The following is a 57671-nucleotide window of genomic DNA, read 5'->3' as shown; positions in this document are numbered from 1 at the left end:
TTCAGATTAAATATTATGATATTTTTCAAGCCAATTATACGGAAGATAAAAATAAATTCTGTCAGAAAATTATAGAGGAAGATTTATTCTATCCAGTAGTAGTAATTGAGGGAGAGATTGTAGGCGAAGGTAATCCGAAGTTGAAGAAAATTTATGCAGAATTTGAGAAATACGGATATACTAGTGCTTAATGGTTAAAATTGTATCCGTTTTTTCAGAAATAATGGAGTAGACTGAATACACATGGCTATCGATACAATAGGAAGTATATTCAGTCTAGAAGGATAACTATAACTCTTATTATCGATTAAAATCGATAGGGAATATTATTGGTATTTTCTTGTTCCAGCGTTATCTTAAGCTGGAATAAGTGTGACACACTCCCATTCTTTTACTAGTCGTTAATTTTATTTTTATTATTTTTATCTTTCCATAGCACTCCATGTTTAATTAAGCGTGGAATTCTTCCTGTTAAAGCGGTTTTGGCAATAAGTCCGAAACCGGCTTTTTTTCCTAATGACCCAAGGACCCCTTTTAGCTTGATTGGCGGCATATAATCAGGTAGTACTTTCCCTTGCCAACGAGAAATTAAAACAAAAGCAATTTGTTCTGCCTGTCCTTCTGCAAGCTGTGCACTGGGAGGATGAGGAAGGCTTGCGCAATCACCAACTACGAAAACATGCTCATTATTAGGAAGGTGGTGATGCTTGGATAAGAGAATGCGTCCTTTCTTATCTTTTTCCACGTCAAGTTCCCGTACAACTTTATTTGGTTGAATCCCAGCTGTCCAAACAATACAGTCATAATGCTGTGGGATTCCATGATTATAAACTGTATTTTTTTTTATACAAGTAATATTGCTATTTTTGATAAGATTAACCTTTCTATCTGTAAACCATCGTTCTACATAGTTTCTTACTTTTTTAGGATAAGAAGATAATATGGTATTTCCACGATCCAAAAGTGTGATTTGCAGGCTGCTACTTTCAGCTAATTCAGCTGCTAACTCAACGCCGCTTAAGCCGCCGCCGATAATTGCAACCTTTGCCCCCTGAGACAAGCTATGGAGCTGCTTATGTGTTCGTTTGGATTTATTGATGGATTGAATACTATGAGTGTTGTCTTTAGCGCCCTCGACTTGGTGATAATTATCCTCACAGCCAAGTCCAATAATCAAATCATCATAATCGATCGGATTTCTTCCCGCTAACCAAACTTTATTGTTTTCCAAATCAATTTTTTCCACTTCTGCTTGTATAATGCTTACTTGAGGGTGTTTAGGAAAAGGAATTTGTAGGGTTTTATCCAGTACAGTACCAGCTGCAAGAGCATAATATTCTGTCTTTAGAAAATGAAATGGGACTTTATCTATTAATATGACCATAAAATTATATGGTAAATGAGGTATGATAGAGGATAAAACACGCATACCACCATAACCGCCGCCTAATATTATTAATTTTTTCATTTTTTCCCCCTTATTGTGCTCATGAGAAAATCTATTCTTTAAAAATTAGTTCGTAATTTTAGATCTGCTCCTTTTAGAGTATATTAAAAGGTTAGGACTGTTTATTCTTCATTATAGAAGGAAAATGACTTTTCCCCTTACAGATTAAGAAAGGAAGTATGAAATCAGACAATTTTTGCGTTCAACACTAAGAAAAACCTGTATAATTCAGAGGGAGGTGAGATGTTTGTTTAAACCGCTAATTGAATTTTGTGCGAGTAACCTAGCATCAGGCGCATATGAAGCGAAAGAATGTCTTGAACAGGATGATTCTTTAGATGTGATTGACTATGGGTGTTTAAGTTATTGTGGGCAATGTGGCGATTCGTTATTTGCGTTAGTAGATGGTGAAGTAGTCAAAGGGAAAGATGTAAACGAGCTTGTTGAGAATATCTATCAATATTTGAAGGCAAATCCAACATAAAACCGCTTATATCAGTGTGTTTAAAATTAATTCACTGATATAAGCGGTTTTTAGATGAAGGTTTTTTGCCTGTCTCTTATTTCCTGCCAGCTTTCTTTTGCCAGCTTGACAATTTGTGTTTCCACTGTCCTACTCTGCTGCTCAATTACTTTCGAATAATATTTTGTAGCTTTTTCTAGATTATCTGTCCGCTTGGAAAGTTCTGCTATTAAATAAATGGTTCTTAATTCTGAAACAGGAGTTCCCTGATAGTCACCAACAGAATAGGAAGTTTCATATTCTGATAATGCAAGGGATATAAAACGCCTCTCTTGTTTATGATTATTTAACATACGATAATGCCATGCAATCCGCAGGTGCAGTCCTGCAAGGGTAATATGCTTATCCTTCCGTAAAGAAGCACAATAAGCAGCTAATTTATATGTTTTAATACTATCCTCTATGTTACGTTCTTTTCCAAAGGAATGTGGAATCCATTGGGAACATACTTTTTCGATTAGTATCCTTTTACTTTCTGGAGAAAAATAAGAAACTGTATCATCACTAAAAGAAAACCCGCAAGCAGGACAGACATTTATGTAATAAAGGAGTGGATTATGCTCAGCATAGACAGGAAAGAAATCTGTATCTAAATTTTTCAATTTGACAAATCTTGAACGTAATTTTTTTGTTGTAAATTTAGTTTGACAAAGCAAACAGGTACATTGCTTATCAAATAACGGTTCGATTTTGTTCACATTTCTCACTCCCTTTGTTGTTAGGTAAAAAGGCTAGATATTTATATATTTTATTATACCTTATCGTGAGTAATATTCCCTATAAAAATTTTACAGATAGGTGAAAAGTCTATATTATATTAAGGGATTTCTTCAAAGTGGGAACAGTAAACGATAATAATGTTTTAATCGAAAATACTTGAAAAATGTTCGTGCAGATTATCACATAGACCTGTTTTGTTACCATGTTTTACACAGGTCCCTTCAGTTGAGTAGTTTTGATTAGCGGTATATAATATAATAAGAAGTAATAACAGGACGAAAGGAGAATGAACAGTGACAGAAGAAATTGTACACATAACAGAAGCCGCTGCTCTTCAAATAAAAGAAATGATGAAGGCGAACGATGAAGAAGGTTCCTACTTAAGAGTAGCAGTAAAAGGTGGAGGCTGCAGTGGTTTATCTTATGGAATGGGTTTCTCACCGGATAAAGAAGAAAATGACCAACTTTTTGAGCAATATGGCATTCGTGTGTTAGTTGATCAAAACGATGGCCCTATTTTAAAAGGAACAAAAATTGATTACAAGCAATCCCTAATGGGCGGCGGATTCACCATCGACAATCCTAATGCGATTGCATCTTGTGGCTGCGGGTCTTCTTTCCGTACAGCGAAAGTGGCTGGAACACCAGAAGAGTGTTAAGAACAAAGCTTTAAAAGTTGAACACCGCTGTGTCATGAACACCTTTTGGTCTTCATGACACAGCGGTTTTTTTATTTAATAAAAAAGACTGAATGTAATCAGTTGTTTTCCAAACCATTGAGAGAAAACAACTGATTATCATTAGTCTTTAGAAAAGGTTATTTAAACAAAGAAGTACTGTGAAGAGGCTGTACTCGAGCTTTTGGATCCATATATGTTTTAGCATTATTGACTGCTGTAGGGGCTTCGCCAAAACCTGTAGCTATTAATTTCACTTTTCCATCATATGTGCATATGTCTCCAGCTGCATAGATACCTGGAATATTTGTCTCCATTTTGCTGTTAACAACAATAGAGTTCTTTTGAATCTCAAAGCCCCATTCTTTAATTGGGCCTAAAGAAGAAACAAATCCATAGTTTACAATAACTGCATCTACATCAATAATTTCTTTTTCTTGTGTTGTTACATTTTCAAGAATCACTTGTTTGATTTCCTCATCTCCTACTAACTCTGAAGGAATATAAGGAGTTTTGATGTTTACTTTTGAAATTTTAAGGTTTTCTACACTATGCTCATGTGCACGGAATTTATCACGTCTATGTGCTAAATAAACAGTATCCGCAATAGGCTCTAGCATTAATGCCCAGTCAACAGCAGAATCTCCACCACCAAACACCATTACCTTTTTCCCTGCAAACTGATTTAAGTCATTGATAAAGTAATGAAGATTTTTTCCTTCATATTCTTTCGCTTGTTCCAACTCTAATTTACGAGGTTGGAAAGCTCCGTTTCCAGCTGTAATAATAATAGTTTTGGAGTAATGGACTTCTTTATCGGTAGTAATTTTAAATATACCGTCACCTTGTTTCTCCACTGTTTGAACAGCTTGTTCTAGTACGATAGACTGTTCAAATTTTTTCATTTGCTCTTCTAAATTATCGACTAACTCTTGAGCACGAATTTTTGGAAATCCAGCAATGTCATATATATATTTTTCGGGATAAAGTGCTGTAAGCTGACCGCCAAGGGTAGGGAGACTCTCGATGATTTTAACGGTTGCTTGTCTCATCCCTCCATAAAAAGCAGTGAACATGCCTACAGGTCCACCACCGATAACAGTAATATCATAAATGGTTTGATTTTCTTCCAATTTTCCTAAACCCTCCTAATAAAGATCAGTTCTACAAGCTATCATATCATAATGATTATGATTTCTCACTTTTTTAATCTTCCAATTTTGAAAGCTATCTAGGACCACCATCCTACTCATAAATTTTATAAAATAAAGAATTTCCAACTTTTAACTTTTATTGGTAATAGTATAATTCGGAAAATAATGTAGAAATTATCGATTAGAACCTTCTAATCGATGTTTTTTTGTATTTTTTTGGTATTTTACTAGGGGGAAAGTTCTGCTTTTAACCTTTTTATGAATAAATTCTTTGAATATGGGAAATGAATAGTTTTGAGAGGAGTGAAAAATATGAATTATTATAAAAAGTTTTTTAGAAGAGTAGGAATGGTTCTACTTTTAATGGCAGCACTACTAACCACGTTCCAATCGATTTCAGGTGTTAAGGCGAGTTCGATAAATATTAGTACTAACGAACAATCTCAGGTAAGTAAAGATACCGGTCATATTGATCATACAATAAAACAAATGAGTGTAGCATTAAAAAGCTTTAAAAAAGCATTGGCGGAAAAAACACAAATTTCATCCAGTAAAGAGGTTGCAGGTAAACCCCCTTTGCTAGAAAATATGAAGGATTGGTCACAATATCCGACAAAACGGGTGATAGCAACAGGCTATACCGCTGGATATGAGTCAACTGGCAAGAACCCAGGGCATCCACAATTCGGTATTACCTATTCAGGCGTAAAAGTAAAAAGAGATTTATATAGTACCATAGCTGCTGATACTAGTGTATTTCCAATTGGAACTATTCTTTTTATCCCTGATTATGGATTTGGGGTTGTGGCAGATACTGGTTCAGCAATTAATGGCAATAGATTAGATTTATACTATGAAACCGTACAAGATGTATATAGTCAATGGGGCAAGAAAACAATAGATGTATACATAGTGGAAATGGGTAAAGGCAAACTAACAGAAGAAACGTTAAGTGCGTTAAATGAAGAAGAATCTATGCAAGTATTCCGTCAACAGTATACAAAAGCAGAAAATAAATAATTACATACTAATTATCAAGTAAAAAGGATATTCTAAAATCAAGGTCCTAACAAAAAATGTTAGTTGATTTTTAGGATATCCTTCTTTTTTAGAATAAATAAAACTGCTTTAGAATAGCTTAAGCAGTTTTATGTTGTCGACAGTCTGAAAACTGCTTTAGAATATAATATCTTAAGCAGTATTTATTTGTATTTATAAAGTCAAGGTTAATAAATTAGCATATGTAAAACAAGCGTCAATACAATTCCGGTTAGTCCACCAAAAAATACTTCTATCGGTTTATGTCCTAACAATTCTTTTAATTCTTTTCTTTTTTCCTGCTCCGGTTTGTTTTGCCATCCTTTTGCTTCATTTAAGAACTTATTAAAATCGTTTACTAAGCGATTTAAAACAATTGCTTGTTCTCCTGCCTGTCTTCTAACGCCTGTAGCATCAAACATAGTGATTATCGCAAAAATAGCAGCAACTGCAAAGATCGGTGAATCAAAGCCAGTTTGCAGAGCCACACCAGTAGAAAGAGCAGTTACAGCTGCTGAGTGAGAACTTGGCATTCCTCCTGTACTAGTTAACAAAGACCAGTCAATTTTTTTCGTAACAAAAAAAGTGATTGGCACTTTGACAAATTGCGCAAAAAAGATTGCAGCCAAACTCGCAAGTAAAGGAAAGTTAGCTAGTAGTTCCATAAAAACACCTCATCATTCTGTGAAAAATATGTACTTTTAGTATGTATACCTTATTTAACTCATTATTAATCTTTCATATAAGGAGAATTAATGGAAATAAGGAGGTAGACAGTGGAGCTAGATATAGGGTTAAAATGAATTTCATTCTGTATTATTTGCTTTCAAAGCCATGGAAAAACAAAAATGCGATTCATTTTTAAATGATTGAGAGCAATTTTCAATGCTCTTTTTGCTTTTCCACTTATCTTATTATAACATAACCAAATATTGTGCTTTCTACTTAAATTCGAAAAATCTTTTTACATTTTGGTACCTTTTATAAGAAAGTTGTTTTTCAAAATAAATCATTCAGCTGCAGCTAATCTTTAGGAATGCAGCATTATCATTTAGAAATGGATGAGGTAAATTTAATTAGATATACGAAATGATAAATAAATTCGTTATAATAGAAGAAGAAATAGAATGGAGGAATTGATTATGTTTTCATATCAGAAAGAATGGGATTTTCAAAATAATCATGAAAATATTATTATTGGATTATTTGATAAGTCTATTAAATTAGAAGGTAAGCTGCAATTACTAGACGAACAGTTTGAAGGAGAATTAACTAGTTTAGTAAAAGATGGGGATATTTCAGCAAAGAAAAAGGCCATTACGGTTATACATACTTTTGGAAAAATTGGAGCAAAACGAATTATTTTTGTTGGATTAGGAAAAGAGAAAGAACTGACCTTTGATGAGCTAAAAGCAATCTTTGGAGCAACCTTTAAACGCATTACTAGTGAAAAATGGGTGGAAACAGCTATATACTTGGATTCCTTTGTATCAGAGGAAAATGATGCACAAGATGTTGCTCATGCAAGCAGTGAAGCGTTTGGTCTTGCTACCTATGAGTTTTCAGGTTATAAACAAAAATCAAATGAACCAGAAAAAAAGATTACAGAAATTACTGTTTATAGTCATGTAGAGGAAGAGGAAGTTATGTCAGCGCTAAAAGTAGGGTATGTATATGGTCAGGCAACAAACTCTGCGCGTACGCTAGTTAACCTGCCAGGGAATATGCTAAAAGCAGCAGATTTAGCTAATTATGCACTAGAATTAGCGGGAAAATATGGCTTTGAGGCAGAAATATTAGAGAGAGAAGATATGCTAAAGCTTGGTATGGGTGCATTGCTTGCTGTGAACCAAGGTTCGACAGAGCCTCCTAAAATGATTGTGCTGAAATACCAGGGAAAAGATAACTGGGAAGATGTCATCGGCTTAGTAGGAAAAGGGATTACCTTTGATACAGGTGGTTATTCTATTAAGACAAAAACTGGTATTGTCGGTATGAAAACGGATATGGGCGGTGCAGCAGCAGTTCTTGGAGCAATGGAGATTATTGGAGAATTGAGACCAGAACAAAATGTCGTTGCAGTTATTCCATCTACTGATAATATGATAAGTGGTAATGCGTTTAAACCAGATGATGTTATCACATCGATGAGTGGAAAAACAATTGAGGTATTAAATACAGATGCAGAAGGTCGCTTAGTTTTAGCAGATGCAGTAACTTACGCAAAACATCATGGCGCTGATTACCTTGTAGATGTCGCAACCCTTACAGGTGGAGTAATTACCGCTTTAGGAATGGAAACGACAGGTGCAATGACGAATAATGAATCTTTATTTGAACAGGTGTTAGAAGCTTCCTATGAAGCAGGGGAACAAATGTGGAGACTGCCTATTTTTGAGAGTCATAAGAAATTAGTGCGCAATAGTCCGATTGCAGATTTAAATAATTCACCAGGTGCCGCTGGTCATGCAATCATGGGTGGTGCCTTTATTGGCGAATTTGCAGAGGAAACACTATGGGTTCATTTAGATATTGCTGGAACATCTACACAAAGTAAGGCTACTGATTTAGGTCAGCCAGGTGGAACAGGCGCTATGACTAGAACATTAGCATTGTTTGTAGAAAGATTTGAAAGTATAAAATAGAAAATACGTAGATCTATAGAAGAAATCACCAGACCCCATTTTATCGATTGATGGGGTCTGGTTTTTTATAGGGGGGTACTATGTGCTTGCAGCCACTTTTCCATTGGTTCTGGCATATGAGTACTCGCAACGAGACCAGCATGCCCGCCATCAAATAAAACAAAGGATTTATCTTGACTTGAAACAAGATCCATAATTGGTTCGCAGAGAGAACTTGGAACAAGAGGATCATTCTTGGTGGAAAATACAAGTAAATTAGAGTGAATGTTAGACAAATCAACCTCTTCTCCATTGATTGTTAAACCACCCTCAATCATCTTATTGTCCCTGACAAAGTCATTCATAAGTTGTTTAAACGTTGCCCCAGCTACAGGGATATGATCGAGTGTCCATTTGTTCATTCGTGCCCATTTTTCCGAGTATGTTTCTTCGCCAGAACGATTTAAAAGTGCTAAATAATGGCTGAAGGAAAGAGGAGCAACAAGTAACCTAGTTCCATATTTAACCGATTCAGGAGGTACAATGCCCATTTTATCGATTAATTCCTCAAGGTGCAGTTCATTTTCGCGAAGAGCATTCAGCCACTTATCATAGTCCGGAAAATCGGAAAAGTTAATTGGAGACACCGCAAGAATTAAATTTTTAATATAACGATTATCTAATGCTGCAAATATGCTGGCAAGTGTTCCTCCTAAACAAAAACCAATGACAGTAAAGGAATCGGAGTTAGCATGTCGCATCGCTCGTTTAAAACCTGGTTGAATATACTTTGCTATATAATCATCAATGGTTAAATGACGATCCTCGTATGCAGGAATCCCAAAATCAATTAAATACGTATCATACCCTGCGTTATTAAATGCCTCAATTAAACTCATGGAGGGACCTAAGTCAAGAATATATGGTTTATTCACGATTGAATAAACAAGAAAAATCGATTCTTTATATTTTCTTTCTTTAGAAGGGTAATACCATAAAGTTGCTTTGTTTTTTTTCCAAATGGCATATTTTTCTGATTGTCCAACGGCAGGATCGTACGATAAGGTATGAATAAATTTAGCTAGACTTTTTTTTGCCATATTATATCGCCTGATTGGAAATAGTAGAAAAGCTGAGTTCGTCTTTTTGTGAATCCAATTGTTGTTTTGCTTGCACTAATTCATTTTGAAGTGTGGAAATACGCTGTTCTTGCTCAGTAATGATATTTGTCAATTGATTGGAGTAATCATCAGAAGGATTCATGCTTAATTGTTCAATTAGTTGTTTGACTTCTTTCATCATTGTCGTTAATTCAAATAACTGATCATCAAGATTATCGATTTTTTCTTCTGATTGAAGAATTAACTGGGTTGCGTTTGCAAGGTCTGTTTTAGTAGGTAGATTCATATAATTACTTAATTGCTCTGTATAAGTTTGAATTTGATCTAATTTGTTTGTTAATGGATTCATTTTTGAAGTTGTGAAATCAATAATGGACATTTGATTTAAACTGTTCTTAATACGGTTATTTAACCGATATTGTAATAAAGTGCCGCCTTTCTTTAATAACTCATAAAAATCGATTGTAACGTGTGCCATTTTCCTATCCCTCTTTCTTTTCTTTTTTAGTGAACATCCTAAAGCTTATTTCTAGACTCCCTTTTTTATAAACTAGAGGAAAGTCCACCATCAATGGCAATTGTTTGTCCTGTGATATAATTGGAAGATTCTCCAGCTAAGAGCAGAATAATTCCATCTAAATCACTTAATTCCCCTAAGCGCCTTGCTGGAATTCCAGCAGTAATTAGGTTTTTACTATCTTCTAATTTAGTCGTAATACTTGTCGGGAAAAAACCTGGCGCAATCGCATTTACTTGGATATTATAACGGGCTAACTTAATAGCTAATTCTTTGGTTAATGTAATGAGTGCGCCTTTACTCGTGTTATAAGCAATTGCATCTAATAAGTGCGGCGGAGTTCCGTTAAATGCGGTAACAGAAGAAACATTAATTATTTTGCCCTTTTTTTGTTCTGCCATTTTTTTAGCAGCTGCCTGTGAAAATAAAAAAGATCCTTTGAGATTAACATCAAGTACTTTATCCCATTTCTCTTCGGGATAATCAAGAAAAGGTGCCATCCAGGAAGTACCGCTGTTATTAATTAAGATATCTATAGTTTGGAATTTGGCGATTGTTTGGCTAATAACATGGTCTATATCCTCTTTTTTGGATACATCGCATGGAAGGGCTAATACCTTTATTCCTTTATCTTGTAATTTAGCAGCAGTTTTTGTACACTGTTCTAAGTTTCTGGAACAAATGACAATGTTAGCCCCAGCTTCACCTAGCGTTTTGGCCATTTGTTCTCCTAACCCTCGACTTCCCCCTGAGATAATTGCCGTCTTATTCGTGAAATCAAAAAGTGAATTCATTTTCTTTACCATTCCTCCTGCGACATCTATTCCATATAGTATAGACAAGCAATGACCTAAGCGTGAATAAATTAATGGAATTACCTATGCCTATCCTGCACTTTTTTTATTAACAAAAAAAGCATTTATTTCTAGAAATTTAGCGATATAAGGCGATAGCCCAGTCCAAAAGGGGGACATTCGCATAGAAAATAGAGAAGAGAAATAAGTCTAAAATGAGAGTGGAGGTAATGTTGAAGAATGTATGGATACCCTTATCAGTATCAGTATCAGTATCAATATCCACAGCAAGATTCAAGAGCCTGGTTTGCAGCACCCTTTGTGGGTGGTTTATTAGGAGGAGTAATAGGCGGGGCTTTAGTGAGACCAAGACCGTTTTTTGGTCCTGTCCCATATGGCCCTGTTCCGTTTGGTCCAGCTCCGTTTGCTCCTGGACCATATGGACCGTATCCTTATTACTAAAAAATCCATCAATTGGATAGAAGAATAGCTGTTTTGGTAAAAGGTACAATTAATTATATAGCAATGATTGAACAGGTATAATCAATCATAACAAAAAGCGTTTTAGAAAAATAAAGTTCACTTATTCTTTATCGGATTATTTCAGGCAGTACGTTATACAGCCTGAAATAATCTATTATGAACAACTAAAAAATGCTAACGCCATCTCAATTGAACAGATAAGAAGCAGCAATAGGGTGGCTTATTTTTATGGTCGAAATTTAATGTGATCCCATCAGGATTATAAGCTATTGTAGGGGATTCTTTTACGCCAATTGATTTTATTAATTGCTCCACTGTTTCCGTTTTAGATAATTGAGCGGCATTCATGAGATTCTTGGAAAAGTCAGGAGAGTTAGCAAATTTTTTTAAACAGGTCTCCACATCAGGCAATAAAGATAGGGTATCCTTAGCAGAATTGATGAGTTTAGAAGGATTCGCTTCTGGGAGTTCTCGAAAATAGAGAGGGTAATGAAGATATGGGTGGAATGCTGCTAAAGTAGGGATTTTACGATGATAATATCGAGCGTGGTACATAGTAGCCATTCCTTTCATGCATAATTTTGCTTCTTTTATTCTATTCCTTATAAAGGGAATTTATGAATAAGAAAAGACTTGAAATCACATCAGGAAAAAATAGCCTGCTTCGATTTCAAGTCTTTAAAATATGCATAACTTTAAGATGTTTTATTTGTTTCTTAAAACTTACTACGGTGTTCGATTAGATCAATTGTTCCTAAGACCACATGTGCTAGTCCAAATCCAAAGACTGTATTGGAAATCATGGAATCGATTTTACGATTTTTTTTCATGGCAATGCCAGCAGTTGTAACGGCTGTTCCAAGAACAGTAGGGATTAATCCTTCACGTATATTTTTCATATTATTGTACTCCTGTTCTGTATTAGTCCAATGACAGGACAGGAATATTATTTGCTTATGATCGATAGCTTATCCTGCTAAAAACATTGGTTCCGCAGGCAAATGATGGGCTTATTTGCTTTTCGCAGCAGCGTTTCTCGCTTCTTTTAAATCATCTCTTATCGCTTCATCTGCCATTGGTATTTTTCTGTTATAAGCAGAGCGAATAATAAGTTGTCCCGCAACTGGAGATGTTAAGAAAATAAAGGCGATGGCAAGAATTAAACGGGAATTGAAAATTCGTTCCGACTGGAAAAAGTAGAGACAAGCACCAAGAAGGATAAACATGACCCCTAGTGTCGCAGATTTAGATGCTGCGTGACTTCTTGTGTACACATCAGGTAATCGTAATACGCCAATGCTTGCAACCAGACTTAATAAGGCTCCTAAGAGAATAAGAATAGCTATGATAATGCTAATGATTGTCGCGGTCATTTTCGATTATTACTCCTTTCTCCAGATACTTCGAGAAAGCTACCGTACCAATAAAGGCTAAAATACCAATGAGAAGAATAACTTCCAAAAAGGCTGATGTTTTTAACACCACTGATAAAATAGCAGTAATCGCAACAAGGTTGATTCCGATGGCATCTAAAGCGACTACTCTATCGGGAGTAGAAGGTCCCTTTACAACTCGATAAATAAATAAAATCGTCGAGGTAGAAACAATAAATAAAGATATATGCATAATCGTCTGGAACATCAAATACTCACCTCTTGTATGGCTTTTTCAAAGCTATTTTTGATACTGCTGATAGCGGCCTCTTTATCGCTAATATCGATTGCATGAATATATAGGATTTTATTATCTTCTGAAATATCTACAACAAGGGTTCCAGGTGTCAGGGTGATAAGGTTACAAAGTAGCGTTATTTCCCAGTCTTTCCTTAAATCCGTTTCGAGGGCAAAAATACCCGGCGTTACTTTTAACCTTGGTTGAAGAATAATTTTTAACACGGCAATATTAGAAAGTACTAATTCTCTTAGAAAAATACCTAAAAGCTTTAATATAGAAACAACTCGATATAAATAAAACTTATCGGAGAAAAATCTTCTTGTAATAAAAATGAGAATCAATCCGATAATAAAGCCGATTAGAAACGTATCTGGAGCGAAGGAGCCTTTCAGAAACATCCAAATAAAACTGATTACAAAATTTAATAATAATTGAAATGCCATTGTCATCACTCCTTTAATACGGCATTTATATAGTTTTCCGGCTGCAATAAACTTTCAACAGCGAGAGAAATATATGGTGAAATCACCTCTGCACCAATTCCGATTAGACAAGAAAGAAGGACTAGTAAACATCCGGGCAGTAAAAGTGTTTTTATAGGCTTTCTAGTAATATTATCTGATTCTTCTCCCCAAAAAGCTTTAACAAATATCTTGATAACAGATAGTAGAACGAGGAGACTCGATAGCACAACAATAAAACTTCCAATATAATTACTTTCTTCAAACGCTCCCTGGATAATTAGTAATTTACCAATAAAGCCACTTAATGGCGGAATACCTGCAAGTCCAAGTGCTGCAAGAAAGAAAGTCCAAGTAAGTAGAGGATATTTTTTCATTAAGCCACTCATATATTTTAAATTACTAGTTCCAGTAATATAAATCATGATTCCGATTAATAGAAACAGTGCTCCTTTAATAACCATGTCATGTAAAAGGTAGAAAATCGATCCATTTAAGGAAGTACTATTAAAAATAGAGAATCCATACAAGATAACCCCAATTGCCGTAACGATATTATAGATAATAATTTTTTTGACATCATTATAGGCAATTGCTCCAATTGCTCCTAAAATAATGGTTAGTAAAGAAAGGGTACCTAATAATGCAAAGACATAAGAATCTTCATAGAAGAAGAGGGAGTACGTCCGGGCAATCGAATAAACTCCAACTTTTGTTAATAGCGCTCCAAATAATGCAAGTATCGGTATTGGAGCGGCATAATAAGATCCTGGAAGCCAGAAAAATAACGGGAAGAGAGCCCCTTTTAATCCAAAAACGATTAAGAACAGGACAGCTATGACCGTTAATATGCCTGATCCATCCACTTCACTGATTCGTTCTGAAATAGACGCCATATTTAAAGTTCCAACAACAGAATAAATATAGGCAACGGCAATAACGAAGAGTGCGGAAGCGACAACATTTACAATAATATATTTTACTGTTTCTCTTAATTGAATTTTTGTATTTCCAAGAACAAGTAGTACATAGGAAGCCATTAACATTACTTCAAAGAATACAAACAAGTTAAAGATATCGCCAGTTGAAAACGCACCAATAACACCAACTAAGAGAAATTGAATCATAGCGTAATAAAAGTAATTTTCCCTTTCTCTATCGATTCCCTTAAAGGAGTAGAGGATACAACAAAAGGCGATTATATTTGTTGTTAACACAAGAAGTGCTGATACCATATCTGATACAATCGTTATCCCAAACGGTGCATCCCAATTACTCAAATTTACTGTTTGAATTCCCTCGTTTTTGATTTTATCTATCATAAATAGCACAATAATAATCGAAACACTAGTGCTCAATAGGGAAATAATCCGTTGTAAGATGGTCTTCTTATAAAAGAAAATCAACATGATTCCTGTGAGTAAAGGAATTAAAATTGGAAATAGAATTAAATTACTCATGCTTTTTCCCTCTCAATTTCTCCAGATTATCTGTCCCTAATTCTTGATAAGTTCTGTAGGCAAGTACTAATAAGAAGGAAGTGACACCAAAGCTAATAACAATCGCAGTTAATATTAATGCTTGGGGTAACGGGTCAGAATAACTGTCAGCATGCTGACCTAAGAGAGGAGCAGCACCTTTCTTTAAACCACCCATCGTTAATATTAATAAGTGAACCCCATGGCTAAGAAGGCCAGTTCCAATAATAATGCGCAATAGACTCTTAGAAAGTATTAAATACGTCGCACACATAAATAAAATGCCGATAATGAATGCCATTAAGAATTCCATTAGTCATCCTCTCCAATCGTTTGAATAATGGTCATTGTAACTCCCACTACTACTAGGAAAACCCCGAGATCAAACAGTGCAGCAGTGTGAAGGGACGTTTCTCCTAATAAAGGTAAGTGCGCATGTTTATTAAAAAAATGCGTTAAAAATGGTTTCCCATCTAATACGGCAATCATTCCTGTTAAAGTGCTTATCAGCAAGCCTATTGCAGTAACATAGATAAAATTAACAGGAAAGATTTTTTTTACTAATTTTAAATCATAAGCTATCAGCAATAGAACTATTGCTCCACTTGCCATTAATCCGCCGATAAAGCCTCCGCCTGGTGTATAGTGACCAGAAAAAAAGAGATCAACTGCATACAGAAGTATCAAAAAGACAATGACTTTTGTAATGGTTTGTAAAACTAAATTATTTATTTTCATTTTTCTTTCCTCCCATTCTCAAAGTTATCATCGAATAAATACCAATAGCAGCAATTGCTAATACTGTAATTTCAAAGAGTGTATCAAATCCCCTGAAATCCACTAAGATAACATTTACCATGTTTTCTCCTGCTGCTTTCGTATAAGTATTCTCCACATAAAATTGAGAAATGGAATCGAACAGTTTCGTGCTATAGGAGGCAATCGCAATAACCATCACTACGAGTCCTACTAGTACGGAAATAATTGCATTTGATAATTTGAAAGGAATACTTTCCTTTTTTCTAGCATTTCTAGGTAAATGGTAAAAACACAATAAGAATAAAGCAACGGAAACTGTTTCAATAACTAATTGAGTTAAAGCAAGGTCAGGTGCGCGAAATACTACGTAAAATAAAGAAACGGTATATCCGACTGCCCCTAAAAGAATAATAGAGGTCAAACGGGATTTAGCAAATAGTATAGCTATGGTGGAAATCACCAGAACAAGCGACAGTACTACTTCGTATCCACCAATTGGTGCTAGTCGGGAAGTGTCTATTGTAAATCCATCCTTTGCAAATAAAGTATAAGAGAGGATTAGGATAAAGAAAGAAAAGATATAAATGAGATAGGTGCGCAAGGAACCTGTCATATATCTGTTTGTCAGCTTGTTAAATCCATTTTCTGTTTCGCCAAATAACCAATCATATATTCGATTCCAAATAACAGGAATGGCTTGATAGATAACAGACCATTTTCCCACAGTTAAATAGAGAATTATTCCCAATACAATGACCCCAATTGTCATAAATAACTCAGGTTCAAATCCATGCCAGTGATAGATATGCAGATCATAAACGCCTCCGCCATAAATAGATGTAATAGCAGGAGAAAGAATGGTATTGGATAGAAGACCAGGAAATAATCCAAATATGACAACAAGTGATACTAAGATAATGGGTGAAATCAGCATACCCATTGGTGCTTCATGTGGTTTAGTAGATAATTTTTCTGGTTGATATTTTCCAGTGAAAGTTTTAAATGCAAGAATCATGCTATAGACAAATGTAAAGATGCTGCCGACCCAGGCGATGACAGGTAATAAAACTCCCCATGTATCTAGGTTAAACATTTGGAAATCAAGAATATTTAACATGCTTGCAAAGAACATCTCTTTGCTTAGAAATCCATTAAATGGGGGGATTCCAGCCATAGACATCGAGCCGACTAATGCGATAGCAAATGTGATAGGCATAATTTTCATCAGGCCGCCTAAACGGCGAATATCTCTTGTTCCAGTTTCGTGGTCAACAATTCCAACCATCATAAACAAACTTCCTTTAAAGGTTGCATGGTTGACAAGATGGAAGACTGCAGCAGCTGTAGCAATGTAATACACACTTTCATTGTCATAGTGGACACCAGCAGCTCCAATCCCTAGTAAAGACATAATCATTCCGAGCTGACTAATGGTTGAGTATGCGAGAAGACCTTTTAAGTCTACTTGTTTTATCGCCATAAAAGATCCATATATCAGTGTAACAATCCCGACAAGTGATACAATCCACAGCCAATAACCAGACACTGCAAAGACAGGACTTAAACGGGCAACAAGATATATTCCAGCTTTAACCATTGTAGCGGAATGCAAATAACTGCTGACTGGTGTTGGAGCTTCCATTGCATCAGGCAGCCAAATATGGAAGGGAAATTGGGCCGATTTTGTAAATGCTCCAAGTAAGATGCAAATCATCCCTAAAATAAATAACGGATGAGACATAATAGATTCTTGTTGAACAGAAGTAATTATTTCTGAAATAGTAAAGGAACCGGTCATTAGGTAAAGTAGGACAATCCCTGCTAATAAGGAAAGACCACCAAATACGGTAACAACCATTGATTTGATTGCGCCATATCGCGAATTACTTCGATTATTCCAAAAACCTATTAAAAGGAACGAAGAAATACTTGTAATTTCCCAGAACATATAAAGAACAATGAGATTATCAGATAAGACGACCCCGAGCATTGCTCCCATGAATAACAGAAGATATACATAGAAATGATTGACCTTCTCTTTGTTTTTATCCAAATAATAAATGGAATAGAGAATAACAAGAGAACCGATTCCAGTTATTAATAAGGCAAATAGCATGCCAAGACCGTCTAATTTTACGGCGAAATCGATTCCTAGTGATGGGATCCAGGGGATTGATTCTACTTTCGTATGTAAATTTGAGGTTGTCCCAATGTTTCGGCAAAAATAAATAAACAACAGCAAGGGAAGTAGAAGAACAAACCATCCCGTATGTATTTTTTTCCTAAATATAAATGTGATCGGTATTAATAGGGTGTATAAAAATGGTGCAAGTACAGCCCAGTGAAGAATAGACAAATTAACCCCTCCTTAAACTTTGCTAAAAGACGCTTGAAATGATTGAACATGTTAAAGTATAACGCAAAAAAAAACGCTCTGCATATAGGAAACTAGAAATTAAGTTAAGACTAAACCTTTCTATTAAATAGGTAGAAACATGGTCTAAAACAGGAAAAAAATTTTTTGTTTTTTGTGTAAAACATCCATCTTTTTGCTCAAACTAATGGTGAGGTGGTATACTTTGCAATTAAAAATAAAAGTAAATATTTCCATTTGTCTATTTTCTCTATGTCTTTTTGTTGGAATTTTATTGGACAACTTCCAAAAAAGAGAGTTTTATTCACTGGAGGAACTTCTTTTCATAGAAGAGGCAAACTCTCCTTTTTTGGATGAAACGATGATTCCTTTTCAACCAAGAGAATATATCAGGATAATCGCAGAAGAATAATGCAGCGAAAAGGGACAGCCGTTTATTAAGGGTTGTTCTTTTTTTTATGTTCTGCAGTAGAAGGAAAAATATGTGTAAGGGGAAAACTTGTTTATTTCATAAATATCCAAATGGAAGCAGTCTTTCGTATTCCCAAACTATATTTAAACAGGAGAGCTATCCTGTGTTTTTTTACGTTGCATTTCTGCATAGAACCAATAAATGGATCTGATAAGTTAATAAAAAAAATAAAGATAAAAATACAGAAAATTAAAAAGGTTAAGTGATATTCTGTTATAATATAGATAAATAAAAGACAGCTAGTTTATCGAGATGAATAGAAGAAAGAACGGTTTAGACAGGATGATTCATGTGAAATATCGATAAAAAAGAAGGTGAAAGAATGGAAAAGCAACAGTATTTATTTATTGACTTTGAATTCACCATGCCAGAGAAAAGTAGTAAGTTTAAGGGGTTTTATCCAGAAATTATTGAAGTTGGTATTGTAGCCGTTATTGGTGATACCATAAGGGAACAGTTTTCTTCATATGTAGTACCCCGTAAGTTTTCAACCCTTTCAAGGAGATGCAAATCTTTTCTACATATTTCACAAGAACAAGTAAATAACGGGATATCTTTATACGATCTAATGAAAAAGCTTGAGGCAATTTGTAACGGATATCAAAATATAATTGTTACATGGGGAAACATGGATATGAAAGTGCTAAAGGATAATTGTCATAAAGCACAACTTCCCTTTATTCTATCTTGTAAAGAAGTTGATTTATCGATGGAATATAAGCGGTTTTTTGGTGATAAAAACCAAACAGGCTTATGGAAAGCAGTTAGGGAATATGGCAGAGAGGGAACTGGGAAACATCATCGTGCTTTAGATGATGCCTTAACCACTTATCATATTTTTAAACTTGTTGAGCAAGATAAGAAGTACTTGGGGAAATCTAATCAACCAACCATTGGAGACTTAATTGATATGTCTAAATTATTTAATAAGTTTGCATAAAAAAGACGAAGAATACATTCCTCGTCTTTTTTGTTATTTTCTTCTAAACGATTTTATAGTATTCTGCATTAAGTATTTCCAGGTTTTTTAAACTTTGAATAGCGAAAGCAGAATCATCTTCTTGAAGCTCTTTACGCATTTTTTCGATAGCTGTTTGTAGGGAATCATTATAAGAAGGAATGGAGTCTTCCTTATATAGCTTGACCATTTTCTTTGGAGCATTCATCTGTTCTCGGTAAGAAAGGGCTTTTCTTTCATGGAAAATATCAACTATGGCCTCTTTTGGCTGATGCAAATCCCCTTGCATCGGATGCTTTAAGACCGCAAGAACCCGTACTAAATAACTTTGAGGACGAATCTCTGTAATTTCCCCGATGTATTTTCCAGTTTTATAAAAAGCGGTGACGATGGAACCGATAGCTAGTTCTGACAATCTAATCCCTCCAGATTTTCTTTCCTTTAATAGTATCACAAAGGCTATAGTTTGATAAACGAGAATAACTGCATAATAAGGAGTCTTTTTTCAAATATTAATACCAAACCGTCCATGGAGGAAAAAAGATGAGAAAACTGAGTTTATTAGTGCTGATAACCATTTTCCTAACCGGCTGTGCGGAGGGGGAAGTGACAAAAGCAGAGGTAGAAATGTTTAATGATGTGGGAGACTCTTTAGGAACAATTAAATTGCAGGAGCAGGCTGACGGAGTAAAATTATCTTTAAATTTAAAAGGTCTAACTCCAGGAATCCATGGTATTCATATACATGAAACAAATAAATGTGATGCTCCAGATTTTCAATCGGCAGGCAATCACTTTAATCCAGATAATAAAGAACATGGTTTACTTCACCCAGAAGGTGCACATGCAGGTGATTTACCTAATATCTTGGTAAAGGAAGATGGAACCGTAAAAGCTGAGCTAATGGCACCACAAGTAACCCTTAGAGATGGAAAAAAATCATTATTCAGCAAAAAAGGGACTTCAATCGTTATTACCGAACAACAAGATGACGGAATGACTCAACCTGCAGGGGATTCAGGCGAAAGAATCGCATGTGGATCGATTAAAAAGAAATAATTCTATATGAAACAACAGGCGACTTTTAGGATCGCCTGTTGTTTCTTTGGTTCATTTCTAAGAAGCTGGGACAAACAAAAAATGTTTTAGGATTTTTTAGTGTTGTTATTCTGCTTCTTTTATACGAAAAAGATTTAGATTCGCCTTTATAAGATTCCTGTTTTACTGAAATGTTTGTACGAGAATAAAAATATTCAATCCAACAATTAAAATAGCCATAACCCATGAAATAATCGTAATCCATTTTGTATTGACTAGGTTTCCCATGATACGTTTTGAACTAGTAAACATTATTAATGGAATAAGAGCAAAACCAATTCCAAATGATAAAATTACTTGACTTATTACTAGTGCAGTTGTTGGATTAATACCTAATGCAATGACAGCAATAGGAGGCACCATTGTAATAAATCTTCTTACATATAAAGGAATGCGAAAATGAATAAATCCTTGCATAATAACATCTCCAGACATCGTTCCTACAGATGAACTGGATAATCCAGCAATTAATAAACCAAGTCCAAATAAAGTTGCTGAAACGGGATTTACTAACTGTCCAAAATAGTTAAAAGCTACATCTAAATCTTCTACAAATAATCCATTTTTATGGAATAATGCACTAGAGACGATAAGCATTGCCCCATTAATAAATCCTGCAATCAACATGGCAATAAGGATATCGATAAATTCAAAGCGGAAGATTTGCTTTTTCTCTTTATCCGTTTCCCCAACAATTCTATTCTGTGTTAATGCAGAATGTAAGTAAATCGCATGTGGCATTACTGTAGCCCCAAGGATCCCAGCAGCTAAAATTACGCTATCTACTCCATCAAATTGTGGAGTGAATAACCCATGTAATAAAGATGGAACATCTGGCTTCGCAAAGAACATTTGTACAATAAAAGAAAGGACAACAATAAATAGCATCGCAGTAATTCCTGCTTCTAGAGAACGGTATCCCCGTCTTTGTAATTCAAGAATAGCAAAAGATCCTACAGCAGCAATCAGACTAGCTTCCAGTAAAGGAATACCAAAGAGAAGATAAATACCAAGTGCTGCACCAATAAACTCTGCTAAATCTGTTGCCATAATGACAAGCTCACCTTGTATCCACAAGCCGATAGATACAGGCTTGGGAAATTCCTCTCGTGCTATCTCTGCTAAATTTTTACCGGTAGCGATACCTAATTTTGCTGATAAGGATTGAATAATTAACGCCATAATATTAGAAAAAAGAATAACCCATAATAATAAGTATCCATATTTTGATCCAGCAGCAATATTCGTTGCGAAGTTTCCTGGATCAATGTAGGCAATTGCCGCAATGAATGCTGGTCCTAGAAACGGAAGGATTTTTTTCCAACCTTTAACTTCCTTGCTAAACACACTTTTTGCTGATTTAGAATGAATTTTTTCTAAAGATCGATTTCTGTCCATTTTTCTCACCTGATTTTGCTTTGGTTTAAAAAGTTTCGTTAATGCAACTTTTATATAAAAGATATTCCTAAATTAGAAAATTGTCAATCTATTTGTGTTATTAATTTATAGGAATTTTTGTTAATTTGTTGAGGAAGTATGGGAGTGTAGAATACAGGAAATACAAAAAATACCTAGCTGAATTTCCAGCTAGGTATTATAAGCTATTATTTTACTTCTTGTGTACCAGTTACTTCGCCATCAATTACAGCAGAAGATTTAAATGCATCACTTTTGTAATAAACATTACCATCTACTTTTGCAGTAGCGTCAATAGTAAATCCATTAGCTTCTACGTAAACATCACCGACAAAAGTACCGCCTTGGATTTTGAAATTTTCACTTTGTACAGTCATTTTAGGAGCTGTTAAAGTGAAGGAATCAATAATGTTATGGTCTTCATCTTGTGTATAAAGAGCAAGTTTACGATAGATTGGATTAGCAGCATCATTTTTATCGTGGAATTCACCAGCTACTAAGATATCACTGTCTACTTTTAAATCTTGAAGTGTTGCAACAATCCAAGTTCCATCAGCACTTAATGCTTTCACTAGTGGATCTGCTTCATTTACGATTGAAGCTGTTGTTACTACATCAGCTGATTGTTCTGCTTTTTTCTCTTCTTTCTTTGGTTCTGTGTCTGTATTTCCACAAGCAGTTAAAAGTGCTCCTGCTAAGATGGAAGCTAGTAAAACTTTTGGTGTAATTTTCATGATTAGTTCCCCCTATAAATGTTCTTTATATTGTTATGTGAATGGATTCACAATACAACATTATATTAACATACAGTTTGTAGTTGTAGAGGGGGGAGGTGTGACTAATTTGTGAAAGAAATATGGTGAATATGTGACTTTATTTTAATAATCAGAAAATTGGCAACGGGCTTTTTCTTCCATCAGTTATTCGTTTTGCATAAAAAAAGAGCGAGGTTTGTCGGGGAAAAAATTCCCAACAAACCTCGCTTCTTTATAACTGCGTAACATCAATTTATTGATTCATCCACTCTGGTTTACCGAAGCCTTTAAAATCCTCATCAATTACTTTTTCGAATTCTGCTGATTCAACAGCGGCTTTGATATCTTTAGCGAATGGAGCATCTATGTCTTTTGTATTAACAACAACACGATTACGATATTGATCGAGCATATTTTCTAGTTTTAGTGCATCTAATAAGTTCATTTTTGCTGCTAGGGCGAAGTTGCCTGGTACAGCGGATAAATCTACACTGTCAACTGCACGAGGTAATTGTGCCGCTTCAATTGTTTCAAATTTTAGGTTTTTAATATTCTTTGTCACATCTTTTTCAGACACAGTAAGTGGATCCGCAGCTTGATCAATTTTAATTAAGCCAGCTTCCTCTAAAATTAAGAAGGCACGAGCCGCATTGGTAGGATCGTTAGGGATAGCAATTGTTGCCCCATCTGTAATATCTTCCAAGCTTTTAAACTTTTTGGAATAAATACCCATTGGTGCAGTTGGAACAGAAATTAGTTCAGATAACTCTATGTTATTTTGTTGAGCAAAAGATTCCATATAAATTTTATGTTGGAATAGATTCGCATCAATACTACCCTCGGCTAGAGCTTTATTTGGCTGCACATAATCTGTAAACTCTGTAACTTCTACTTTATAGCCTTTCTCTTCTAAAATAGGTTTAATTGCCTTTTTAACCATGTCTGCATAGGGACCAGAAGTAGCACCAATATTAATTTCCTTTTTCTCCCCTGAATCTGCATTGTTTTTGTCTTGTCCGCAAGCACTAAGTACTGTAAATGATAATAATAATAGAATTCCTATAAGTATTTTTTTCATTGTCTTTTCCTCCTATTAACTTAAAGTGATTATTAACGCTTATCCAATGTCTTGGATATTTTATCCCCAAAGAATTGAATGATTTGAACTAAGCAAATGAGAACAACGACAGTCGTAATCATGACAGTATTATCATAGCGATAATAGCCGTATTGAATGGCAAGATCACCTACACCGCCGCCGCCGACTATTCCAGCCATAGCAGAATAGGCAATTAAATTAATAATGGTAATAGTGATTCCTTGAATAATTCCAGGTCTTGCTTCTGGTATTAAGACTTGCCAGATAATCATCCATGGGGAAGCGCCGATAGCAACGGAAGCTTCAATTACTCCTTTATCAATTTCACGAAAAGCTTGTTCTACTATTCTCGCAAAAAACGGAATCGCAGCAACAGATAGAGAAACAGAAGCAGCAGTAGGACCAATCGTTGTGTTGGTAATCCATTTTGCTAATGGTAAAAGGGCGATTAGTAAGATAATGAAAGGGATTGACCGCACCATGTTTACAACAAAGCCCACCGTGTTTTTTAATAGTGTGTTTTCGAGAAACAATCCTTTATCTGTTACAAATAAGAGGATTCCAATCGGTAAACCCACAATAATAGCCACAACAATAGAAATGCCAACCATATATAAGGTTTCAAAAAATGCTGAATTTAAGTCGGGAAGTAACTCGATCAAATAATTCCAATCCAGACTAAGAGGCATGATATATCACCTCCACATTTTTGGTGCGATCTTTAATATACTGTATCGCTTTTACAATTTCATTTTCTTCCCCTGTTAATTCCATGATAAAAATACCAAGGGGATTATTTTGAATATATTCAATTTTTCCATGAAGAATATTTCCCTTCACCTGATAGTGCTGAAAGGCGTCCGAGATAATTCCCTCTTCCGCGATGGCACCTTGAAAGGTAACCTTAATAATTTTCCCTTTTCTTTCTTCTAATAGGTGGTTAGGTAATTCAAATTGAAGAATGCTATTTACAAAGTTTTTAGTAAGCTCCTGTTTTGGGTTTGCAAACATATCGTAAACTGGACCTTCTTCCACTACCTTCCCTGCTTCCATGACAGCCATTCGATCACAAATATCTTTCACAACCTCCATTTCATGGGTGATTAGAACGATGGTTAAACCAAGTTCCTTATTAATTTTTTTTAATAACGCAAGAATGGATTTTGTTGTAGTTGGATCAAGTGCAGAAGTTGCTTCATCACAAAGAAGTACGGTTGGATTATTTGCAAGGGCTCTTGCGATTCCGACTCTTTGCTTTTGTCCTCCACTTAATTGGGCAGGAAAGACATCTTTCTTATCTGCCAGCCCCACCATATCAAGCAACTCTAATACCCGTTTATGTATTTTCTTAGAAGGTAAATTAGCTGCTTTAAGAGCAAAAGCAATATTTTTATATACCGTTTTACTACTAACAAGGTAAAAATGTTGAAAAATCATGCCTATTTTTAAGCGAGCAGCTCTTAATTGCTTTTGATTTAACTTTGTTAAAGAAATATTGTCAATGATAATTTCTCCACTGGTTGGCTTTTCCAATAAATTGAGACAGCGAAGCAGAGAGCTTTTCCCTGCTCCACTATAGCCGACAATTCCAAATATTTCGCCTCTTTTAATAGATAAAGAAACATGGTCAACACCAATGACTTGTTCTTTTTTTGTTTTATATATTTTGACCAAATCATTTATTTGTATCATTAGAAAATACTATCCCCCTTTGCCAAAAACGCCATGTTTTGTAACATTATTTTAAAACCTTTATCGGTTAAGATTGGTGAAAATTCCTTTCGGTAAGTCTGGGAAATAAAAAAAACTTCTTTCATTTTGAAAGAAGTATCGTATTAAATATACCGATCTTATCTTTCAGAATAGGTCATTCTGCAGGAGTTAGCACCTTCCTTTAGGAAAGGAGGTTGCTGGATGTCATCGGGCCTGTTCCCTCAATCTCTCTTGATAAGTAATTATGGAATTTTCACTAAATGAATAATAAAGCTAAAATACTGAATTGTCAATAAAAATTTACCTTTAAAATAGCTAGATTGGAGGGGGCTCTTCATTTCTGTTATCTTCTTCAGAAGGATATATGATAGAATGGTTTCTGAACAAATGGAACGAAAGGTGACAACGGATGAATAGTCAGGAAATTAATTTAGAATGTGTGCGTTTATTAAATGAATGGGACCCTTTTTCAATAGGAGAGGGCAATTATGATACTGAAATTGCGGATATTCTTCAAGCAATACATGATGTTGATTTGGAAGATGATCTAGCAGCTTCTATCCAAGCTATCTTTGAATTTTCTTTTGAAGAGAAGCTCCCTTTAGAGGATTGCACAGCAATCTCTCATAAACTTTTATCTCTAAAACGAAACAGTTCCTGCTCTTTTTAGAGAGTCAAATAAACTCTTTTTGATGAATAAAAAGTTATCAATTGCTTCTCTTTTCAACTTCTAAAGTTTTTTTATAGATAGAAATTCCAGCAAATAATTTGCATATAATTTTGGTTTTAAAAAATGAAATTAGCGCATTAAATTTAGTGATAATTTGATATAATGAGAATATTTAAAAGGCAAGCAGGAGGATGGACATGAAACTAACAGATAAAGAAATTGAAATTGCAGAAATTCTAGAAAAAGATGCGAGGATTTCTGATGAAGATATAGCTAAGATGATTGGGGAAGATTTAGAAAAGACAAAAGAGTTGATTGCGAAATTAGAAGAAGTAAATGTCGTAGTGCGTTATACATCAATAGTAGATTGGTCAAAAGTGGAAGGTCATGAAGGTGTTACTGCAATGATTGATGTAAAAGTTACACCTAAAAGAGGGGTAGGCTTTGACGAGGTTGCTCAAAGAATTTATCGTTTTAAAGAGGTTAAGTCACTATATTTAATGTCAGGAGCATATGATTTATCAGTTATTATTGAAGGCAAATCGATGAATGAAGTAGCGAGATTTGTTTCAGAAAAACTATCTACATTGGATTCAGTTATCTCAACAACAACTCATTTTATTTTAAAACAATATAAGCATGATGGAACAATATTTGAACAATCGGATGATGACAAAAGAATTGTGGTGTCACCGTAATGAGACAAACAAAAAGTTATATTGCACAAAAGGTTGAGGAAATGAAACCATCTGGAATACGCAGATTTTTTGATTTAGCATCCGGTATGGAAGGAGTTATTTCCCTCGGTGTAGGAGAGCCAGATTTTGTCACCTCCTGGTCAACAAGAGAGGCAGCAATTTTATCACTCGAACAAGGGTATACCTCATATACGGCAAATCCTGGACTACTCGAGCTTCGAGAGGAAATCAGTCATTATATGCAAAAAAGATTTACGGTATCCTATAAGCCATCTTCAGAAATCATTGTAACTGTTGGAGCTAGTCAGGCAATCGATATCGCTTTACGGGCTATTTTGAACCAAGGAGAAGAGGTTATTGTTGTTGAACCATGCTTTGTTTCCTATGCACCGTTAGTAACGCTTGCAGGAGGGGTTCCAATTGCGGTTCAAAGCTTAAAGGAGAATAATTTTAAAATCAAGCCTTTTCAACTAGAAGAAGTCATTACGGACCGAACAAAAGCAATTATGCTTTGTTCGCCTAATAATCCTACCGGATCCACACTCTCTCAAGAGGAGCTTGCAGCAATTGTGGCAGTAGCAGAAAAGTATGACTTGCTTATTCTTTCCGATGAAATATACGCAGAGCTTTGCTATGATGAAGAATATACAAGTACAGCAGCAATAGAGGGAGCATGGAAACGTACTATTCTCCTTTCTGGTTTTTCAAAGGGATTTGCCATGACAGGCTGGAGACTAGGTTTTGTTTGTGGACCAGAGGAATTAATTCAAGCGATGCTAAAGATTCATCAATATAGTTTAATGTGTGCCCCAACGATGGCTCAATATGCTGGATTAGAAGCATTGCGAAGTGGTGAAAACGATGTAGAAGAAATGAAGAAAAGCTACCGGCGCAGAAGGAATTTTATCGTTCAATCCTTAAATGATATGGGGTTAACTTGTCATATGCCTGGCGGAGCTTTTTATGCGTTTCCTAATATAACAGCGACAAAAATGAATGCAGAGTCATTCGCAGAAAGACTGCTGATGGAAGAAAAAGTAGCAGTTGTGCCAGGAAGTGTATTTGGTGAAAGTGGCGAAGGACACGTTCGTTGTTCCTATGCTACATCGTTGCAACAATTGCAAGAAGCTATGAAACGAATGAAGCGATTTGTCGAAAAATATTCTAAATAAAGGCAAAAAGAGGTGTTGAATAGATGGGAAGTCCCATCCTTTCAAATGCCTTTTTTTATTTAAGCTGGTTCCGTAAAGGTCATAGTTTAAGCAAAAGATTAACGGGAATTATAACAGTAAAAATAAATCCTTTTGTAAATATGGCGATATTGTGATATAATCTTATAATGCATATAAAAGGAAAATTAATATAAACAATTAGGAGTGTTCTCATGTCAGATAAAATTGAAGTTGGAAGTGTTATTACAGGAAAGGTAACAGGCATTCAACCATATGGTGCGTTTGTTTCTTTAGATGAAAATACACAAGGTTTAGTTCATATTTCTGAAGTAACCCATGGTTATGTAAAAGATATTAATGAATTTTTAAAAGTTGGCGATGAAGTGAACGTTAAAGTTCTTTCCATTGACGAAAATGCTGGAAAAATTGGTCTTTCTATCCGTGCAACAGAAGAAGCACCAGCGCAACCAGAAGCTGCTAAAGCAAAAAAACCTCGTCCTAAACGTCAAACAGCTGCTGTAGCTGAAACAGAAAACGTACAAGGATTTAATACGTTAAAAGATAAATTACAAGAGTGGATTGATCAATCTAACCGCGATGATTTAATTAAAAAATAACATTTTATAAAGGGCTGTCCAATGTGAATTACACATTGGGCAGCCTTTTTTGCGCTTTTCAAGGGAGAGGTAATCTAGAATGAATTTTTAGAAAATAAATATCTATCCATCTGTAGAAAAATCAGCTAAAGTTAATAATATAGATATTTACTTACATTTATACATTAAATGGGAGGATGATTAAATGGTACAAGAAGTTAATAAATCTATCTCACTAATGGAACAGTCAGAGAAATATGGAGCAAAAAATTATAATCCATTGCCGATTGTTATTTCAGGAGCAGAAGGAGTCTGGATTACCGACCCTGAAGGAAATAAATATATGGATATGCTGAGTGCTTATTCCGCATTAAACCAAGGGCATCGTCATCCTAAAATAATCCAAGCATTGAAGAGACAAGCGGACCGTGTAACCTTAACTTCTCGAGCCTTTCATCATGATCAATTAGGTCCTTGGTATGAAAAGATTAGCTCCCTAACAAAAAAAGAGATGATCTTACCGATGAATACAGGTGCTGAAGCCGTAGAAACTGCTATCAAAGCAGCAAGAAGATGGGGATATGACTGCAAAGGAATAGAAAAGGACAAAGCAGAACTCATTGTGTGCGAGGGGAATTTTCATGGAAGAACACTGGGAGCCGTTTCTCTTTCCTCGGATGAAGAATATAAACGCGGATTTGGACCATTATTACCAGGGATTAAAACAATTGCCTATGGAGATATTGAACAATTACAAGAAGCGATTACCGCAAATACAGCCGCTTTTATTGTAGAACCAATTCAGGGGGAGGCTGGTATTATCATTCCGCCTCTAGGCTTTATGGAAGAAGCCTATCGATTATGTAAGGCTAATAATGTTTTGTTTATTGCCGATGAAATTCAAACAGGTCTATCAAGAACAGGTAAATTATTTGCGAGTGAGTGGTACGATATTGTACCAGATATGTATATTTTAGGAAAAGCGCTTGGAGGAGGAGTCTTTCCTATTTCATGTGTAGTTGCAGATAAAGACATATTAGGTGTTTTTAATCCAGGCTCTCATGGATCAACCTTTGGAGGAAATCCAATGGCGTGTGCTGTATCAATTGCAGCTATAGATGTAATCTTAGAAGAGAATTTGACCGATCGTTCGGCGCAATTAGGCGAGTACTTTCTTCAAAAGTTATCGGAAATAACAAATCCAATAATAAAAGAAATACGCGGAAGAGGATTGTTTATAGGGGTTGAATTAAAGTTTGAGGCTAGAACTTATTGTGAAAAGTTAAAAGAAGTAGGACTGTTATGCAAAGAAACCCATGATTCCGTCATTCGCTTTGCTCCACCATTAACGATTACGAAGGAAGAGCTAGATTGGGCGATAGAGCGTATAAAGCAAGTATTAAATGAGGATATCCAGGATCTAAACTAAATAAAAACGAACCATTCCTTACAAAAAAGCCAAACAATTCAGCAAGTTGAATTGTTCGGCTTTATTTTTGTTTATCCATTTTTATTTATCTAGCTGTTTTTGGGATAGACTCTCTTTCAGCTGCAGAAGATGGCTTAAATAATAAACCAAGGTTAATTAATCCTGCAATTCCGACTAAACCGTAAATAATACGAGAAACGACAGATCCTTGGCCGCCGAATAATGTTGCCACTAAATCAAATTGAAAAAAGCCAATTAATCCCCAATTTATTGCTCCTATAATCGTTAATATTAATGCAACTCTTTGGATTGCGCTCATTTTATGTCCTCCTTAAAAAATATAGTGGAATCTTTCTTATTCTTAGTAGAATTCACGAAAGTATGCATTTGGGGAAAATTTAACGAATAATGAATGATAGAGAAAACACATACTATTTGTCAGTACTAAGCTCAATCTTTTGATTTTCTCATAAGTTTGATTAATAATAAGCGTACAATTAGTATTTCTTTGTACTAATGTAAAAACAGAATGGGAGGCATTCATTTGGAAAACTTTGTTTTTTATAACCCGACAAAACTTATTTTTGGTAAAGGGCAATTGGCACAACTAAAAGATCAATTAGCTTCCTATGGTAAAAAAATCCTCTTAGTATACGGAGGAGGAAGTATTAAAAGAAACGGTCTATATGATAATGTAATGACCATCTTAAAGGAAAATGGCAAAGAGGTATTTGAATTATCTGGTGTAGAGCCTAATCCTCGATTAACTACTGTACAACGTGGAGTTGATATATGTAAAACAGAAGGCATTGATTTTATTTTAGCAGTTGGTGGAGGAAGCGTTATTGACTGTACTAAGGCCATTGCAGCAGGAGCAAAATTTGATGGGAACCCTTGGGAGTTCATCACAAAAAAAGCTATGCCTAAAGCAGCGTTACCATTTGGCACAGTTTTAACACTTGCAGCCACTGGTTCTGAAATGAACTCTGGCTCTGTTATTACTAATTGGGAAACACAAGAGAAAGTTGGCTGGGGAAGTCCATTTACATTCCCGGTATTTTCTATTTTAGATCCGGAAAATACATATACAGTTCCGAAAGATCAAACAATATACGGAATTGTAGATATGATGTCACATGTGTTTGAACATTATTTCCATTTAGAAGAACACACAGAATTACAGGATTATATGTGTGAATCTGTATTGAAAACGGTTATAGAGTTTGGGCCAAAACTTGTAAACGACCTAGAAAATTATGAATATCGTGCTGCAATATTATATTGTGGAACGATGGCTCTTAATGGTATGCTTAATATGGGATATCGTGGTGATTGGGCTACCCACAACATTGAACATGCTGTTTCTGCAGTGTATGATATTCCTCATGGTGGAGGACTTGCCATTCTTTTCCCTAATTGGATGAAGCATAATTTAGCAGTAAAACCAGAACGCTTTAAGCAATTAGCTGTTCGCGTATTTGGGGTAGACCCAGAAGGGAAAACAGCGGAAGAAGCTGGTCTAGAAGGAATTGAGAAATTACGAGCATTCTGGAATGACCTTGGTGCACCTTCTCGTTTAGCTGATTACGACATTGATGATAGTAAACTGGAGTTAATGGTTGAAAAAGCAATGACGAATGGTGGATTTGGCCAATTTAAAGTGTTAGATGCAGAGGATGTTTTAGCAATTTATAAAGCCTCTTTATAAAAAATGAAGAAAGACGAGCAAACAGTTAGCATGAATTGTTTGTTCGTCTTTCTGTAATAGAGAAGAAATGGAATAATTGGTGAAAAAATTAAAAAAAACAGTTTGTATCCGTTTTCATATCAAGTTCTTTCTTGATTACTTTTTCTACTTCCGATAAAGTGGAAGAGGAGTATAAATTAATTATATTGGAGGATCATTTATGACACACGTTCGTTTTGATTACTCAAAGGCATTAAGTTTCTTTGGAGAGCACGAAATTACATATTTAGAAGATGCAGTTAAAGTTGCCCATCATTCCTTGCATGAAAAAACTGGACAAGGAAGTGATTTTTTAGGATGGATCGATCTTCCTGTAGATTATGATAAAGAAGAATTTGCTCGCATTCAAAAAGCAGCAGAAAAAATTAAAAGCGACTCAGAGGTTTTACTTGTAATCGGTATTGGTGGTTCTTACCTAGGAGCACGTGCTGCAATTGAAATGTTAAATCATAGCTTCTATAATTCTTTATCAAAAGAAAAGAGACAAACACCACAAATTATCTTTATTGGAAAAGATATTAGCTCCACTTATATGAGTGATGTAATTGACTTCCTTGGAGATAAAGATTTCTCTATTAACGTTATTTCTAAGTCTGGAACAACTACTGAGCCGGCAATTGCGTTCCGTATTTTCCGTAAATTGTTGGAACAAAAATATGGAGTAGAAGAAGCGAGAAAGAGAATCTATGCTACTACTGATAAAGCAAAAGGAGCTTTAAAAACTCTTGCTACAGAAGAGGGCTATGAATCATTTATTATCCCAGATGATGTTGGTGGACGCTATTCTGTTTTAACACCAGTTGGTTTATTACCAATCGCTGTCAGCGGTGCGGATATTACAGCAATGATGGAAGGGGCAGCAGCGGCTAGAACAGATTTCGGTACATCTGAATTAAAAAATAACATTGCCTATCAATATGCTGCAGTTCGTAACGTTCTTTATAACAAAGGAAAAACAATTGAAATGTTAATCAACTACGAGCCAGGATTGCAATACTTCTCTGAGTGGTGGAAGCAATTGTTTGGTGAAAGTGAAGGGAAAGACCAAAAAGGTATTTATCCTTCTTCAGCAAACTTCTCAACAGACCTTCACTCTTTAGGACAATATGTGCAGGAAGGCCGTCGCGATATTTTTGAAACAATTGTTAAAGTAGATAAGCCTCGTCATGAATTAGTTATCGAAGCAGAAGAAAATGACTTAGACGGGCTAAATTATTTAGCTGGACAAACTGTTGACTTTGTTAATAATAAAGCATTTGAAGGTACGTTACTTGCACATACAGATGGCGGTGTGCCAAATTTAATTGTAACAATACCAGAAATGAATGAATATACATTTGGATATCTTGTGTATTTCTTCGAAAAAGCTTGTGCGATTAGTGGATATTTATTAGGAGTAAATCCATTTGATCAACCAGGGGTTGAAGCATACAAAGTAAATATGTTTGCTTTACTAGGTAAACCTGGCTTTGAAGAGAAAAAAGCAGAGTTAGAAAGTCGTCTATAAGATAGAATGGATTGAGCTGCCGATATACTCGTATTTGAGTATTCGACAGCTTTTTTATTTAGGAAAACATACTTACTTCTCTATTCATTTTTAATTCAAGATGTTTAAAGGTTTTAAGAGAGGTTAAATAAATAGAAAGGGGTAATAGAAGGAGGAAATAGGAATGCTTGTTGAAAAAGAACAGTTATTGATTAAATCATTACAGGAATGCATGATTGTTTGTAATCATTGCTTAAATGAATGTTTAACAGAAGAGCAGGTAGCACCAATGCTTGATTGTATTCATATGAATAGGGAAAGTATTCAATTTTGTAGTTATTTAGAGCAGGCAATTATCAGAAAATCTCCATATGCAAAAGAATTTGCAGAAATATGCCTTTCTGTTTGTGAGGATTGTGCAAATGAATGTAAGAAACACGATCATCGCCATTGTCAATATTGTGCAGAAATCTGTAAAGAGTGTGTAGAAGCATGTAAAACATTTTTAGAAGCATAACAGGTTGTAATAAAGACTTAGCTCTTTATTGAAAGAGAAAAAAATTGGTTTTTCGAGGAGGCGGTTCGAAACAGTTTTAAGCGAGCGACAGCCTCGAAAAACCATAATTTAAAAAAGAATTTTTCTCATCTGCTTTCATGACAACTTCCTGTACTCATTTAGCTAACAACATTTCTAAGTAATAATAATTAACTCATCCTTTTCCTCAAATTCAAATGAAGACTTTGGATTTAGATAACTAGTTCCCCCACGTTTGACCCCTAATAATAATTTACCCTCAGCTAATAAAAAATTGTTTAAAGTCAGATAATCAACTAATTCTTCCTCTATATTCTTCACTGGAATAAATTGAAGCTTTTTATCCTTCAATTGATTTAAAAGCTCTAAAAATGCAATCATCGTATCTTGTGAATTTAAACTGTTGTGCATAACAAAGCTAGTAAGGCTGTTTGTTTCAATTATTTCATCTGCACCAGCTCTTTTAGCATTTTGTATTTGTTCAGCAGTAAGTATTTCAACGATGCAAGGTACATTTGCATTTAGTCCTTTAATAGCAAGTAAAGTTAAAATAGTGTGCATATCTGCTTGTAATTCTTCTTTGTTTTGATCTGCTGTTAAAATGACCTTACTAGCAGTCATGATATTCGCTTTCAATAGGACACTATCTAAATTAGAATTCCCTTTTACAAAATGAATAGTTTCTGGAACTGGATTTGTTGCTAAGGACTCATCGATTAAAGTAATTGGAATGTTTTCGCGATCTTTAATGATAGAATGGATGATTAGTTTGGACCGTTCATTCCAGCCGACAATTATCAAGTGGTTTTGTCCTCTATAAGTGGTTTTTCCTTCCAGATACGCGTTTTGTTTAGCCACAGCTGCTGTTGCCAATGTTACTAAGTAGGTAGAGAGAAATCCGACGCCTGTTAAGATTAACAGCATGCCGGTTATTCTCCCAAGAACGGTAATAGGAGCATAATCGCCATATCCAACGGTAGAGGTAGTAATAATGGCCCACCAAATGCCTTCAAATAAAGTGGGAAATGTTTCTGGTTCCACTAAAGTGATAAAGCAGCCGAATAGGATTATAATAGTTAAGGAAATCGATAAAACACGAATACTTAACGGTAATCTTAAAAATCTAGAAAGCATAGAATTAGGCAAAGTAAACACCTCATAATAGTTGTTATCCTTTGCATTATTGACCAATAAAAAAACTTTCATAATCAATGAAAGTTTTTTATCAGGATATTTTTAAAGTTGGATATGATAAAAAGAAGCAATTGTTTTCTGTTCTTCTTCAAAGTTTTTATAGTCGTTCAAGTTAGAGAGCATGCCTTTAATTATGGGTACTCTTGGTTCATCAGCATGAATCTCTGCCATTAATACTTCTAGTGTTATTTCTATCTCTTGTTTGTTTGCTCCATGCTCAATCTTACGTTGGATGGAGGCAATAGCATCTAGTATATCTTGATGGCTATGTTCCATAAAGTTAATTTTAGGCTTTTTAATTATATACTTTAGAAAAGAAGTAGAAAAGAGTGGATGCTCATTATTTTTGTCCATATCTGTTATAATTGAATCTAATCTTTTTAATAAGTAGATGGAAATATCCCTTGTTGAGACATTAATAGGCTCTAAAATCACAAGTTTTAAAAAAGAATGAATAAGGCCATCTTGGATCATAAGCAAATCTAAAAGGTATTGCTTTTTCTCTTCCCCATAAATAGAGTGGAGTCCTTGGAGATTATAACTTTGAAGCTCGGACTGCATTTTTACTAACAGATCTTTGATAGAATTATTTAAGGGAATAGCTTGTTCTTTTGATTGCATGACAATAAACTCTTTATGTTTTAAAGCATGATTAAACATAAAGGTAAGCTGATCGATGTATTTTTCTCTTGCAGGGATTCGCCTTTGACTTATTTCTTCCATAGTAGTAATCAATTCATCGTAGTAATATTGCATAATTTTATAAAGAAGAGAGTCTTTTGATTTAAAGTATAAATAAAAGGCTCCTTTTGATATACCGCAATCACTTGCAATTTCTTGCACTGATGTAGAAGAAAATCCCTTTTGAGCAAAAAACTTTATGGCAGAATCTATAATTATTTTTTCTTTTTCTTTCACGTAATTTCCTCCTGAACGTATAGGAAGTACACCTTGACTTATTGGTCATCTTTTTCTAATATATGTGACTAATCAGTCAAATTATATAGTAATTGAAGGAAAAAATCAATGTATAGGGCTTTGCTTCTTCTTAATTGAGGGAAGTAGTTACGAATTGTGCGAAAAAAAGATTTGCTATATGATTATACGCATAAAAAGATGAAGGGCGAAAGTTGAGTAATCCAATTGGTTTAAGTTAATTAAATCGAGCTGATTCCTTGACGAGCGTTTCTTATAATAATAAACTTACTTACGTATCGTAAGTATCAGTTTGTCTACATTCTTTATATTTTACATATAGTAAGTGTAAAGAACTTTAATAATCAAAAATTCTATACCGATAAGAAATAAAAGTAAGAACATAACAGAAGATAAAGGAGATTTTGTAATGGATCAAAATGTTATCGATCTTCTTCAAAATAAGATGGAAATAATCGCATTTAATGAAGAACAGAATTTAAGTTTAGTTGGACCAGTAAAATTACCAGTTCAATTGGACGATCAAGTAGTGACATTTCAATGGTATACATGGTTACCGATAAAGAAGGATGAAACGAAAGAGGAAGTACTTCGTTCTTTACCGAGTTTACATTTAGCGGATTATCAACAATCCTCTGTTTTAGTATACGGTGACTTCAAAAATGCAGAAAATGCATTAATACGTATGCATAGTATATGTCATACTGGCGACATTTTTGGTAGTAAACGTTGTGATTGCGGATATCAATTAAAAGAATCGATGCGCATGATTGTAGAGAATGGAAATGGAGCTCTCTTTTATTTAGCTAATCATGAAGGAAGAGGTATTGGGCTATTTACTAAATCCCTTGCTTACCTTTTACAAGAAAATGGTCTAGACACTGTGGAGGCAAATCTCGCACTAGATTTTCCTGATGATTTAAGAAGTTATGAAGCACCGATTAAAGTACTTCAAGCCCTTCGACAAAAACCAGTTAAATTAATAACTAACAATCCAAAGAAGCTTGATGCACTTAAAAAACTTGGTCTTACAGCAGAAGAAAATATTCCCTTATGGGGGGATGTCTCAACTTATAATGAGAATTATTTAAACACGAAAGTGAATAAATCTGGTCATATTCCCTTGAAAAATACAGTGACCATTTAAGGAGAATAAGGTATGAAGCATGATCAAGATTATATGAGAATAGCGTTAGACCTTGCAGCATCTGCACTTGGTAAGACAAATCCAAATCCAGTTGTGGGAGCTGTCATTGTAAAGGACGGAGTAATTGTCGGAACTGGCCTCCATCGCAAAGCAGGAGAGCCACATGCTGAGGTCCATGCTTTTAAAATGGCTGGAGACCATGCAAAAGATGCAACTCTTTATGTGACGCTAGAGCCATGCTCACACTATGGGAAAACACCACCTTGTGCACTTTTAGTGAAAGACTCTGGAGTGAAAAGAGTGGTAGTAGCCACAGAAGATCCAAATCCGCAAGTTGCTGGACGAGGTATTAACATCTTGAGGGAAGCAGGAATTGATGTAGAAGTTGGTGTTCTAAAAAAAGAAGCCCAGCAATTAAATGAACGTTTTATTCATAATATGATACATGAAAAACCTTTTGTCATATCTAAGGTAGCAATGACCTTAGACGGCAAAATTGCTACCCATACAGGACATAGTCAGTGGATTACAGGAGAAGAAGCAAGAAAAGAAGTGCATCTTTTAAGAAATGAAGTAGATGCAATCTTAGTTGGTGTTGGTACTGTGCTCGCTGATAATCCTAAATTAACAACTCGATTAGAGGGGCCATCAAAGAATCCAATTCGGATTATTTTGGACGCAAATTTAAGAACACCCCTAGATGCTAATATTACTGATTGTAGGGAAGCAAAAACAATCATTGCTACAAGTGCTACCCTTCAATCAGAGAAAGCAGCTGTTTTAAAAGAAAAGGGTGTAGAATTATTCACAGTTCCTTCTATTCAGGGGAAATTAGATTTGGAGATAGTTTTAAAGGAATTATATAAACGTGGAGTTACAGATATTCTTCTTGAAGGTGGAAGTGAAGTAAATGCAAGTTTTATGCGTCAGCAACTTATTCAAAAGTATTTAGTATATATTGCTCCTAAAATAGTAGGTGGTGCCAATTCCTTTACACCATTTAAAGGGGAAGATATTGATACAGTAGATGAAGCAGTTTCCTTAAGATTTGAAAAGACGGAATGGGTGGGCGCGGATATGAAAATAACTGCTTATCCCGATATAATTAAATAGTGTTTCTACGGAGGAAATAATGAAGTTTGGTTTTGATATAGACGATACACTTATCAATTTAAGACAACATGCTTTTGAACTTTATAATCATAAGTTAAAGAAAAATATTCCATTAAAAGACTTCCATGCATTAAAAACGGTTGAAATTCACGAACCATTTGGATTAAATGCTACTGAAGGAAAGCAGCTTTGGAACTCTCTTAGAGAAGAAATATATTTTACAAATTGTCCTCCTTTTCCAGATGCCATTGAAGCACTAAATGAACTTGTTAGTAATGGTCATGAGGTTTATTATATTACAGCACGAAAAAAACAATTTGCCGAAAAGACGAAAGATTGGATGAAGCAAGCAGGGTTTCCGGTGATTGATAGTCATTTTTTTTGTGGAATGGAAGATCACGAGAAAATTTGTATCATCCAGGAGCTTCAATTAGACTACTATTTTGATGATAAACCTGCTGTCCTAGAAACGCTTCAAGGATATACCACAAAGCTGTATGTAAAGGATCATCCCTATAATCAACATTTAGAGGAGTTGAATAGAATAAAGGAGTGGAACCAGCTGCGAGCTTTGTATGAAAGTTAATAGGAATAGAAATAGCCTGAGTGCCTCATTCAGGCTATTTCGTATATTAATTTACCTTTCATAGCTCATGTATTTATCTTTTTCTATGATATGAATTGCCAACCCTTCTTTTAAAGAGCTTTTTAGCTTAAATGAGGAGCAATGAATCCTCCGTATAGAAAGGCTATTATTATAACTAGGGCAGGATGTACCTTCCACTTCTGCAGTAATAAAAAGGCAATGACAGCAATGCAAACAGATTGAATGATACCGATGGAATGATAGGAATCTTGAAACATTTCATAGGTTAAAACCAACATTAATGCTGTTATTACAGGCTGTACAAGAAGCGTCATGCCTTTGACAATCTTCGAATTTTGATGTTTTTTCATTAATTTTAATAAAAAAATAAGAGCAACTGCTGAAGGGAGAATAGTTGCCAATAAAGCAACAATAAATCCACCCCATCCTCCAACTCCAAAGCCTACATATGCAGCTATTTTGGTAGCAATTGGTCCAGGCAGAGCATTAGCAAAAGCGAGCATATTGGAAAATTCAATGTTGGATAACCAATTATATCGATTAACTATCTCCTCATACATTAAAGGAATAGAAGCAGGACCACCGCCATAACCTAATAAATTTGCTACAAGAAAACTGAGGAAAATACTTACAAAAATCATCTTATATGCCTCTTTCTTTGTTATGTAGAAGTTTATCTTTTAATTTAAAATGGAATGCTCCATAGATAAGAAAAATAAGTACAACAATACCTGGATGTATGGAAAATACTTGTAGCAATAGAAGGCAGACAAGTGTTAATCCAATTCCAGCATAGATTCCTAATCCTTTGACCGCCTTTTCTCCAAACTCATATGCCATTAAGCCAAGCATAACGGCAATGACAGGAACGACTGCTCCAATCATACTTGTTATTATTGGTGAATGACTGAGGATAGAGATAAAGGAAAATAAGAATACCATTGCTAAACAAGTCGGTAGTATATGAACGATTACGCTTATGATTGCTCCGATTATCCCTTTTTGATGATAACCTATATAGGCAGCTAATTTTGTGGCAATAGGTCCAGGAAGTGTATTCGCAATTGCTAAAGCATCCCCAAATTCATCATTAGCCATCCACTTATATTTTGTTACTGCTTCGTGACGAAACAGAGGAATAACAGAAGGGCCACCACCAAAGCCGAAAATGCCAGCCCGAAGCATGCCTAGAATTAAATCTTTATACATAAAGATATATCTCCTTTCTTAACAACTCTAACGATAGTAATGACACGTAATTATCTTACCACTAATTTTATATTTTGTTTAAGGAATATAGAAAGCATGTATATGTTTTATTACTCTTACTCATTGAAAATTAAACCAACATATATTAAAATAATAAAAATATATTTAAGTTAAAGTTATTATCATCTAGCTTTCGTAAATAATTCTTCATTATACCCTTTCTATTTTGGTTATTCTTTGATTTACTTCAGGAAATAAAGTTCTTTATAGTAGAGTTTTTAAGAAATTATAAAATAGTTTCATTCTTTTCAAGTGGTAGTGGCTTAATTTTAAAAATGTGAATATTCAGAATAAAAAAGGGGGATTCAGACTTGAGAGCTAAATTGGAGAAAAGGATTAGAATTTCTGCCAAAAAAGAGCTAGCTGATATAGTAATTACAAATGGTAAAATTGTTAATGTTTTTACAGGAGAACTAATGGATGGGGATGTAGCAATTGCAGATGATAGAATAGCAGGAATTGGAAGCTATAAAGGGAAACAAATAATTGATGCCGAAGGCAAATATATCGTTCCGGGCCTCATTGATGGCCATGTACATATAGAAAGCAGTATGCTTACACCGCAAGAATTTGCCAAAATATTATTATTGCATGGTGTAACGACTGTTATCACAGATCCGCATGAGATTGCAAATGTGGCAGGGGCAGCGGGGATTCAATATATGCTGGATGCATCAGAAGATCTTCCGATAGATATTCGTGTCATGTTACCATCTTGTGTTCCTGCAGTTCCAGAGGATTCAAATGGAGCAACACTATATGCAAAGGATTTAGCACCCTTTTATTCATATGATAGAGTACTTGGCTTAGCAGAAATAATGGATTTTCCATCTGTTTATGAAACGCAGTCAGATATGATAGATAAATTTATTTTGACAAAAAAACAAAATCGTTTAATGGATGGTCATGCTGCTGGAATTGAAAGAGAGAAATTAAATGTATATAGCGCAGCTGAAATTCGAAATGATCATGAAGCAACCACACTACAAGAAGCAAAAGATCGGTTAGATTTAGGAATGTATCTGATGATAAGAGAGGGAACGGTTGCGAAAGATTTAAAGGCTTTATTACCTGCAATAACAATGAGAAATTCGCGAAGATGTTTGTTTGTAACAGATGATAAATTGGTAGATGATTTAGTGGAAGAGGGGAGTGTAAATCATAGCGTACGATTAGCGATACAAGAAGGACTAGATCCGATTATTGCTATTCAAATGGCCACCATTAATGCTGCCGAATGTTTTCAGTTAGATTCGATCGGGGCAGTTTCTCCAGGTTACCGCGCAGATTTTCTACTTTTAGATAATCTTGAGGAATTTTCCATTCATAGTGTATATAGAAATGGTCAATGTGTGGTGGAAAAGGGAAAATTAAGAAGAGAAGTGGAACGCTTCAAACCATCCTATTTGGGTACGAATTTACCGACAATAAATTGTGCAAAAGTGTCATCAGCTGACTTAAAGCTACCATTAACTTCTGAGAGATGCCATATAATCGAAATTATTCCTAATAGTATTGTAACGAAGGAAGTAATCGAAAAAGTACCAGTAGTAGATGGCTATTTTCAGCCATCATTAGAAAAGGATCAACTAAAACTTGTAGTAGTCGAGAGACATCATCAAACTGGGAATATTGGAAAAGCGATTGTGAAAGGATTTGGCTTTAAAAGAGGTGCAATAGCCACGACCATTTCTCACGATTCCCATAATATTGTTGCAGTTGGCACAAACGATGCTGATTTACTATCTGCTATTCAAGAGTTACAAGAAATAAAGGGAGGAATCGTTGTAGTATCAGAAGGTAAAGTTGTAGCGACACTTCCCTTACCAATAGCTGGATTGATTTCTGATCAAGATTATTTAACCGTGTACGAACAACTAAAAATATTAAATCATAAGGTCCAAATTCTGCAAGGGTATGATACCTTTAATCCATTCTTAACTTTATCTTTTTTATCATTAACGGTAATTCCTGCCTTGAAATTAACAGATAAAGGACTATTCGACTTTCAATCATTTTCCTATAAAGATATATCCCTTAATTTATAATAGATTTTTTTATTTTTTAATCTTTTGTTCATTATTTGTTCATAATTATTCGGTATTCTATAAACAGGTTAAGAGTTTCCCCTCTTAAAATATATTTTACCCGAAAGAGATTTCGGGTTTTTTTCATACCTAAAATTAAGGCAGCGGTTAAAAATTACGATATTATCCATGTTAGTTAAAAATTGTATGTTTAAACTTGCTAAAAATAGAGAATAATTTTATAAAGGTATACAAATTAATAATATAAGCATAGAGGTTATAAGAAAATCAGTAATAATGAAAGCGTTTTCTGATATAATAAATGTATAGATCTACTTACTAATAAGGAGTGGATAACGATGGAAGAACAAACAAACTTTTTTAATGGACTAAAATGGGGAGTTATTATTAGTATCCCATTATGGATTTCTTTTTTTGGATGGATAAAGTTACTTATTAATTTTACGTAAATATGGAAGTCTAAGTAAAGGCTATTAGGATATAAGGATAAAAAAGCATCGAAACCGATTATGCCTTCGATGCTTTTTTGTATTAAGCTTGTGGAATTGGAGGGTCAATTCCGAGGACTTTTTCGCCGTTAACTGTTAACCAAATATAGTAACGGTCAATTTCTTTACCAAGGATTTTTTCGATTTTCGCGATAACTTTTTCTTGAACATCAAAAGAAATCTGGGCAGTTTGTTCACCTAGTGGTACATTTTTGAGTCCAAGTGCATCTGCAATTTGTCTTGCTTGATCATAAGAGACTTCGATGTATTTGTCATACTCAGGTAGGTAAGCAGCTTCAGCAGGCTTTACTTGAAAGGATACAATTAATACTACAGCTAATAAACTCCATACTAATTTTTTCATAAGCTCTCTCCTTTTTCATATTTAATTATTTCTTCTTTTAGTGCTATAAAAGTATCGACCACTTTAGGGTGATACATAGTACCCCGGTTATTTAAAATTTCTTGAAAAGCTTCTTCGGCAGATTTGCCCTTTTTATATACTCTGTCTGTAGTCATTGCATCAAAGGAATCAACAACTGATATAATTGCAGATTCGATGGTAATCTCATCTTCTTTCAGACCTTTTGGATAACCTTTTCCATCATATCTTTCATGATGCTGTTCAACAATTAATGCAATTTCATTTAATAGAGGGATGTTCGCTTCTTCTAATAACTGTCTTCCAAATGTGGTATGTTTTTTCATAATCTCCCATTCTTCACTAGTTAACTTACTAGGTTTTTGAAGAATTTCTAATGGGACTCTAACCTTTCCAACATCATGAAAAAACGAGGCGAGATTTAACAGTGTAATTTGTTTAGTGGACAATTCTAGTGCTTTTCCCACCAACATGGAATAATGTTTAATTCTTTCACAATGATCAACGGTATAGCCATCTTTCTCCTCAATAGATATGGCTAATTCCATTAAATCTTTAGAAAGTTTGCTATAATTATGAAAAACTGGCTGACTTGTTACATATATAAACTCAGTTTCTTCCTGAGAATAAAAATTGGTGAATTTCATTATGGGACTCTCAGAGAAAGATTGTCCAGTACTTAATTCGATTGTTCTTTCATCCGTATGATAAAGTAATTTTCCAGAGAGTATATATATAAATTCAAGACCAGTCCAATTCTCTTCCGGGCCAAGTGCCCAACTAGAACCGGGTTGTAATTTATGATAGATTACTTCGGTTCCATCTCCAGCGGCCATTAACGAAATTTGGAGACCTTTAAAATAAACGGTTTCTATAAACTCACCTGCATTCATGATGCCCACGATTTACTCCCTCTCTCTATTTACAATAAAAATAGATTAATATAATCTATAAAAATCTCAATTATAGTTATTTTAAATCATAAATAATGTTATTTTAATAGGTATATTAGATTATATTATATTTATCGTGTTAAAGAGAGTAGATTATCGAAATTTGTAAAACTCAACAAAAATATTGTAACAAATGTTGTATGGAAATAATAGCATTAAATTACAAATTATCTGAACAAAGATATAATATGGAAAGAATTAAAAACGGGAAAAAGGAGTTTGTTATTTATTAAGTGCTAACAAAAATCAAAATCAAATCTTTGAATAACTTTTCTGAATAATATATAATATAATAATGTAAAAGGGCTGACCTAATACAAAGAATTGATCTTGTACAGGTCAGCCACTTAAATGGTTGTTTCTCAGTTTTTATCCTTCATTACTTTAGTTATTTAACTAGTTTTGGTGGAATTTCCACTTGGTTGTTACCCATATCCTACTATGGGTGAGTGGATATTTCTGTATCCATTAATTATTGTCGTTACGTGAATTTCCACCTTTTCGACCAATTTCTTGGTAGAAGTCTTTATCGTGGTTTTCAGAAGTAGCTTCTCCACCCTTTTTACCGATTTCTTGGTAGAATTCCTTGTCGTGGTTTTCAGCAGTGGTTTCTCCACCTTTTTTACCGATTTCTTGGTAGAATTCTTTGTCGTGGTTTTCAGCAGTGGTTTCTCCACCTTTTTTACCGATTTCTTGGTAGAATTCTTTGTCGTGGTTTTCAGAAGTAGCTTGTCCACCTTTTTGTCCGATTTCTTGATAAAAATCCTTGTCGTGATTTTTAGAAGTAGCTTCTCCGCCTTTTCTACCTGCTTCTTCTCTGCTCATTTTGTTGTCTGCCATTTCTATCACTCCTATTAAAGATTTTTAATTAACGTTACATTGGTTATATAGCCGAATTTGAACATAATAAACATAAATATATATTTTTTGGTATAGAAAATTTTGGTAAAGGGGAAAATGTGAATGAAAGTTACGAGAGAAAAATTTATGAAAGTAGTAGAGGTTGCTGAAGAATTAGGATGCAAAGTTGTATATGATTCGACAAAAAAAATTAGTTTTAATACAAATATGTATATAACGGTTCCTTATCAATTTTCATTGGAAAATATCTATGCACTTGCACATGAAATTGGCCATGTTATTGATTATGTCAATGGCGACCTCGATCATGATAAATGGTTGCATGATTGGTCTTATCGTGTCAACGCAGAGATGAGTGCGTGGGTTCATGCCTATAAAATATTAGAGAAGAATGGAGTACCATTACATCATTGGCAGACACATGTAAATGCTAAACTAGCGAATTATTTTATTCTTCCAGAAGTAATCTAAACTGGTATAAAAAAGAGGCAGTTATTCCTTTTCCTTTTATTGAAGGAGAGGAAAGCTGCCTTTTTTAGATGAAAGAAAGGGTAGTATTTTAAGGATAAATTAAGAAGTTTTTGCCTCTCTAACGCGAAATGGATAGTGCATATGTTAGAAAAAGGGACTACTTTTGGAATAAGTTTCCCTAAATAAAATAAAGAAATAGCTATTACAAAACGGGTATATGAGAACCATTTTAATAATAGCTACTTTCATTTTAATTGTTATCTTGCATATCTTTCGCTAGGAATCCTTGTTGTTTAATCATTTTAGCATTACTTGGGTAGTAGGATTTATCATAAAAGTTTGCAATGCGATTGGTCCATCCCACTGGGGTTTCCCCTCTGTTCTTTAAATACTCGCTGTATGTTTGATTATATTTTTCAAGCATTTCCTGTTGATTTCTATCATACTTTTCTTCATGAAGAACACCTTGTAAAGGTAATCTAGGTTTTAATCCGGGATCCCCATCAGGATATCCAAGGCAGAGTCCAGCAATTGGTATGACATAGCTAGGTAATTGCAAGAAGTCAATTACCTCTAAAGAATTCCGACGAATACCTCCTATGGGAACTGTTCCTAACCCGAGTGACTCGGCAGCAGTAATGGCATTTTGTATGGCCAGACCAACATCCGTAGCCCCAATTAAGAGCGTATCAACATCATCGATTGCTTTAAACTCCTTTCCTTCCATTTCACTAGCTAACTTTGCTCGATAGAAATCAGCACAAAAGATGAGGAAGACCGGAGCATTTTCAACATGCTTTTGATTCCCGCATAATTCAGCTAAATGTCTCTTTCTATCCTTATCTCGAACCAAGATGGCTGTAACATGCTGTCCATTAATCCAAGAAGGGGCACTTTGTGCTGCTTCCATAATTGAGTGCAGTGATTCCAAACTTACTTCTTTATCTTGATATTTACGATAAGATCGATGTTTTTTTAAATGTTGTATGATTTCATTCATCTAGTGATTCTCCTTTTTCGTATTTTCTTTATTTTAGCATAGCGAAAAGAAAAAATATCTCATTGAGCCAGATAGAGTCATGACAACTTTTTAGCATAAAAAAACCTACCAATAACAAAATAGGCAGGTTTTTGAATTTTATAAGAGAGATTCAGCGCCGTCTATATATACTTCTGTACCAGTAATATGATTAGATAAGTCAGAACTTAAGAAATAAACTAGATCAGCTACTTGTTGAGCGCTTCCAGATTGCTGGGACAATGGTTGGTTCCCGTCTGGATATTCAACAGGGATAGTTATTTCTTTTAAGTGTTCTTCATCTTTAAAAGTATTCTTTTCTATATTTGTATCGATTGCTCCAGGGCAGATCATATTGACTCTTATTTTGTATTGGGCTAATTCTAATGCCGCCATTTTTCCAAATGCCACTTGTCCAGCTTTCGATGTACTATAAGCAGACATTCCGAAGTTTTTAAAAATGCGATTTCCGTTAATACTGCTTGTTATAATAATACTGCCACCATTGGTTTTCATATGGGGAATGCTATATTTAACAGTTAAAAATGTACTTTTCAAATTTGTTTCAATGGTTGTATCCCATTCAGAGGGTGTCAGGTCTTCAATAGAAGACACTGCCCCGTTAATTCCCGCATTAATAAAAACTGTATCTATTCTATTCCATTTTTTTACGGTTTCCTCAATAGCCTGTTGAATGGAAGGAGGCTCTGCGACATTGGCTTCTAATGAGATCGCTTCTTGACCTTTTTTATTAATCGTTGCTTTCACTTCTTCTAGCTCATCAGCATTTAAGTCTACTAGTGCTACTTTCATTCCTTTATTTGCAAGTGAGATGGCTGCTGCTTTTCCAATCCCGGAAGCTGCCCCGGTAATTATCGCTACTTTATTTTTAAGGTCATTCATTTTAGTATCCTCCTCGATCAATATCGATAATGATATTGTTATTATGATAGATATAAGATACTAATATCCATTTTTAATGAAATAGAAACGTTTTATGAGTTGGTAAGTAAATAATTAAAATTTTAATACTAAATTTTCGAAAAAATCGTTTATATTCGGTAATATGGAGAGAAAGGAGATGATTTTCATTGAAAGCGATGATAATTGAAGCATTTGGTGAGTCTACGGTATTTAAGTTGAAGGAAATAGAAACACTTGATTTATTGCCACACCAAGTCCGAATAAAAGTAAAAGCTACTAGTGTCAATCCTATTGATATTAAAGTGAGAAGTGGAGCAGTACCAGGTGTTTCTCCGTCTTTTCCCGCTATATTACACGGAGATGTAGCAGGCGTTATTGAAGAAGTAGGAGAAGCGGTACAATCCTTTCAAATTGGTGATGAAGTATATGGATGTGCTGGCGGTTTTAAGGGATTACAAGGTGCATTGGCTGAATATATGATTGCTGATTATCGACTATTAGCACATAAACCAAGAAATATCACTATGGAAGAGGCAGCTGCAATCCCTCTTGTTGGGATAACTGCATGGGAATCATTATTTACTAAGGGGGGATTAAAGAAAGGAGATAATATCCTTATTCATGGTGGAGCAGGCGGGGTCGGCCATATTGCCATTCAGCTCGCTAAATGGGCCGGAGCTATTGTTTCTACAACCGTTTCAACCATAGAAAAGCAAGTGATTGTTAAAAAAATAGGTGCAGATCATATTATTAATTATCGAGATGTGTCGGTGAAAGAATATATTGATAAATATACGGATGGAAAAGGCTATCCATTGATCTTTGATACTGTCGGCGGTAGAAATCTAGACCAATCCTTTGAAGCAGCAGCTTTAAATGGAAGTGTCTTAACCATTGCTGCCAGATCAACACATGATTTAACTCCTTTACATTCAAAGGGGCTTTCGTTACATGTAACATTTATGCTTCTCAAGATGCTTAATGAGGATTCGCGAATAGAGCATGGGGATATTTTACGCAATATCACGAAGATAGTAGAAGAAAATAAGTTAAAACCACTACTTGATAAAAAAACATTTTCTTTCGAGGAAATTAGTAAAGCGCATGAATATTTAGAATCAGGCAAAGCTGTTGGAAAAGTAGTTCTTGTTAATAAATGGTAGGTTACATTTGTTGAGAAGCTTTGTATAAAAAATTCCGTAGATAACCAAAATACATACGTAGTGTATTAGGAAGGAGGAATCATCATGAGTTATCAAAAGCCAAACCCTGATAATCGTTCTGATAATGTAGAAAAATTACAGGACATGGTACAAAACACGTTAGAAAATATCGATAAAGCAGAAGAAACGCTGGTAAATGCGAGTTCTGATGAAAAAGAAATGATTCAACAAAAGAATAAAAGAAGAGAAGCTGCAGTTCAGTCGTTTAGAGAAGAAATCCAAGATGAAGCATCTGATAGAGAAAATGGGTATCAGTAAGTAAAAAGGATTAGAATAGGCTGCACGTTAGATTTTAACTTTATAGGATAGAATAAAGCTAATTATTTTGTTCTCGAAGAAATTAGCCAATTTATCTTATAAGGTGGAAATACTTTCGTGCAGTTTTTTATTTGTTTTGTGGCAATTTAGAAATTTCTCGGAATTTACTGCTGTAAAACGATTTTCATAGTAATATATATATGAATACTTTTATAGGAGAATTAAGATGAAAGCAGTTATTACTGGAATGGGAATAATAGGAGCAGGATTTTCCAATATAGTAGAGTTTATGACAGTGCTTCAAAGTAATAAAAGTATGTTGAAACAGGAGAAATATGAAGGGAAATACATATACACAGGTAGAGTGAGGGAAGAGCAAATAAACAAGGTACATAAAAGGCAAGAAAAAATGTCTAAACCTGTTCGTATGATTCTCCATGCATGTAAAGAAGCAATAGAACAGGCCAATATAAGCGTTAGAGACTATCGAACAGCGGTCATTGTCGGTTCTTCGGCTGGTGGCTTAGCAGAAATCAGTAAAGCCACTTTTTCTTTGGAAAAAGGCAAGAGGCTTTCTCCTTATACTATTGGAAATATGAATGCTAATTCTCTATCTTCTAGCATTAGTGCTTATTTGCAGTTAAATGGTATAGCATTATCATTGGCAAATAGTTGTACATCGGGTATAGATGCATTAAATTTAGCGAGAATATTAATTGAGTCAAATCAAATTGATGTTTGCATAGTTGGTGCTAGTGATGAATCAATTTGTGATCCTATAATAAAAGGGTTCCTTCCACATCGTGTTTTACAAGCTGGAAATAATCCTCAACCCTCTTTTGGGCCATTTTCAGGTGGGAAAGGATTTTCGATTTCGGAAGGAGCAGGTGTTTTAATTGTTGAAAATGAGCAAGTAGCCATTCAGCGTCATGCATCCATATTAGGAAAAGTAGAAGCTACAAGTGTAACACAGGACGCTATCTCTCCTTTTCAGTCAGACTCAACAGGTTTGCTTATGGAAAAAGCAGTTGCTGAATGTTTACAAGAGAATATGCCAACCTACATAAATAGTCAAGCTTTAGGAATAATGGAAAATGATCATATTGAAATCGGTGTATATAAGAGGTTTTTTGCAGGATCTAAGATTCCTATTACATCCATTAAGGGAACGGTCGGGCATGCAATGGGAGTTTCGCCGCTTTTTCAAATAATAGCTTCTTTAATAAGTATCAAAAAAAGCTTTATTCCTGCAACCATAAGTCAGGAAATAAATGATTATTATCGAGATTATCCAATAGTGACACAGCTAATTACAGAAGATGTTGATCGCGTTTTAATAACAGCACATGGATATGGAGGAAATAATGGGTGCGCGATGATAACAAAAGGAGGAGCATAAAGTGGAAGCTATATTATTATTGATGGTTTCGTTAGTCCCACTCATTATTTCTGTGACTATTATTTTTTATTCACAGTCTCAATTAACAAAAGCCTTATCTCTTTTCTTATGTATGCTCTCCTTCTGGCAAATGGATATCGCAGTTTTATATGCAGGAGATTTCTTAAGTCAGGGGACAATTGAACTCTTATTTAAAATATTCCGGCTAGGAACTATTTGTATAATGCCAGTTATGTATTATTTTTCATATTATTTAGTAAGTGAACATAAAGAGTTTAAACGATTTAGAGTATTGTTTAATAAGCCATTTTTATACGTTTTAATTTTATATAGTTTATTTGCCTATTTTATTAATTTTACTAGCCTTGGTGTGAAGGATTTTATTGTTATGGATGGAAATTTACTTTCTTCTAAGTATATTCTTCCTATTTACGGAAAGTGGAATGTATTATTCATCTTAAATATTGTTTTATTATATTTGAACACTATCATTTTATTGGTGATTTCCTTTAAAATTAGGGATCCCATTTATAAAAGCTTTTATATCAAATTTGTAATCGCTGTTTTAATCATCTATATTAATGGTGTATTTAGTGGTTTTATTTTTATTCCATTATTTTTCTCTAGTTTTAACTCTTTGATAGCGGCAGTTATTTTATTTTTAAGCTTTTTTCAAATGCAATCGACACATCTGAATAATATGAATGCAGAGTTATCGAGGCAAAGTGAGTTACTCGAAGCTATTATGGATATAAACCCGAATTATTTATTAGTTAAAAATAAGAAGGAACAAATAGTAAAAATGAATCCTTCCTTCTTAAAGCTATTATCGCTTGAAAACAATAATTGGTTAGGGCGTCCATTTTCTTATATAGAAAAACGTATTAATATGGAGACAGACGAACCGCATCGATTTGTCGATAGCAGCGGGAAGAACTATTTTATTATATGGGGGAAAAAGGAACTTATACATAGTACTGGAGAAGAATATCATATCTATTTTGGACATGATATTACGGATCAGAAGCATAATGAACAACTAATGATTTCTTCTGAAAAATTAAAAGTGGTAGGAGAGATGGCTGCCAGTGTTGCCCATGAAATTCGAAATCCGTTGACAACTATTAGAGGGTTTATCCAGCTTTTGAAGGAAAAAAACGATGCTTCTGGCTATGAAACGATATTACTGGATGAAATTGATCGGATTAATGAAGTCTTAAAAGAGTTGCTTATACTAAGTAAACCTGAGGCGAAAGAAAATGATAATAATGCTCTTCCGATTACAAAAGCATTTTTAGAATTAAAAAATCTAAAAGTCCTATTTCATGCCCTGGCTAATGAACAAAATAAAGAGATCATCTTAGAAAATAGAGAGAATAAAGAAATAATAGCTTCAATTGATAATTCTCAATTTAAACAAGTTTTATTAAATATATTGAAAAATAGTATAGAGGCAATTGAACCTCAAACAGGGAAAGTAAAAGCAATACTCGACCAAAAAGATGATTTTTGTAGAATTAGAATAATTGATAATGGAGACGGAATAAGTAAAGAAAGACTAGCTAGGATTGGAGAACCGTATTATACAAGCAAAGAAAAAGGAACTGGCATAGGCTTAACGATATGTTTAAAGCTTCTCAAGCAAAATAAAGGAGATATGGTAGTGAAAAGTAAAGAGGGATGGGGAACTGCAGTTACCATTGTCTTACCGTGTTTTCTTTAAAGATGTATAGAGAGTTGCGTAACAAATAAAAAGCGGATGTTTAAGGGGAAAACCCCTTTTAAACATCCGCTTTTTGAATCATTTCAATTAAGATAAGCGATTACTGTAATCTTCGAAGACAAACTGGCGAACAACTTTTAAGCCTTCTTCTTCATTATAAGAAGCAATAGAAGGTAAATTAACGCCGTTGAACATATGGTTTTTAACCATTGTATAGTGGGCCATGTCGCAGAATACAATTTTATCGCCAGGCTTTAGTGGTTTTTTGAAAGAATAATCCCCAATAACATCTCCGGCTAAGCACGTCATACCGCCAAGTCTATAGGTATATTCATTTTCACCAGGCTTCCCAGCATCAATAATATTAGGTCGATATGGCATTTCAAGTACATCTGGCATATGACAAGTTGCTGATGTATCAAGTATAGCAATATCCATTCCATTATGAACAATATCAAGGACAGTGGATACTAAGTAACCTGTATTCAATGCAATGGCTTCGCCTGGTTCTAAATAAACATCTACATTATATTTTTCTTTTATAAATAATATAGATTCAACTAAAGTTTCAATATCATAATCTGGACGAGTAATATGGTGTCCTCCACCAAAATTAATCCACTTCATTTTTTTTATATATTCGCCGAACTTCTCATCGACTACTTTTATCGTGCGTTTTAAAGTATCCGAATTTTGCTCACACATCGTATGAAAATGAAGTCCATCTATTCCATCTAATTCTTCTGGATTAAAGTTATCTAAGGTAATACCAAATCGAGAATAAGGAGCACATGGGTTATAAAGCTGTGTTTCAATTTCTGAGTATTCAGGATTGATTCGAAGACCTACATCAATTTTCTTCCCCGCTTTTTGAACCTTATCTTTAAATCGATTCCACTGACTATGCGAATTAAAGACGATATGGTCTGTATATTGAAGTAATTCATCAAATTCGCTTTCTGCATATGCAGGTGCATATGCATGTACTTCTTTTCCCATTTTCTCATAGCCAAGTCTAGCTTCGAATAACGAACTGGATGTTACTCCTGCTAAGTATTTACCTACTAGAGGAAATACAGAGTGCATGGAAAACCCCTTTAATGCAAGTAGAATTTTTGCCCCTGTACGTTCCTGTACAGACTGTAAAATTTCTAAGTTTCTTGTTAAAAGACGCTCGTCCACTACGTAACTTGGTGATGGAGCTTTTGTAAAGTCAATCTTTTTCATTTCATTCCTCTCAATCTATAAGAGTTGGAGAAAAGTTCTCCTGCCATGGTAATCCATATTTATTTAATGCATCCATGAATGGATCTGGATCAAATTCCTCTACATTGTATACGCCTGGACGCTTCCATTGGCCTTTCATGATAAGCATGGCACCAATCATCGCTGGAACACCAGTTGTATATGAGATTGCTTGAGATCCTACCTCGCGATAACATTCTTGGTGATCACAAATATTATATACATAATAAGTTTTAGGCTTTCCATCTTTTGTACCTTGAATGATACAGCCGATATTGGTTTTCCCTTTTGTTCTAGGTCCAAGTGATGCAGGATCAGGGAGAATTTCTTTTAAAAACTGTAATGGGATAATCTCTTTTCCTTCATAATTAATTGGTTCAATAGATGTCATTCCAACATTCTCAAGAACCTTTAAGTGGTTTAGATAATTATCAGAGAAAGTCATCCAGAAACGGATTCTCTTAAGTCCTTTAATATTTACTGCTAATGATTCTAGTTCTTCATGGTATAAAAGATAAATGTTTTTAGGGCCAATTTGGTCTAAATTATATTCTCTTTTTTCAGAAAGTGGTGGTGTTTCAATCCATTCGCCGTTTTCCCAATATCTTCCGTTCGCTGTAATTTCACGAATATTGATTTCTGGATTAAAGTTTGTAGCAAATGGATAGCCATGGTCTCCGCCATTAGCATCAACAATATCTATATAATTAATTTCATCAAAATGATGTTTTTGTGCATAAGCCGTGAAAACACCTGTTACTCCAGGATCAAACCCACTTCCAAGGAGCGCGGTTAAGCCAGCCTCTTCAAACTTTTGCTTATATTCCCATTGCCATTTATATTCAAATTTAGCTGTTTCAGGTGGTTCATAGTTTGCAGTATCTAAGTAATGGACCCCAGTAGCTAGACACGCATCCATTATAGTTAAATCTTGGTATGGTAATGCAACGTTGATTACTATTTCTGGCTTAAAGCTATTGATTAACTCGATTACTTCTTCTGTTTTATCAGCATCAACTTGAGCAACAGTAACCTTTGTTTTGCCACCATCAATTTTATCTTTAATTGCTTCACACTTTGAAAGTGTTCTGCTTGCAATGCAAATTTCTTCGAATACATCTGGTACTTGACAGCATTTATGTGCGACAACACTTGCCACTCCGCCAGCACCAATAATTAATGCTTTTCCCAACATGAATAACCTCCTTTAATACTACCTAAAAAATTTCAATAAGGCTGATTATACATAATGTGCGTCAAATAATCTATATAATCCAGTAAAATATAAAAAAAATTTAATGAAAATTTATAGACAGGAAATTCAGCTGTAAAATTAGGGAAGAAAAGGAGGGGGCTAACAAATGATTTATTGTGGGATTAAGAGGAAACCTCTCAGAGAATAGCTTGCTCTCTTTTAGAAAATAAAATAAAAAAAACGACTATTATCGCCGTTAGGTTATGAAAAATATGGTGGAGACTATCGGGATCGAACCGACGACCTCTTGCATGCCATGCAAGCGCTCTCCCAGCTGAGCTAAGCCCCCATAATAATATCTATATACATTATACAAAATTAAATAAAAACTTCAAGTGGTTGAATGAATTATTGGATTGGAATAAATAGAACCCTTTATAAAACTAAAAGATTAGCAGAATTTATTGAAAATGAGTATACTGAAAAATTTCAAGTTAATGAAGGAATAATATGTAAGGAAATTTCTATACCTATAAAGGAAGGATAAAAAGGAAGGTTCAAATGAGGGGTATATGAACCTTCTCCTTTTTAATGATTGAAATTAATTTAAACTCTCTATTTCAATTTCTTTCACTCCATGAATGTCAGAAACATCTCTATAAACATCTGTTATTTCTCTTTTTTGATCAACTATGATAATAAGGTAAATAGAATGTTCTCCCGTTTCTAAATCTTTAATTCGTATATGTTTTATTCCTGTTCTTAAATTACGTATCGCCTTAATAATAGTTGAGACATTTTCCTTTTGGTCAGCTTTTAGTTTTACTTTAATTTCTTTTTCTCTCAACTGACGAGGACCAATCATACTCATGAAAAATGGTATAAATTTAACACTAATTAATAGAAGGACAACCCCAATTAAAGCTTCTATATAATATCCTGCTCCGACTGCAATCCCTATGCCTCCTGCTCCCCATATTAAAGCTGCTGTAGTTAATCCAGAAATACTATCATTTCCTCTTCTCAGTATAACTCCAGCACCTAAAAAACCGATCCCAGAAACAATTTGAGCCGGTAAACGTAACGGATCCATTTGAATATTAACTTGATCGCTACCAGGAAATTTATAGGCTGCTTCAATCGAAATAATAGTTAATAAGCAGCTCACAATACTTATTACAAGACTAGTTTTTAGACCTACAGGTTTACGTTTAATTTCTCGCTCTAATCCAATGATCAATCCGAAACCAGCGGAAATACCTATTTTTAATAAAAAATCTATATTAATATCCATTCTATGTTTCCTCTCCTGTATTTAATTTATTGTAGTCAAGTGTCGTGGTTGATTATTAATTCTCACTATATAAAGAACAGGAAATTAAACAAGGCTACAAGGTGCTAGGGGAAATTATTGAAAACAATTCTACGATTTTTAAAAACTTAAAGTATAATATCCTATAACGGTTTATTGTAAACACTAAATATTAATTAAGTGTATGTTATTTGGAGAAAAACATTCTTCTTATAGAAATGGTACTCCTTTTTAATAATGGAATATTTTTTTAAAAAAGTATTGACCGTTAACTTTAAACAATGTTATATTAATATCCGTCGCTGAAACAACACGAAATGTTAAAGTAAATGACGGAAAAGAATTTTAAAAATACTATTGACATTGATAGTTAATAGATGTTATATTAGGAAAGTCGCTTCTTGAGCGGCTAACTAAATTGCTCTTTGAAAACTGAACAAACAAACGTCAACAATAATCGTTTTATAACGAATGTTGTAAAACAAAAAAAGTAATAAAAAGCTAGAGTTTAGCAATGAGCTAATCAACTCTTTATTGGAGAGTTTGATCCTGGCTCAGGACGAACGCTGGCGGCGTGCCTAATACATGCAAGTCGAGCGGACTTTAAAAGCTTGCTTTTAAAGTTAGCGGCGGACGGGTGAGTAACACGTGGGCAACCTGCCTGTAAGACTGGGATAACTTCGGGAAACCGGAGCTAATACCGGATAATCCTTTTCCTCTCATGAGGAAAAGCTGAAAGACGGTTTACGCTGTCACTTACAGATGGGCCCGCGGCGCATTAGCTAGTTGGTGAGGTAACGGCTCACCAAGGCGACGATGCGTAGCCGACCTGAGAGGGTGATCGGCCACACTGGGACTGAGACACGGCCCAGACTCCTACGGGAGGCAGCAGTAGGGAATCTTCCGCAATGGACGAAAGTCTGACGGAGCAACGCCGCGTGAGTGATGAAGGTTTTCGGATCGTAAAACTCTGTTGTTAGGGAAGAACAAGTACAAGAGTAACTGCTTGTACCTTGACGGTACCTAACCAGAAAGCCACGGCTAACTACGTGCCAGCAGCCGCGGTAATACGTAGGTGGCAAGCGTTGTCCGGAATTATTGGGCGTAAAGCGCGCGCAGGCGGTCCTTTAAGTCTGATGTGAAAGCCCACGGCTCAACCGTGGAGGGTCATTGGAAACTGGGGGACTTGAGTGCAGAAGAGAAGAGTGGAATTCCACGTGTAGCGGTGAAATGCGTAGAGATGTGGAGGAACACCAGTGGCGAAGGCGACTCTTTGGTCTGTAACTGACGCTGAGGCGCGAAAGCGTGGGGAGCAAACAGGATTAGATACCCTGGTAGTCCACGCCGTAAACGATGAGTGCTAAGTGTTAGAGGGTTTCCGCCCTTTAGTGCTGCAGCAAACGCATTAAGCACTCCGCCTGGGGAGTACGGCCGCAAGGCTGAAACTCAAAGGAATTGACGGGGGCCCGCACAAGCGGTGGAGCATGTGGTTTAATTCGAAGCAACGCGAAGAACCTTACCAGGTCTTGACATCCTCTGACACTCCTAGAGATAGGACGTTCCCCTTCGGGGGACAGAGTGACAGGTGGTGCATGGTTGTCGTCAGCTCGTGTCGTGAGATGTTGGGTTAAGTCCCGCAACGAGCGCAACCCTTGATCTTAGTTGCCAGCATTCAGTTGGGCACTCTAAGGTGACTGCCGGTGACAAACCGGAGGAAGGTGGGGATGACGTCAAATCATCATGCCCCTTATGACCTGGGCTACACACGTGCTACAATGGATGGTACAAAGGGCAGCAAAACCGCGAGGTCGAGCAAATCCCATAAAACCATTCTCAGTTCGGATTGTAGGCTGCAACTCGCCTACATGAAGCTGGAATCGCTAGTAATCGCGGATCAGCATGCCGCGGTGAATACGTTCCCGGGCCTTGTACACACCGCCCGTCACACCACGAGAGTTTGTAACACCCGAAGTCGGTGGGGTAACCTTTTGGAGCCAGCCGCCTAAGGTGGGATAGATGATTGGGGTGAAGTCGTAACAAGGTAGCCGTATCGGAAGGTGCGGCTGGATCACCTCCTTTCTAAGGAAAATGGAATTTACATTCCATCAAAGATTGTTGACGATTTGATTGTTCAGTTTTGAGGGAGCAATTCCTCAAAAACAGTAATAAGTTTGAGGGTAAAGAGAAACGAGTAGATCAAGGAAGCGAATGCGCGAG

The 57671-nt window shown here is 35.1% G+C and carries 60 protein-coding genes, 1 tRNA gene, 1 rRNA gene and 1 riboswitch (1 of these 63 running past the window's edge); of the genes, 26 read left to right on the top strand and 36 right to left on the bottom strand.

The features are described from left to right. A protein-coding gene (locus NSS71_RS13550; protein WP_047942237.1) for a YuzD family protein crosses the window boundary here: on the top strand, positions 1-191 show its 3' portion. Its footprint begins 133 nt before the window's first position; 191 of the gene's 324 nt are visible here — the last part of the coding sequence; its start codon lies beyond the left edge, outside the window; it ends in the stop codon at positions 189-191. A 203-nt stretch (positions 192-394) separates the two neighbouring features. Here NSS71_RS13550 and NSS71_RS13545 read toward each other — a convergent pair whose 3' ends face one another. Continuing rightward, positions 395-1468: an NAD(P)/FAD-dependent oxidoreductase gene (locus NSS71_RS13545; RefSeq protein ID WP_047942236.1), complete on the bottom strand. Its 1074-nt coding sequence runs from the start codon at positions 1466-1468 to the stop codon at positions 395-397. 226 nt (positions 1469-1694) lie between these two features. Here NSS71_RS13545 and NSS71_RS13540 point away from each other — a divergent pair, with 226 nt between their 5' ends. After that, the gene (locus NSS71_RS13540) at positions 1695-1931 is read left to right on the top strand and encodes a DUF1450 domain-containing protein (RefSeq protein WP_047942235.1); all 237 of its coding nucleotides are present in this window, start codon (positions 1695-1697) and stop codon (positions 1929-1931) included. Positions 1932-1981: 50 nt separating this feature from the next. Here the strand turns inward: NSS71_RS13540 and NSS71_RS13535 are convergent, their stop codons facing one another. Then, complete coding sequence (locus NSS71_RS13535) at positions 1982-2668, bottom strand: DUF2225 domain-containing protein (RefSeq protein WP_061799067.1); 687 nt, start codon at positions 2666-2668, stop codon at positions 1982-1984. 315 nt (positions 2669-2983) lie between these two features. Between NSS71_RS13535 and NSS71_RS13530 the strand changes: the two genes are divergently transcribed. After that, on the top strand, positions 2984-3349 hold the full coding sequence (locus NSS71_RS13530) for a HesB/IscA family protein (RefSeq protein ID WP_082138323.1): 366 nt from the start codon (positions 2984-2986) through the stop codon (positions 3347-3349). Positions 3350-3507: 158 nt separating this feature from the next. On the opposite strand, the gene NSS71_RS13525 is transcribed toward NSS71_RS13530, so the two are convergent. Then, positions 3508-4500, bottom strand: a complete 993-nt coding sequence (locus NSS71_RS13525; RefSeq protein WP_061799064.1) for an NAD(P)/FAD-dependent oxidoreductase — start codon at positions 4498-4500, stop codon at positions 3508-3510. A gap of 333 nt (positions 4501-4833) precedes the next feature. Here NSS71_RS13525 and NSS71_RS13520 point away from each other — a divergent pair, with 333 nt between their 5' ends. After that, on the top strand, positions 4834-5541 hold the full coding sequence (locus NSS71_RS13520; protein ID WP_047942231.1) for a 3D domain-containing protein: 708 nt from the start codon (positions 4834-4836) through the stop codon (positions 5539-5541). 206 nt (positions 5542-5747) lie between these two features. On the opposite strand, the gene NSS71_RS13515 is transcribed toward NSS71_RS13520, so the two are convergent. Further along, on the bottom strand, positions 5748-6224 hold the full coding sequence (locus NSS71_RS13515; protein WP_047942230.1) for a divergent PAP2 family protein: 477 nt from the start codon (positions 6222-6224) through the stop codon (positions 5748-5750). Positions 6225-6701: 477 nt separating this feature from the next. Here NSS71_RS13515 and NSS71_RS13510 point away from each other — a divergent pair, with 477 nt between their 5' ends. Then, complete coding sequence (locus NSS71_RS13510; RefSeq protein ID WP_341151758.1) at positions 6702-8204, top strand: leucyl aminopeptidase; 1503 nt, start codon at positions 6702-6704, stop codon at positions 8202-8204. 65 nt (positions 8205-8269) lie between these two features. Here the strand turns inward: NSS71_RS13510 and NSS71_RS13505 are convergent, their stop codons facing one another. The 3 genes from NSS71_RS13505 to NSS71_RS13495 form a co-directional block, all read right to left on the bottom strand. After that, positions 8270-9283, bottom strand: a complete 1014-nt coding sequence (locus NSS71_RS13505; protein ID WP_053215672.1) for an alpha/beta fold hydrolase — start codon at positions 9281-9283, stop codon at positions 8270-8272. Position 9284: 1 nt separating this feature from the next. Beyond that, positions 9285-9782 carry a hypothetical protein gene (locus tag NSS71_RS13500; RefSeq protein WP_047942228.1) on the bottom strand — a complete coding sequence of 166 codons (498 nt, stop codon included), beginning with the start codon at positions 9780-9782 and terminating at the stop codon, positions 9285-9287. A gap of 65 nt (positions 9783-9847) precedes the next feature. After that, a complete protein-coding gene (locus tag NSS71_RS13495; RefSeq protein ID WP_061799057.1) occupies positions 9848-10615 on the bottom strand; it encodes a glucose 1-dehydrogenase in 768 nt (255 codons plus the stop codon). 240 nt (positions 10616-10855) lie between these two features. Between NSS71_RS13495 and NSS71_RS13490 the strand changes: the two genes are divergently transcribed. Beyond that, positions 10856-11077 (top strand): hypothetical protein, encoded by a 222-nt coding sequence (locus NSS71_RS13490; protein ID WP_047942226.1) that lies wholly within the window; start codon positions 10856-10858, stop codon positions 11075-11077. A gap of 195 nt (positions 11078-11272) precedes the next feature. Here the strand turns inward: NSS71_RS13490 and NSS71_RS13485 are convergent, their stop codons facing one another. The 9 genes from NSS71_RS13485 to NSS71_RS13445 form a co-directional block, all read right to left on the bottom strand. Continuing rightward, positions 11273-11671, bottom strand: coding sequence for a hypothetical protein (locus tag NSS71_RS13485; RefSeq protein ID WP_144546589.1), 399 nt, complete (start codon positions 11669-11671; stop codon positions 11273-11275). A gap of 143 nt (positions 11672-11814) precedes the next feature. Then, the gene (locus tag NSS71_RS13480; RefSeq protein WP_047942225.1) at positions 11815-11997 is read right to left on the bottom strand and encodes a hypothetical protein; all 183 of its coding nucleotides are present in this window, start codon (positions 11995-11997) and stop codon (positions 11815-11817) included. Positions 11998-12108: 111 nt separating this feature from the next. Then, the gene (gene mnhG, locus NSS71_RS13475) at positions 12109-12471 is read right to left on the bottom strand and encodes a monovalent cation/H(+) antiporter subunit G (protein ID WP_047942224.1); all 363 of its coding nucleotides are present in this window, start codon (positions 12469-12471) and stop codon (positions 12109-12111) included. Next, positions 12452-12739, bottom strand: a complete 288-nt coding sequence (locus NSS71_RS13470) for a Na(+)/H(+) antiporter subunit F1 (protein ID WP_047942223.1) — start codon at positions 12737-12739, stop codon at positions 12452-12454. Before NSS71_RS13470 ends, mnhG begins: the two co-directional genes overlap by 20 nt. Next, positions 12739-13215, bottom strand: coding sequence for a Na+/H+ antiporter subunit E (locus NSS71_RS13465; RefSeq protein ID WP_047942222.1), 477 nt, complete (start codon positions 13213-13215; stop codon positions 12739-12741). The genes NSS71_RS13470 and NSS71_RS13465 overlap by 1 nt, the downstream gene beginning before the upstream one ends. Positions 13216-13220: 5 nt before the next feature. Further along, positions 13221-14693: a Na+/H+ antiporter subunit D gene (locus NSS71_RS13460; RefSeq protein ID WP_047942221.1), complete on the bottom strand. Its 1473-nt coding sequence runs from the start codon at positions 14691-14693 to the stop codon at positions 13221-13223. Beyond that, positions 14686-15024 carry a Na(+)/H(+) antiporter subunit C gene (locus NSS71_RS13455; RefSeq protein ID WP_047942219.1) on the bottom strand — a complete coding sequence of 113 codons (339 nt, stop codon included), beginning with the start codon at positions 15022-15024 and terminating at the stop codon, positions 14686-14688. Before NSS71_RS13455 ends, NSS71_RS13460 begins: the two co-directional genes overlap by 8 nt. Then, on the bottom strand, positions 15024-15449 hold the full coding sequence (locus NSS71_RS13450) for a Na(+)/H(+) antiporter subunit B (RefSeq protein ID WP_047942218.1): 426 nt from the start codon (positions 15447-15449) through the stop codon (positions 15024-15026). Before NSS71_RS13450 ends, NSS71_RS13455 begins: the two co-directional genes overlap by 1 nt. Beyond that, positions 15436-17826 (bottom strand): Na+/H+ antiporter subunit A, encoded by a 2391-nt coding sequence (locus tag NSS71_RS13445; RefSeq protein WP_341151757.1) that lies wholly within the window; start codon positions 17824-17826, stop codon positions 15436-15438. Before NSS71_RS13445 ends, NSS71_RS13450 begins: the two co-directional genes overlap by 14 nt. 812 nt (positions 17827-18638) lie before the next feature. Between NSS71_RS13445 and kapD the strand changes: the two genes are divergently transcribed. Then, positions 18639-19256, top strand: a complete 618-nt coding sequence (gene kapD / locus NSS71_RS13440; protein WP_095259321.1) for a 3'-5' exonuclease KapD — start codon at positions 18639-18641, stop codon at positions 19254-19256. 43 nt (positions 19257-19299) lie between these two features. Here the strand turns inward: kapD and NSS71_RS13435 are convergent, their stop codons facing one another. Then, positions 19300-19689, bottom strand: coding sequence for a kinase-associated lipoprotein B (locus NSS71_RS13435; protein WP_047942213.1), 390 nt, complete (start codon positions 19687-19689; stop codon positions 19300-19302). 128 nt (positions 19690-19817) lie between these two features. Between NSS71_RS13435 and NSS71_RS13430 the strand changes: the two genes are divergently transcribed. Then, positions 19818-20333 (top strand): superoxide dismutase family protein, encoded by a 516-nt coding sequence (locus tag NSS71_RS13430; RefSeq protein WP_341151756.1) that lies wholly within the window; start codon positions 19818-19820, stop codon positions 20331-20333. Between the two features lie 162 nt (positions 20334-20495). On the opposite strand, the gene NSS71_RS13425 is transcribed toward NSS71_RS13430, so the two are convergent. From NSS71_RS13425 to NSS71_RS13405, 5 genes are all read right to left on the bottom strand, one after another. Beyond that, on the bottom strand, positions 20496-21770 hold the full coding sequence (locus NSS71_RS13425; protein ID WP_144581254.1) for an Nramp family divalent metal transporter: 1275 nt from the start codon (positions 21768-21770) through the stop codon (positions 20496-20498). Positions 21771-21976: 206 nt separating this feature from the next. Further along, the gene (locus tag NSS71_RS13420; protein ID WP_061799041.1) at positions 21977-22522 is read right to left on the bottom strand and encodes a polymer-forming cytoskeletal protein; all 546 of its coding nucleotides are present in this window, start codon (positions 22520-22522) and stop codon (positions 21977-21979) included. Between the two features lie 274 nt (positions 22523-22796). Beyond that, positions 22797-23621: a MetQ/NlpA family ABC transporter substrate-binding protein gene (locus NSS71_RS13415; protein ID WP_047942208.1), complete on the bottom strand. Its 825-nt coding sequence runs from the start codon at positions 23619-23621 to the stop codon at positions 22797-22799. Positions 23622-23653: 32 nt separating this feature from the next. Continuing rightward, positions 23654-24331: a methionine ABC transporter permease gene (locus tag NSS71_RS13410; RefSeq protein ID WP_061799039.1), complete on the bottom strand. Its 678-nt coding sequence runs from the start codon at positions 24329-24331 to the stop codon at positions 23654-23656. After that, entirely contained in the window at positions 24321-25334 is a 1014-nt protein-coding gene (locus tag NSS71_RS13405; protein ID WP_341151755.1) for a methionine ABC transporter ATP-binding protein, read from the bottom strand. Before NSS71_RS13405 ends, NSS71_RS13410 begins: the two co-directional genes overlap by 11 nt. Before the next feature lie 155 nt (positions 25335-25489). Continuing rightward, positions 25490-25596, bottom strand: a riboswitch (SAM riboswitch). A gap of 168 nt (positions 25597-25764) precedes the next feature. On the opposite strand from NSS71_RS13405, the gene NSS71_RS13400 reads away from it, so the two are divergent. The 5 genes from NSS71_RS13400 to NSS71_RS13380 all read left to right on the top strand — a co-directional run bounded on the left by NSS71_RS13400 (position 25765) and on the right by NSS71_RS13380 (position 29920). Further along, a complete protein-coding gene (locus NSS71_RS13400; RefSeq protein WP_047942205.1) occupies positions 25765-26025 on the top strand; it encodes a DUF1871 family protein in 261 nt (86 codons plus the stop codon). Positions 26026-26222: 197 nt separating this feature from the next. Next, positions 26223-26723, top strand: coding sequence for an Lrp/AsnC family transcriptional regulator (locus tag NSS71_RS13395; protein WP_047942204.1), 501 nt, complete (start codon positions 26223-26225; stop codon positions 26721-26723). After that, on the top strand, positions 26723-27895 hold the full coding sequence (locus tag NSS71_RS13390) for an aminotransferase (protein ID WP_061799035.1): 1173 nt from the start codon (positions 26723-26725) through the stop codon (positions 27893-27895). The genes NSS71_RS13395 and NSS71_RS13390 overlap by 1 nt, the downstream gene beginning before the upstream one ends. A gap of 212 nt (positions 27896-28107) precedes the next feature. Further along, positions 28108-28512, top strand: coding sequence for a S1 domain-containing post-transcriptional regulator GSP13 (yugI, locus tag NSS71_RS13385; RefSeq protein ID WP_061799032.1), 405 nt, complete (start codon positions 28108-28110; stop codon positions 28510-28512). Between the two features lie 184 nt (positions 28513-28696). Then, positions 28697-29920: an ornithine--oxo-acid transaminase gene (locus tag NSS71_RS13380; protein ID WP_341151754.1), complete on the top strand. Its 1224-nt coding sequence runs from the start codon at positions 28697-28699 to the stop codon at positions 29918-29920. Between the two features lie 85 nt (positions 29921-30005). On the opposite strand, the gene NSS71_RS13375 is transcribed toward NSS71_RS13380, so the two are convergent. Then, positions 30006-30239 (bottom strand): DUF378 domain-containing protein, encoded by a 234-nt coding sequence (locus NSS71_RS13375; protein ID WP_047942200.1) that lies wholly within the window; start codon positions 30237-30239, stop codon positions 30006-30008. Positions 30240-30464: 225 nt separating this feature from the next. On the opposite strand from NSS71_RS13375, the gene NSS71_RS13370 reads away from it, so the two are divergent. From NSS71_RS13370 to NSS71_RS13360, 3 genes are all read left to right on the top strand, one after another. Further along, positions 30465-31628 carry an iron-containing alcohol dehydrogenase gene (locus NSS71_RS13370; RefSeq protein WP_061799022.1) on the top strand — a complete coding sequence of 388 codons (1164 nt, stop codon included), beginning with the start codon at positions 30465-30467 and terminating at the stop codon, positions 31626-31628. A gap of 199 nt (positions 31629-31827) precedes the next feature. Then, the gene (locus NSS71_RS13365; protein ID WP_061799020.1) at positions 31828-33174 is read left to right on the top strand and encodes a glucose-6-phosphate isomerase; all 1347 of its coding nucleotides are present in this window, start codon (positions 31828-31830) and stop codon (positions 33172-33174) included. Positions 33175-33337: 163 nt separating this feature from the next. Continuing rightward, positions 33338-33670, top strand: a complete 333-nt coding sequence (locus tag NSS71_RS13360) for a four-helix bundle copper-binding protein (protein ID WP_047942197.1) — start codon at positions 33338-33340, stop codon at positions 33668-33670. Between the two features lie 174 nt (positions 33671-33844). On the opposite strand, the gene NSS71_RS13355 is transcribed toward NSS71_RS13360, so the two are convergent. Both NSS71_RS13355 and NSS71_RS13350 read right to left on the bottom strand, forming a co-directional pair. Next, positions 33845-34834 carry a potassium channel family protein gene (locus NSS71_RS13355; protein WP_341118290.1) on the bottom strand — a complete coding sequence of 330 codons (990 nt, stop codon included), beginning with the start codon at positions 34832-34834 and terminating at the stop codon, positions 33845-33847. A 90-nt stretch (positions 34835-34924) separates the two neighbouring features. Beyond that, positions 34925-35800 (bottom strand): TetR/AcrR family transcriptional regulator, encoded by an 876-nt coding sequence (locus NSS71_RS13350; RefSeq protein WP_047942196.1) that lies wholly within the window; start codon positions 35798-35800, stop codon positions 34925-34927. Between the two features lie 427 nt (positions 35801-36227). Between NSS71_RS13350 and NSS71_RS13345 the strand changes: the two genes are divergently transcribed. Genes NSS71_RS13345 through NSS71_RS13335 form a run of 3 tightly spaced genes read left to right on the top strand, consistent with a single transcriptional unit; the run spans position 36228 to position 38664 of the window. Continuing rightward, positions 36228-36965 carry a GTP cyclohydrolase II gene (locus NSS71_RS13345; protein WP_047942195.1) on the top strand — a complete coding sequence of 246 codons (738 nt, stop codon included), beginning with the start codon at positions 36228-36230 and terminating at the stop codon, positions 36963-36965. Between the two features lie 12 nt (positions 36966-36977). Continuing rightward, on the top strand, positions 36978-38078 hold the full coding sequence (gene ribD, locus NSS71_RS13340; protein ID WP_061799018.1) for a bifunctional diaminohydroxyphosphoribosylaminopyrimidine deaminase/5-amino-6-(5-phosphoribosylamino)uracil reductase RibD: 1101 nt from the start codon (positions 36978-36980) through the stop codon (positions 38076-38078). 19 nt (positions 38079-38097) lie between these two features. Further along, on the top strand, positions 38098-38664 hold the full coding sequence (locus tag NSS71_RS13335; RefSeq protein ID WP_047942193.1) for a 5' nucleotidase, NT5C type: 567 nt from the start codon (positions 38098-38100) through the stop codon (positions 38662-38664). Between the two features lie 122 nt (positions 38665-38786). Here the strand turns inward: NSS71_RS13335 and NSS71_RS13330 are convergent, their stop codons facing one another. Both NSS71_RS13330 and NSS71_RS13325 read right to left on the bottom strand, forming a co-directional pair. Beyond that, positions 38787-39326, bottom strand: a complete 540-nt coding sequence (locus NSS71_RS13330; protein ID WP_061799016.1) for a chromate transporter — start codon at positions 39324-39326, stop codon at positions 38787-38789. Between the two features lies 1 nt (position 39327). After that, on the bottom strand, positions 39328-39894 hold the full coding sequence (locus NSS71_RS13325) for a chromate transporter (RefSeq protein WP_061799014.1): 567 nt from the start codon (positions 39892-39894) through the stop codon (positions 39328-39330). 371 nt (positions 39895-40265) lie between these two features. Between NSS71_RS13325 and ade the strand changes: the two genes are divergently transcribed. Beyond that, positions 40266-42002, top strand: a complete 1737-nt coding sequence (gene ade, locus NSS71_RS13320; RefSeq protein ID WP_341151753.1) for an adenine deaminase — start codon at positions 40266-40268, stop codon at positions 42000-42002. A gap of 531 nt (positions 42003-42533) precedes the next feature. Here the strand turns inward: ade and NSS71_RS13315 are convergent. The 3 genes from NSS71_RS13315 to gsiB form a co-directional block, all read right to left on the bottom strand. Beyond that, positions 42534-42854, bottom strand: a complete 321-nt coding sequence (locus NSS71_RS13315; protein WP_047942189.1) for a hypothetical protein — start codon at positions 42852-42854, stop codon at positions 42534-42536. Next, positions 42851-43765: an HD domain-containing phosphohydrolase gene (locus tag NSS71_RS13310; RefSeq protein ID WP_217275771.1), complete on the bottom strand. Its 915-nt coding sequence runs from the start codon at positions 43763-43765 to the stop codon at positions 42851-42853. The genes NSS71_RS13315 and NSS71_RS13310 overlap by 4 nt, the downstream gene beginning before the upstream one ends. A gap of 528 nt (positions 43766-44293) precedes the next feature. Then, positions 44294-44665 carry a glucose starvation-inducible protein GsiB gene (gene gsiB, locus NSS71_RS13305; protein WP_047942187.1) on the bottom strand — a complete coding sequence of 124 codons (372 nt, stop codon included), beginning with the start codon at positions 44663-44665 and terminating at the stop codon, positions 44294-44296. Positions 44666-44788: 123 nt separating this feature from the next. Here gsiB and NSS71_RS13300 point away from each other — a divergent pair, with 123 nt between their 5' ends. Then, entirely contained in the window at positions 44789-45157 is a 369-nt protein-coding gene (locus NSS71_RS13300) for a hypothetical protein (protein WP_047942186.1), read from the top strand. Positions 45158-45407: 250 nt separating this feature from the next. Here the strand turns inward: NSS71_RS13300 and NSS71_RS13295 are convergent, their stop codons facing one another. Continuing rightward, positions 45408-46157 (bottom strand): NADPH-dependent oxidoreductase, encoded by a 750-nt coding sequence (locus NSS71_RS13295; protein ID WP_047942185.1) that lies wholly within the window; start codon positions 46155-46157, stop codon positions 45408-45410. A 138-nt stretch (positions 46158-46295) separates the two neighbouring features. Then, on the bottom strand, positions 46296-47078 hold the full coding sequence (locus tag NSS71_RS13290; protein WP_047942184.1) for an SDR family oxidoreductase: 783 nt from the start codon (positions 47076-47078) through the stop codon (positions 46296-46298). A 188-nt stretch (positions 47079-47266) separates the two neighbouring features. On the opposite strand from NSS71_RS13290, the gene NSS71_RS13285 reads away from it, so the two are divergent. The 4 genes from NSS71_RS13285 to NSS71_RS13270 all read left to right on the top strand — a co-directional run bounded on the left by NSS71_RS13285 (position 47267) and on the right by NSS71_RS13270 (position 51702). Continuing rightward, positions 47267-48262: a zinc-dependent alcohol dehydrogenase family protein gene (locus NSS71_RS13285; RefSeq protein ID WP_047942183.1), complete on the top strand. Its 996-nt coding sequence runs from the start codon at positions 47267-47269 to the stop codon at positions 48260-48262. Between the two features lie 84 nt (positions 48263-48346). Further along, a complete protein-coding gene (gene tlp / locus NSS71_RS13280) occupies positions 48347-48580 on the top strand; it encodes a small acid-soluble spore protein Tlp (protein WP_047942182.1) in 234 nt (77 codons plus the stop codon). A 226-nt stretch (positions 48581-48806) separates the two neighbouring features. Next, positions 48807-49979: a beta-ketoacyl synthase N-terminal-like domain-containing protein gene (locus tag NSS71_RS13275; protein ID WP_047942181.1), complete on the top strand. Its 1173-nt coding sequence runs from the start codon at positions 48807-48809 to the stop codon at positions 49977-49979. A gap of 1 nt (position 49980) precedes the next feature. Continuing rightward, positions 49981-51702: an ATP-binding protein gene (locus tag NSS71_RS13270; protein ID WP_053215670.1), complete on the top strand. Its 1722-nt coding sequence runs from the start codon at positions 49981-49983 to the stop codon at positions 51700-51702. Positions 51703-51789: 87 nt separating this feature from the next. On the opposite strand, the gene nspC is transcribed toward NSS71_RS13270, so the two are convergent. The 4 genes from nspC to NSS71_RS13250 form a co-directional block, all read right to left on the bottom strand. After that, the gene (gene nspC, locus NSS71_RS13265; RefSeq protein WP_047942180.1) at positions 51790-52929 is read right to left on the bottom strand and encodes a carboxynorspermidine decarboxylase; all 1140 of its coding nucleotides are present in this window, start codon (positions 52927-52929) and stop codon (positions 51790-51792) included. A gap of 10 nt (positions 52930-52939) precedes the next feature. Further along, positions 52940-54139: a saccharopine dehydrogenase family protein gene (locus NSS71_RS13260; protein WP_047942343.1), complete on the bottom strand. Its 1200-nt coding sequence runs from the start codon at positions 54137-54139 to the stop codon at positions 52940-52942. Positions 54140-54415: 276 nt separating this feature from the next. After that, positions 54416-54491, bottom strand: a tRNA-Ala gene (locus NSS71_RS13255). 252 nt (positions 54492-54743) lie between these two features. Beyond that, entirely contained in the window at positions 54744-55436 is a 693-nt protein-coding gene (locus tag NSS71_RS13250) for an MgtC/SapB family protein (protein ID WP_047942178.1), read from the bottom strand. Positions 55437-55985: 549 nt separating this feature from the next. On the opposite strand from NSS71_RS13250, the gene NSS71_RS13245 reads away from it, so the two are divergent. After that, positions 55986-57533: ribosomal RNA gene (locus NSS71_RS13245) — 16S ribosomal RNA — on the top strand. The last annotated feature ends 138 nt before the right edge of the window (positions 57534-57671 follow it).

Origin of the sequence: Niallia sp. FSL W8-0951, from assembly GCF_038006525.1 — a bacterium.
GTDB classification, from domain to species: domain Bacteria; phylum Bacillota; class Bacilli; order Bacillales; family Cytobacillaceae; genus Niallia; species Niallia circulans.
The sequence above is the reverse complement of the archived record's forward strand: the minus strand, read 5'-3'. Positions and strand labels throughout refer to the sequence as shown.

Excerpts from the sequence above, each read along its gene's own strand:
- NSS71_RS13545 (WP_047942236.1), bottom strand. The coding sequence starts at position 1,468 with ATGAAAAAATTAATAATATTAGGCGGCGGTTATGGTGGTATGCGTGTT.
- NSS71_RS13520 (WP_047942231.1), top strand. The coding sequence starts at position 4,834 with ATGAATTATTATAAAAAGTTTTTTAGAAGAGTAGGAATGGTTCTACTT.
- NSS71_RS13515 (WP_047942230.1), bottom strand. The coding sequence starts at position 6,224 with ATGGAACTACTAGCTAACTTTCCTTTACTTGCGAGTTTGGCTGCAATC.
- NSS71_RS13510 (WP_341151758.1), top strand. The coding sequence starts at position 6,702 with ATGTTTTCATATCAGAAAGAATGGGATTTTCAAAATAATCATGAAAAT.
- NSS71_RS13505 (WP_053215672.1), bottom strand. The coding sequence starts at position 9,283 with ATGGCAAAAAAAAGTCTAGCTAAATTTATTCATACCTTATCGTACGAT.
- NSS71_RS13500 (WP_047942228.1), bottom strand. The coding sequence starts at position 9,782 with ATGGCACACGTTACAATCGATTTTTATGAGTTATTAAAGAAAGGCGGC.
- NSS71_RS13495 (WP_061799057.1), bottom strand. The coding sequence starts at position 10,615 with ATGAATTCACTTTTTGATTTCACGAATAAGACGGCAATTATCTCAGGG.
- NSS71_RS13490 (WP_047942226.1), top strand. The coding sequence starts at position 10,856 with ATGTATGGATACCCTTATCAGTATCAGTATCAGTATCAATATCCACAG.
- NSS71_RS13485 (WP_144546589.1), bottom strand. The coding sequence starts at position 11,671 with ATGAAAGGAATGGCTACTATGTACCACGCTCGATATTATCATCGTAAA.
- NSS71_RS13480 (WP_047942225.1), bottom strand. The coding sequence starts at position 11,997 with ATGAAAAATATACGTGAAGGATTAATCCCTACTGTTCTTGGAACAGCC.
- mnhG (WP_047942224.1), bottom strand. The coding sequence starts at position 12,471 with ATGACCGCGACAATCATTAGCATTATCATAGCTATTCTTATTCTCTTA.
- NSS71_RS13470 (WP_047942223.1), bottom strand. The coding sequence starts at position 12,739 with ATGTTCCAGACGATTATGCATATATCTTTATTTATTGTTTCTACCTCG.
- NSS71_RS13465 (WP_047942222.1), bottom strand. The coding sequence starts at position 13,215 with ATGGCATTTCAATTATTATTAAATTTTGTAATCAGTTTTATTTGGATG.
- NSS71_RS13460 (WP_047942221.1), bottom strand. The coding sequence starts at position 14,693 with ATGAGTAATTTAATTCTATTTCCAATTTTAATTCCTTTACTCACAGGA.
- NSS71_RS13455 (WP_047942219.1), bottom strand. The coding sequence starts at position 15,024 with ATGGAATTCTTAATGGCATTCATTATCGGCATTTTATTTATGTGTGCG.
- NSS71_RS13450 (WP_047942218.1), bottom strand. The coding sequence starts at position 15,449 with ATGAAAATAAATAATTTAGTTTTACAAACCATTACAAAAGTCATTGTC.
- kapD (WP_095259321.1), top strand. The coding sequence starts at position 18,639 with ATGGAAAAGCAACAGTATTTATTTATTGACTTTGAATTCACCATGCCA.
- NSS71_RS13430 (WP_341151756.1), top strand. The coding sequence starts at position 19,818 with ATGAGAAAACTGAGTTTATTAGTGCTGATAACCATTTTCCTAACCGGC.
- NSS71_RS13425 (WP_144581254.1), bottom strand. The coding sequence starts at position 21,770 with ATGGACAGAAATCGATCTTTAGAAAAAATTCATTCTAAATCAGCAAAA.
- NSS71_RS13420 (WP_061799041.1), bottom strand. The coding sequence starts at position 22,522 with ATGAAAATTACACCAAAAGTTTTACTAGCTTCCATCTTAGCAGGAGCA.
- NSS71_RS13415 (WP_047942208.1), bottom strand. The coding sequence starts at position 23,621 with ATGAAAAAAATACTTATAGGAATTCTATTATTATTATCATTTACAGTA.
- NSS71_RS13410 (WP_061799039.1), bottom strand. The coding sequence starts at position 24,331 with ATGCCTCTTAGTCTGGATTGGAATTATTTGATCGAGTTACTTCCCGAC.
- NSS71_RS13405 (WP_341151755.1), bottom strand. The coding sequence starts at position 25,334 with ATGATACAAATAAATGATTTGGTCAAAATATATAAAACAAAAAAAGAA.
- NSS71_RS13400 (WP_047942205.1), top strand. The coding sequence starts at position 25,765 with ATGAATAGTCAGGAAATTAATTTAGAATGTGTGCGTTTATTAAATGAA.
- NSS71_RS13395 (WP_047942204.1), top strand. The coding sequence starts at position 26,223 with ATGAAACTAACAGATAAAGAAATTGAAATTGCAGAAATTCTAGAAAAA.
- NSS71_RS13390 (WP_061799035.1), top strand. The coding sequence starts at position 26,723 with ATGAGACAAACAAAAAGTTATATTGCACAAAAGGTTGAGGAAATGAAA.
- yugI (WP_061799032.1), top strand. The coding sequence starts at position 28,108 with ATGTCAGATAAAATTGAAGTTGGAAGTGTTATTACAGGAAAGGTAACA.
- NSS71_RS13380 (WP_341151754.1), top strand. The coding sequence starts at position 28,697 with ATGGTACAAGAAGTTAATAAATCTATCTCACTAATGGAACAGTCAGAG.
- NSS71_RS13375 (WP_047942200.1), bottom strand. The coding sequence starts at position 30,239 with ATGAGCGCAATCCAAAGAGTTGCATTAATATTAACGATTATAGGAGCA.
- NSS71_RS13365 (WP_061799020.1), top strand. The coding sequence starts at position 31,828 with ATGACACACGTTCGTTTTGATTACTCAAAGGCATTAAGTTTCTTTGGA.
- NSS71_RS13360 (WP_047942197.1), top strand. The coding sequence starts at position 33,338 with ATGCTTGTTGAAAAAGAACAGTTATTGATTAAATCATTACAGGAATGC.
- NSS71_RS13345 (WP_047942195.1), top strand. The coding sequence starts at position 36,228 with ATGGATCAAAATGTTATCGATCTTCTTCAAAATAAGATGGAAATAATC.
- ribD (WP_061799018.1), top strand. The coding sequence starts at position 36,978 with ATGAAGCATGATCAAGATTATATGAGAATAGCGTTAGACCTTGCAGCA.
- NSS71_RS13335 (WP_047942193.1), top strand. The coding sequence starts at position 38,098 with ATGAAGTTTGGTTTTGATATAGACGATACACTTATCAATTTAAGACAA.
- NSS71_RS13330 (WP_061799016.1), bottom strand. The coding sequence starts at position 39,326 with ATGATTTTTGTAAGTATTTTCCTCAGTTTTCTTGTAGCAAATTTATTA.
- NSS71_RS13325 (WP_061799014.1), bottom strand. The coding sequence starts at position 39,894 with ATGTATAAAGATTTAATTCTAGGCATGCTTCGGGCTGGCATTTTCGGC.
- NSS71_RS13315 (WP_047942189.1), bottom strand. The coding sequence starts at position 42,854 with ATGAAAAAATTAGTATGGAGTTTATTAGCTGTAGTATTAATTGTATCC.
- NSS71_RS13310 (WP_217275771.1), bottom strand. The coding sequence starts at position 43,765 with ATGAATGCAGGTGAGTTTATAGAAACCGTTTATTTTAAAGGTCTCCAA.
- gsiB (WP_047942187.1), bottom strand. The coding sequence starts at position 44,665 with ATGGCAGACAACAAAATGAGCAGAGAAGAAGCAGGTAGAAAAGGCGGA.
- NSS71_RS13300 (WP_047942186.1), top strand. The coding sequence starts at position 44,789 with ATGAAAGTTACGAGAGAAAAATTTATGAAAGTAGTAGAGGTTGCTGAA.
- NSS71_RS13295 (WP_047942185.1), bottom strand. The coding sequence starts at position 46,157 with ATGAATGAAATCATACAACATTTAAAAAAACATCGATCTTATCGTAAA.
- NSS71_RS13290 (WP_047942184.1), bottom strand. The coding sequence starts at position 47,078 with ATGAATGACCTTAAAAATAAAGTAGCGATAATTACCGGGGCAGCTTCC.
- tlp (WP_047942182.1), top strand. The coding sequence starts at position 48,347 with ATGAGTTATCAAAAGCCAAACCCTGATAATCGTTCTGATAATGTAGAA.
- NSS71_RS13275 (WP_047942181.1), top strand. The coding sequence starts at position 48,807 with ATGAAAGCAGTTATTACTGGAATGGGAATAATAGGAGCAGGATTTTCC.
- nspC (WP_047942180.1), bottom strand. The coding sequence starts at position 52,929 with ATGAAAAAGATTGACTTTACAAAAGCTCCATCACCAAGTTACGTAGTG.
- NSS71_RS13250 (WP_047942178.1), bottom strand. The coding sequence starts at position 55,436 with ATGGATATTAATATAGATTTTTTATTAAAAATAGGTATTTCCGCTGGT.